The following is a 56,130-nucleotide window of genomic DNA, read 5'->3' as shown; positions in this document are numbered from 1 at the left end:
ACTGGCAGCGCAGGTGCAGGAAGTCAAAGCCGGCACGGAAGCGCGGCGACTCCAGCAGGCGGAACGGCATGCGGCCCACGCGCTTTTCAAAGCGCGGCTGCATGCCCCAGATATCGCGCATGTCGGTGACGAAGCGGCGCTGGATCGCCAGCTGGCCGGTCTGCTTTTCCAGCACCATGTCCATGGCGGTGTTCAGCGCGGCAATGGCGTGCTCGCCCTCTTCGCGCAGCCTGGTCCAGCGCTGCAGCACGTGGTGCCACAGCAGCGCGGCGAACAGGAAGCCCGGCGAGACCGGCTTGCCGGCCTGCACGCGGCGGTCGGTGTTGTCCAGCGCCAGCTGCACGAAGCGCTGGCCCATGGGCTGCTCCAGCGCCACGTCCAGCAGCGGCAGCAGGCCCTGGTGCAGGCCTGCCTTGCGCAGCTCCTGCAGCGAGGCCCAGGCGTGGCCGGACATCAGCAGCTTGAGCATCTCGTCGAACAGGCGCGCGCTGGGCACGTTGTGGATCAGCGACGCCAGGCCGGCGATCGGGTGGCGCGTGGCCTCGTCGATGTCGAAGCCGGTCTTGGCGGCGAAGCGCACCACGCGCAGCATCCGGATCGGGTCTTCGCGGTAGCGCGTGACCGGGTCGCCGATCATGCGCAGCGTGCGCGCGCGGATGTCTTCCATGCCGTGATGGTAGTCATGCACGGTCTGCGCGGCCGGGTCGTAGTACATCGCGTTGATGGTGAAGTCGCGGCGTTCCGCGTCTTCGGCCTGCGAGCCCCACACGTTGTCGCGCAGCACCCGGCCCGAGGCATCGATCGCATGGGTCTTGCTGTCGAGCTCGGCGCGCTTGAGGCGGCGGCCTTCGGGCAGGGTCTCGCTGGCGATGGCGTCGACCAGCGCGCGGAAGGTCGAGACCTCGATGATTTCCTGCTCGCGCCCGCCGTAGAAGGTCACGTGCACGATCTGGAAGCGCCTGCCGATGATGCGCGAGCGCCGGAACAGCGCCTGCACCTGGTCGGGCGTGGCGTTGGTCGCGACGTCGAAATCCTTGGGCTTGATGCCGAGCAGCAGGTCGCGCACCGCGCCGCCCACGATGTAGGCCTGGTAGCCGGCCTGCTGCAGCGTGGAGGTGACCTTGACGGCATTGCGCGACAGCAGCGCGGGGTCGATCTGGTGTTCGTCGGCGCCGACGATGCGCGGCGTATGGGCGCGGCCGGTGCGGCGCAGCTTGGGGCTGGGTTTGCCCAGCAGCCGGGTAATGAGCTTCTTGATCACGTCAGAACAGATCCATGATGCGCCAGCCTGCCGCGGCGGCGTGGTGGCGCAGGCGATCGTCCGGGTTGGTGGCGATCGGCTCGGAGACTTTTTCCAGCAAGGGCAGGTCGTTGGCCGAGTCGCTGTAGAAGGTGGTCGTTTCGAAGTGGTCCCACTGCGCGCCCTGGCTCCTGAGCCAGGATTCGACGCGGGTGATCTTGCCTTCGCGGAAGCTGGGCACGCCGTGGACCTCGCCGGTGAACTGGCTTTCCGGCTTGCCGTCGATGGTGGCGGGCTCGGTGGCGATCAGGTGCTTGATGCCGAAGGCCGCGGCGATCGGCGCGGTGACAAAGCTGTTGGTGGCGGTCACCACGGCGCACAGGTCGCCGGCTTCCAGGTGCTTGTAGACCAGCGCGCGCGCCTGCGGCGTGATCACCGGGTCGATCACCTCGTGCATGAAGCGCACCCGCATGGCATCGAGCCGGTCGCGCGGGTTGGCCGCCAGCGGCGCCAGCGCAAAGCGCAGGAAGGCCTGGATATCGAGGGTGCCGGCCTTGTAGTGGCCGTAGAACTCGTCGTTCTTCTGCCGGTAGGTTTCCTCGTCGACGACGCCCAGGCGGACCAGGAAGCGGCCCCATTCATGGTCGCTGTCGGTCGGGATCAGGGTGTGGTCGAGGTCAAAGAGTGCCAGATTCATGGGCGGCGATTTTACCTTAAGGCGAGAGGTCGGGCGGGCAGGCAGGCAGGCGCCGGGGCCGCATTGGGTGCGGTAAGGGCGCCGATCCGGCGCTAATCCCGGAATTCAGCAAACATTTCACGCAGCAGCGGCAGCGTCACAGGGCGCTTGCGTTCCAGCGAGTAGGTGTCGAGCGCGTCCAGCAGCGCCATCAGGCTGGGCATGTCGCGGTAATGCCGCGTCACCAGCCAGTGCGTGATCTCCGGCGACAGCTGCAGGCCGCGCTCGCGTGCCGCATGCAGCACAGCGGCCTTCTTGTCGTCGTCCGACAGCGGCGCGACCTGGTACACCAGGCCCCAGCCCAGGCGCGTGCGCAGGTCTTCGCGCACCAGCATCGCGCGCGGGGCCAGGCCGCCGGCCACCACCAGCGCGGTGCGCACGTGGGCGCGCACCTCGTTGTAGAGCGAAAACACCGCGATCTGGCGCGCTTCATCCAGCAGCTCGACGTCATCGACGGTGTAGAGGTGGCACCACGGGTCGAACAGGAAGTCCGACAGCGGGTGGTGCGGGCTCAGGTAGCGGCTGCGGATGCCGTGCTGCGGCCCGGCCTCGCATAGCGCGTGCAGCAGGTGGGTACGGCCGCAGCCGACCTCGCCCCACAGGTAGACCAGCCGGTCGCTGGCGTGCTCCTGGGCGAGCGCGGCGGGCAGTTCGCGCAGGCGCTGCACCGCCTCGCGGTTGGATGCCACCACGAAATTCTCGAAGGTCGAAGGCGGCGGGCTGCCCAGCTCGAGCGACAGTTGCTTGGGACGCGGGGACATGACGTATGGCTAACTTGCGGGTGTGGGCAGCAGTGGGGCAGCCGTTATTTTCGGTACAGGTCGCTGGCCAGGTAAACCCGCCGCAGCTGCCGCGCGCCGACCAGCAGCACGGCACAGGTCGGCAGCGCCAGCAGCACGCCGAAGAAGCCGAACAGCTGGCCGAAGGCGAGCAGCGCGAAGATCACCACCAGCGGGTGCAGGCCGATGCGCTCGCCCACCAGGCGCGGCGTCAGGTAGAAGCTCTCGATAAACTGGCCGAAGCCGTAGACCACCGCCACCGCGGCCAGCCCGTACCAGTTGCCGAACTGCAGCAGCGCGGCCAGGATCGCCATGACCAGCCCGACACCAAAGCCAATATACGGGATAAACACCGCCAGTCCCGTGAAGACCCCGACCGGCACGCCGATATCGAAGCCGGCGATGGTCAGGCCGATCGAGTAGATCGCCGCCAGGATCACCATCACCAGGATCTGGCCGCGCAGGTATTGCGACAGCAGCGCGTCGGTCTCGTTGGTCAGTTCGCGCACCTTGGGCACCCAGCGGCGCGGCACCACGCCCTCGATGCGGCGCATCACCATGTGCCAGTCCATCATCAGGTAGAACATGACGATGGGCACGATAAAGACGATGCCGGCCACCGTGATCAGCGCCGAGCCCGACATCTTGACGTAGTTCAGCAACACCACCAGCAGGTCTTCCGGGCTGGCGGAGAAGCGGTCCGACAGCATGTTGCGCAGGCCCGGGAAGTCAAAGCGGATGCGCACGCCGAACTCCGCCAGCCGGGGCGAGACCACGGAGTTGAGCTTCTTCAGCAGGATCGGCAACTGTTCGCGGATCTGCGGGATCTCGCGTTGCAGCACCGCGATCGCCAGCAGTACCAGCATCACGCAGATCACCGTCAGCAGCAGGATCATCAGCGTCACGCCGACCGCGCGCGGCACCCGGCGGCGCTGCAGCCAGTCCACGCCCGGGTTGAGGATATAGGCGAAGATGAACGCGAACAGGAACGGCGTCAGCACCGGCGCCAGCGCGATGATGGCGGCGAACAGCGCGACGGCCACGACGACCCAGAGCAGGATACGCTTGGCCTCTTGGTTCAACAGCGGGGCATTCATCAATAGTTGGGGGGGGCGGGCGACTGCGCTGTTTGCGGCGGAATCTCGCCGGAAACTGGAAGCGGCGGGCCTCTATCCGTTAAAATTGCAATTCTACTGGACTCGCGCCCGCCTTCCGATGCCAAGCAACGGCAGCCGCAGTGGCCCGAGCGCCGGATTCCTCACTTTATTTCCTCCAGGACAAGCAGGTTCCCATGAGCGCATCCCCGACCGCCGGCCAGGCAGGCCTTTCCTACCGCGACGCCGGTGTTGATATCGATGCCGGCGACGCACTGGTCGACCGCATCAAGCCGTTTGCCAAGCGCACCATGCGCGAAGGCGTGATGGCGGGCATCGGCGGGTTCGGTGCGCTGTTCGAACTGTCGAAGAAGTTCCAGGAGCCGGTGCTGGTGTCGGGCACCGACGGCGTCGGCACCAAGCTCAAGCTTGCGTTCCAGCTCAACCGCCATGACACCGTCGGCCAGGACCTGGTCGCCATGAGCGTCAACGACATCCTGGTGCAGGGTGCCGAGCCGCTGTTCTTCCTCGACTACTTCGCCTGCGGCAAGCTGGACGTGGACACCGCCGCCACCGTGATCCAGGGCATCGCCCGCGGTTGCGAACTGGCCGGCTGCGCCCTGATCGGCGGCGAAACCGCCGAAATGCCCAGCATGTACCCGGACGGCGAATACGACCTGGCCGGCTTTGCCGTCGGTGCGGTCGAAAAGAAGAAGATCATCGACGGCAGCACCATCACCCCGGGCGACGTGGTGCTGGGCCTGGCTTCGTCGGGCGCGCACTCCAACGGTTACTCGCTGGTGCGCAAGATCATCGAAGTGGCCAAGCCGGACCTGAACGCCGACTTCCACGGCCAGCGCCTGCAGGACGCGATCATGGCGCCGACGCGCATCTACGTGAAGCCGCTGCTGTCGCTGATCGAAACCCTGCCGGTCAAGGGCATGGCCCATATCACCGGCGGCGGCCTGACCGAGAATGTGCCGCGCGTGCTGGCGCAGGACGTCACCGCCGTGCTCAAGCGCGATGCCTGGACGCTGCCGCCGCTGTTCCAGTGGCTGCAGGCGCAGGGCCGCGTGGCCGACGACGAAATGCACCGCGTGTTCAACTGCGGCATCGGCATGGTCGTGATCGTGGCCAAGGAAGATGCTGAGCGCGCTATTCGCCACCTGCAAGCGGCCGGCGAGGCCGTGTGGCAGATCGGTGAGATCCGCGAACGCGCCGAGGGCGAGGCGCAGACCATCGTGGTCTGACGACACCGAAGCCTTCCGGCAAGAACGGCGCATGCCTTAGGGCATGCGCTTTTTTTTCGTCCAGCGTACGGCTCATCAGGGTTTACCCAAAGCCTCACACCCGCTTTGTGCCCTGCGCTGCCCGAGTCCCGTTTTCGTGCATCGCACCAAAATCCAGCATGCATCTGCACCAAGTCTGACAAACAATATTTTGCTTGATTGTATGGCGGTTTATCGCCTAATGTACTGAGCAAAGACGCGGCACACGTATGCCGCGTCCGGAGACAACGCCTCCGCGCGATGCCGGCAACCACCGGCGGCGCAGGGCGCAGGCCAGGACCATTGGAGGATCCACCATGCAAGCAGTCAGCATCGACGCAGCGGCAAAAGGCGCGTCGGCCCAGAAGCAGTCCGTCGCGCGCGTCGCCGGGGCCAGCCTCGCCGGCACCACGCTCGAGTTCTACGACCACTTCATCTACGGATCGGCCGCCGCGCTGGTCTTCCCCAAGCTGTTCTTCCCGCAGAGCGACCCGCTGACCGCGACGCTGCTGTCCTTTGCCAGCTACGGCGTGGCCTTCGTGGCGCGGCCGCTGGGCGCGGCGATCTTCGGCCATTTCGGCGACAAGATGGGCCGCAAGTCCATCCTGATCATTACGCTGCTGATGATGGGCCTGGCCACCTTCGGTATCGGCCTGCTGCCGACCTATGCCGCCGCGGGCGCGCTGGCACCGGTGCTGCTGGTGCTGCTGCGCGTGGTGCAGGGCCTGGCGCTGGGCGGCGAATGGGGCGGGGCGGCGATCATGGTCAACGAGCTCGACCCTGAAGGGAAACGGCGCGGCATCCTCGGCAGCCTGGTGCAGCTCGCCGCGCCGATCGGCCTGCTGCTCGCCAACGGCGTATTCGCGCTGGTGACCTGGCAGGTCTCGGAAGAAGCCTTCCTGAGCTGGGGCTGGCGCGTACCGTTCCTGCTGTCGGCGCTGCTGGTGGGCGTCGGGCTCTACATCCGCTCCAACGTGCGTGAATCCGGCATGTTTGAGAAGCTGGAGGAATCCCACGCCGAAGCGCGCGCGCCGATCATGGAAGTGCTGCGCAACTACAAGAAGCAACTGCTGATCGCCTTCGGCGCGCGGCTGGGCGGCGATATCGCCTTCTACGTGTTCACGCTGTTCCTGCTGTACTTCGTGCCGACCAAGCTGGGCCTGCCCAAGAGCATCGCGCTCAATGCCGTGCTGCTGGGTGCGGTGGCGCAGATCCTGTTCATCCCGGTGGCCGGTTACCTGGCCGACCGCATCGGGCGCCGCCCGGTGCTGATGATCGGCGGCATCGGCGGTGCGGTGTGGGCCTTTGTCTTCTTCACGCTGGTCAAGACCGGCAGCCCGGCTTTGATCATGCTGGCCTCGTTCGTCGGCATGGTGCTGGTGTCGTTCATGTTCTCGCCGCTGGCGTCGTTCCTGCCGGAGCTGTTTGCCACCCGGGTGCGCGTGACCGGTGCCTCGCTCGGCTTCCAGTTCGCTGGTGTGTTCGGCGGCGCGCTGGCCCCGCTGATCGCGGTGGGCCTGCTCGACCGCTTCGGCAGCACCGCGCCCGTTGCGCTGTACCTGGCGGCGGTGTGCGCGCTGATCGCAATCGCCGCGGCGGCCGCGCGGGAAACCAATCGCATGCACCTGTCCGACGCGGACCGCTGAATGCGGACCAAGGCGAGCGGCAGCAACAATCTTCTCGTGAGCAGTATCGTGAAACAGTTCGACCTGATCATCCGCAACGGCACCGTGGTGACCGCCAGCGACACCATGCAGTGCGATATCGGCATCGCCGGCGGCCGCATCGTGCAACTCGGCCACGACCTGGGCGAGGCCGCGCAGACCATCGACGCCAGCGGCAAGCTGGTCTTGCCGGGCGGCGTCGATGCGCACTGCCACCTGGACCAGCCGATGCCGGACGGCCTCAGGATGGCTGACGACTTCCGCACCGGCTCGGTGTCGGCGGCCTGCGGCGGAACCACTACCGTGATCCCGTTCGCCGCGCAGGAGAAGGGCCATTCGCTGCGCGCGGCGGTGAACGACTACCACCAGCGCGCCGACGGCAAGGCTGTGGTCGACTACGCCTTCCACCTGATCGTGGCCGATCCTACCGAGGCGGTGCTGCAGGACGAACTGCCGGGGCTGATCCGCGAGGGCTATTCGTCGTTCAAGGTCTACATGACCTACGACGACCTCAAGCTGAACGACCGCGAGATCCTTGAGGTGCTGTCGGTGGCGCGCCAGGAGGGCGCGCTGGTGATGGTGCACGCCGAGAATTCGGACTGCATCGCCTGGCTGACCGAGAAGCTGGGAGCGGCGGGCAACACCGCGCCGAAGTTTCACGCGCTGGCCCGGCCGATGGCGATCGAGCGCGAGGCCACGCACCGCGCCATCACCTTCTCCGAACTGGTCGACGTGCCGATCCTGATCGTCCATGTATCGGGCAAGGAAGCGGTCGAGCAGATCCGCTGGGCGCGCAACCGCGGCATGAAGATCTTTGCCGAGACCTGCCCGCAATACCTGTTCCTGACCGCCGACGACCTCGATCAGCCCGGCTACCACGGCGCCAAGTGCGTGTGCAGCCCGCCGCCGCGCGACCGCAGCAACCAGGAAGTGATCTGGGACGGCCTGGCCGACGGCCTCTTCACCATCTTCTCGTCCGACCATGCACCGTTCCGCTACGAAGACGCGCAGGGCAAGAAGCCTGGCGGCAAGGAAGTCCCGTTCCAGTACATCCCCAACGGCATTCCCGGCCTGGAAACGCGGCTGCCGCTGCTGTTCTCGGCTGGCGTGGTGGGCGGCCGCATCTCGGTCAACCAGTTCGTCGCGCTGACCTCGACCAACCCCGCCAAGCTCTACGGCCTGCATCCGCGCAAGGGCACCATCGCCATCGGCGCCGATGCCGACCTGGCGATCTGGGATCCGCAGCGTGAGGTGACGATCCGCAACGCCGACCTGCATCATGCTGTCGACTACACCCCGTATGAAGGCCTGCGCGTGACCGGCTGGCCGGTGACCACGCTGGTGCGCGGCAAGGTCGTGGCGCATGAGGGCGAGGTGCTGGCCGAGGCCGGCCACGGCCAGTTCCTGCCGTGCGGCCTGCCGGAGATGGCCAGGCCGCGCTATCGCACCTCGGGTGGCAGCCTGTGACGGCAGCCTTGCCGATGCTTTGACTGAAACGACTGACATGGAACTGACCAACCGCCTGGACGCCACCGCTATCGCGGCCCGCGTCGCCGCCGGCCGCCTCGATCCCGCCGAGGTGGTCGCCGCCTTCCAGGCCCGCATCGCGGCGCGCAATGACCAGCTCAACGCCGTGTTCGAGCAGCGCCAGGAACTGGTCGATGCCGACCTGGCGCAGCTGCGCGCGCGCCTGGCGCAGGGCGAGCGCCCGTTGCTGGCGGGCGTGCCGGTGATCGTCAAGGACGTGATCTGGAGCCAGGGCCGCCGCGTCACGCAGGGCTCGCAGCTGTACCGCGACTTCATTGCGCCCGCCGACGCGATTGCGGTCGAGCGCCTGCGCCAGGCCGGCGCGATCGTGCTCGGCATGGGCAATACCTCGGAGTTCGCCTGCAAGGGCCTGACCACCAACAAGGTCTACGGGCTGACGCGCCATCCGCTCGATGCCACGCTGACCGCGGGCGGCTCGTCTGGCGGCTGCGCGGTGGCGGTGGCGGCCGGCATGGCGCCGCTGGCGCTGGGCACCGACGGCGGCGGTTCCAGCCGGCGCCCGCCCGCGCATGCCGGCGTGGTCGGCTTCAAGCCTTCCTACGGCGCGATTCCCGATTCGGTCGGCTTTCCCCATGCCTTCAATGGCATCCAGGTGATTGCGCCGATCACGCGCACGGTGGCTGACGCCGAGCTGATGTTCGAGGCGCTGGCCGGCGCCGATCCGCGCGATCCCGATACGCTGGGCTTCTCGCTTGGCGCCGCGCGCCCGCTGCATACGCTGAAGATCGCGGTCAGCCCGCGCCTGGGCCTGGACACCCCGGTCGACGACGATGTCGCGCAGGCCTTCGAACAGGCCGTGGCCCGGCTGCAGGCCGCGGGCCTGACCATCGAGCGTGCCGACCCGGCCTGGCCGAAGGGCGCCGACGAGGCCGCGCTGATGCCGCTGCAGCATGTCGGCCTGGCCAATCTCTACGGCGAGGCCTGGCGCCGCGACCCGGAGCTGTTCGATCCCGACGTGGCGCGCCAGATCGAGCGCGGGCTGGCCTGGAGCGGCGCCGACGTGGCCCGCGCGCGCGAAGCCAGCCACCAGATCGCGCTGGCCATGGCCGGGTTCTTTACCGGCTATGACCTGCTGCTGTGCCCGACCACCCCGTGCGTGGCGTGGCGCAACGACCGGCTCGGGCCGGAGCGGATCGGCGGCGTGGCGGTGGAGCCGCGCGCCCATGCGGTGTTCACGCCCTTCTTCAACCATGCGCTGGCGCCGGCCATTTCGGTGCCCTGCGGCCATGGCCGCGACGGGCTGCCGGCGGGCCTGCAGATCGCCGGCCCGCGCGGTGCCGACCGCAACGTGCTGGCCGCGGCCAGGCTGGCCGAAAGCGTGCTGGCGCCGTTGCTCAACCCTGCCGGATAACGTCATGCGAATCCTTGTCCTGAATCCGAACACCAGCGCAGGCATCACCGCGCGGCTGATGGCCGCTGCCACCGAGGCCGCGGCCGCCGGCACCGAGCTGGTGCCGCTGACCGCCAGCCGCGGCGTGCCCTATATCGCCACGCGCGCCGAGGCGCAGATCGGCGGTGCCATCGCGCTCGAGATGCTGGCCGAGCACCATGGCCAGTTCGACGCGGCCATCATCGCGGCCTTCGGCGACCCCGGCCTGATGGGCGCGCGCGAACTGTTCGACCTGCCGGTGGTGGGCATGGCCGAGGCGGCGATGCTGTCGGCCTGCATGCTGGGCCGGCGCTTTGCCATCGTGACCTTTGCGCGGGCGCTGGGGCCCTGGTATGAGGAGTGCGTGGACATGCATGGCCTGCGCGGCCGGCTGGCCGGCATCCGCATGCTCGATGGCAGCTTTGCCTCGGTGTCGGACGTGCAGGAAGAGAAGGAAGCCGTGCTGGTGGAACTGGCCAACCGCGCCGTGGCGGAGGATGAAGCCGATGTGGTGATCCTGGCCGGCGCGCCGCTGGCCGGCCTGGCCGCGCGCGTGCGCGACCGCATTCCGGTGCCGGTGGTCGACCAGATGGCCGCCGCCGTCAAGCAGGCCGAGGCGCTGGTCGCGCTGCAGCCGCGCAAGGCCACAGCGGGCACGTTCCGCCGCCCGGATGCCAAGCCCACGCTGGGTTTGCCCGCGGCGCTGGCGGCGCGCATCGAGCACCGCTAAGCCGCCTCGCCGCCGATGACGCCGCGGCTCAGACCGCGGCGAACACCGCTTCCAGGTCGACCTTTTCCTCGGCCGGCAGCTCCAGCCGCAGCGTGCTTTCGACATGGCCGAGGTGCTCCGCCATCAGCCGCGCGGCGCGCTCGCCGTCGCCGGCTTCCAGTGCATCGACGATGTCGTCGTGTTCATGGTGCGGGCACGACGGCACGCCCGGCGCGTCATAGAGCGCGATGATCAGGCAGGTCAGCGAGCACAGCTCGCGCATGTACTTGCCCAGGTACTGGTTGCCGGTCATTTCCGCCAGCTTGCAGTGGAACTCGCCCGACAGCCGGATGATGGCGCGGCGGTCGTTGCTGTCGCGCGCCTGTGCTTCCTGGCGCGTGGTTTCGCGCAGCGCGCGCACACCCGGCGCGCCGATGGCGCCGGCCAGGTCGCGCACCAGCGCGGGTTCCAGCAGGTGGCGTGAATGCAGCACCTGGCGCGCTTCGGCCACGCTCGGGCTGGAGACGAAGGTGCCGCGGTTGGGATGCACCGTCAGCACGCCTTCATGCGCCAGCTTGGCAAAGGCCAGCCGCACCTTGGTGCGGCTCACGCCGAACACGCCGCCCAGCTTTTCCTCGACCAGCTTGGTGCCCGGCGGCAGCCGGTGCTCCCAGATCGCGGTCAGGATGCGGTCGGCGATGGCCTCGACCGACGCGCCGCGCGCACTGTCCGCGTCGGTCTCATTGATACCGTCGGTGGCGGGCAGGTCGGCTTTGGTTCGTGGCATGGTGGTTGGCGTTGGCGGCCGGAAAAAAGACAGTCGATGTCGTTATTGTATGGCGGCTCGCCATCAAGTGTATAACAGCGGCGTCGGGCCGGTTGCCGTTCTTACTTCGCGCCGAGCTTGTCCAGCGCCTCGCCGGTCACGCGGCAGATGCGCCAGTCAGGAAGCACGTCGGCGCCCATGGCCTGGTAGAAGTCGATCGACGGCTGGTTCCAGTCCAGCACCGACCATTCGAAGCGGCCACAGCCGCGCTCGACCGCCAGCGCCGCGAGGTGCTTGAGCAGCGCCTTGCCCAGGCCGTGGCCGCGCCAGGCCGGATCGACATAGAGGTCTTCCAGGTACAGGCCGGGCCTGGCCAGGAAGGTCGAGAAATTGTGGAAGAAGAGGGCAAAGCCGACGGCTTGCCGGCCGCCATCGGTGCCGACTTCGACCAGCACCGCTTCGGCATGCGGCGTGGCGCGGAACAGTGCATCCTGGATCTTCTGCGGCGTGGCTTCGACGATATGCGTCAGCTTTTCGTATTCGGCCAGCGCCAGGATCAGGTTGAACAGCGTCTCGCTGTCGGCGGCGGTGGCGGGGCGGAGCGTGAAGGCGGGCTTGGACATGCTGGGTCGGCTCTCCGGAAAACAGGGATTCGGAATTATCGCCTGTGCGTCACTTGCCGCGCCAGCTTGCATGCAATCGGGTCAGTGCCCGAAGTCCGCCAGCTTGCGCACCTGGTCGACATACCCGGGCGCCAGGCAATCCACCACCAGCCGCTCGGGCGTGCTGCGCAGCCAGGTCAGCTGGCGCTTGCACAGCTGGCGCGTGGCGGCGATGCCGCGCTCGCGCATGGTGGCAAAGTCTGCGTCGCCGTCGAGGTACTCCCATACCTGCCGGTAGCCGACGCAGCGGATCGACGGCAAGCCCGGATGCAGGTCGCCGCGCCGGCGCAGCCGCTCGACTTCCTCGATAAAGCCGTTGGCCAGCATCGCGTCATAACGCTGCGCGATGCGCGCGTGCAGCGCCAGGCGGTCCGATGGCTCCAGCGCAATCACGCGGAAGCGCTGGTCCGCCGCGCCGGCAAAGGTGCGCCCCTCGGCCTGGCGCGCCAGCAGCGCCGACATCGGCTGGCCGGACAGGCGATGGATCTCCAGCGCGCGCTGGATGCGCTGCGCGTCATTGGGCGCGAGCCGCGCCGCGGTGACCGGGTCGACCTCGGCCAGCATCGCATGCAGCGCCGGCCAGCCGCGCTCGGCGGCAAGCTGGTCGAGCTCCGCGCGCAGCGCGGCATCGGCCTGGGGCAGGTCATTGAGCCCCTGCGTCAGGGCCTTGTAGTAGAGCATGGTGCCGCCGACGATCAGCGGCACATGGCCGCGCGCGCGGATCTGTGCGATCAGCCGTTCGGCATCGGTGACGAACTGCGCCGCGGAGTAGCTGTCGGCCGGGTCGATGATGTCGATCAGGTGGTGCGGCGCGGCTGCAAGTTCTTCGCGCGTGGGCTTGGCGGTGCCAATATCCATCTCGCGGTACACCAGCGCCGAATCCAGGCTGATGATCTCCACCGGCGCGTCGGCCGCCAGTGCCAGCGCAGCCGCGGTCTTGCCCGAGGCGGTGGGGCCGAGCAGGCAGACCACGGGCGGATGCGTGGCGAAATCGTGGGGTACGGCGGACATCGGAAACCTTGGATGAGTCGTGCGGGCGAGCGGCTTACTGCCCGCGCAGGAACAGCCGGTCCAGCTCGGTCACGGTCAGTTGCACCCAGGTCGGGCGGCCGTGGTTGCACTGGTCGGCGCGCTCGGTCTGCTCCATCTGGCGCAAGAGCGCGTTCATTTCCTCGAGCGTGAGCTTGCGGTTGGCGCGCACCGCGCTGTGGCAGGCGAGGGTGGCCAGCAGTTCGTTGCGGCGCTCGGCCAGCACGCGCGAGCCGCCATAGGCATGCAGGTCGCGCAGCACGTCGCGCGCCAGCGCTTCGGCATCGGCCTGCTGCAGCAGCGCCGGCACCGCTCGCACCGCGAGAGTGGTGGGCGACACCGGGGCGATATCGAAGCCCAGCAGCGTCAGCGTCTCCTGGTGTTCTTCGGCCACGCCGATCTCGACCGGGCTGCCGGGCAGCGTGACCGGGATCAGCAGCGGCTGCACCGCCAGGTCGCGCGCGTCCAGGCCGGCCTTGATCTGCTCGTACAGGATGCGTTCGTGCGCGGCATGCATGTCCACCAGCACCAGCCCGCGCGCGTTCTGTGCCAGCACATAGATGCCATGCAGCTGGGCGATGGCGTAGCCGAGCGGGTGGTCGTCGGGGGCGTCGGCAGGATCGGCAAAGCCGGCGCGCGCCGCCGGCAGCAGCCGGTCCAGCAGGCCGGGCGGGTCGTCGGCGCGTGCCGCCTGGGCGTCGGCCAGCCAGGCCGGCGGCTGCGCCGGGGTGCCGGGCATGGCGCCATAGGGCCGCGCCGCCGGTGCGGCGGCATCGCGCACCATGCCCAGGTAGGCCTGGCGTGGCTGGGCGATGCCGAGTTCGGTCTGGCGTGCCGCGGAATAATTGATCCACTGGCCGCCGCCACCACTGCCGCCGCCATAGCCTGGCCGTGCGCCGGCCGCCGGGGTCGCGCCGCCAGGCGGCAGGGTGATCTCGCCGTCGGCGTCGGTATGCAGGCTGTCGCCGTTCCCGCCGGCCTGCCGCGCCAGGCAGCGCTGCACCGCGTGGTAGACGAACTGGTGCACGGCGCGCGATTCACGGAAGCGCACTTCGATCTTCGACGGGTGCACGTTGACGTCGACCATCTCCGGCGGCAGGTCCAGGCACAGCACATAGGACGGGAAGCGGTCGCCGTGCAGCACGTCCTGGTAGGCGCTGCGCACCGCGTGGTTGAGCAGCTTGTCGCGCACGAAGCGGCCGTTGACAAAGAAGTACTGCTGGTCCGGCCGCCCGCGCGAGGCGGTGGGCAGCCCGGCAAAGCCATACAGGTGCAGCGTGTCGGCCTCTTCGTCCAGTGGCAGGCGGGCGCGGGCAAAGTCATTGCCCAGCACCTGCGCGGTGCGGGTGGCGACGTCGCCGGCATTCCAGTGCTCCAGCGGCTTGCCGTTGTGGTGGACCGAGATGGTCACGTCGGGCCGCGCCAGCGCCACGCGCCGCACCATCTCCAGGCAGTGCCCCAGCTCGGTTTGCTCCGATTTGAGGAACTTTCGGCGCGCTGGCGTGTTGAAGTAGAGGTGCTGCACGTCGACGGTGGTGCCGACCCCGCCCGAGGCAGGCTGCACCGTGCCGGTATCGGCGCTGACCTGGGTGGCATGGGCATCGGCCGCGGTGCGGCTGGTCAGGGCCAGCTGGGACACCGAGGCGATCGAGGCCAGGGCCTCGCCGCGGAAGCCCAGCGTCAGCACCGATTCCAGTTCGTCGAGCGACGCAATCTTGCTGGTGGCGTGGCGCATCAGCGCGACCGGCAACTCTGCCGCAGGGATGCCGCAGCCGTTGTCCGTGATGACGATGCGCCGCACGCCGCCTTCTTCCAACCGGATGCCGAGCTGCGTGGCGCCGGCGTCGAGCGCGTTTTCCAGCAACTCCTTGACCACCGAGGCCGGTCGTTCCACCACTTCGCCGGCGGCGATCTGGCTGATGAGCTGGTCCGGCAGCGGCCGGATCGGGCGCGGCTGCTGGGTGGTGCGCAGGGCGGTGCTGGAGGCGGAGGCAGGCATCCGGCGATTATACGTGGACGCCCGCACGGAGTCGGACGCGCAAAGGCGCCGCAGGTGACGGATTGGCGCGGCGGCTCTTGTATGATTCAGGCCAAGGCGGCCCAGGCCGCATCGGACAGAACGCAGTCAACCAAACCATCAACGGGGAACGACTTGGATCTCGCTTTGCAGCTCATCGACATGCTGGTGCATGTCGACAAATACCTCGGCACGGTCATCGACCAGTACGGCCACTGGGTCTATGCCATCCTGTTCCTGATCGTCTTTGCCGAAACCGGTCTGGTGGTCCTTCCATTCCTGCCGGGCGACTCGCTGCTGTTTATCGCGGGCGCCTTCTGCGCAACCGGCGCCATGAACGAGTGGGCACTGATCGGCCTGCTGCTGGTGGCGGCGATTTCCGGCAATACCGTCAACTACCTGGTGGGCAGCTGGATCGGGCCCAAGGTGTTCGACCACCAGTGGCGCTTCCTGGACCAGGATGCGCTGCGCCGCACCCATGACTTCTATGAGCGGCACGGCGGCAAGACGCTGGTGATGGCGCGCTTCGTGCCGATCGTGCGCACCTTCGCCCCGTTCGTGGCGGGCGTGTCGCAGATGACCTTTGCGCGCTTCCAGATGTTCAACGTGGTCGGCGCCGTGGCCTGGGTGGTCGGCCTGGTCTTTGCCGGCTACTTCTTCGGCAACCTGCCGTTCATCCGCCAGTACCTGAACCTGATCGTGCTGGCCGGCATCGGCGCGGCCGTGGTGCCGCTGGTGCTGGGCGGGCTGTGGAAGCTGGTGCGCGGCAACCGCCGCCGGCCCACGCGCGTGGAGCGCTGAGCCAGTGAGGGGCCGCGCAGCCTTCGCGCCCCTTTTTCACTATGAAGCGGGTTCTTAGTTGAGGCTGCGGCTCATCATCCGCAGCGCCGGCATGCGCTCGCGGATCTGGCCGATATCGGCCGCATCGGGCCGGGCCAGCACATAGGCTTCCAGGTCGGCCAGCGCGGGTCGGAAGCACTCCAGGTTGGCGTACGCCAGCCCCCGGTCGCGCACTTCCTCGATCGAACCCGGCAGCAGGATCACCAGCCGGTTCTGCACCGCCAGTAGCCGCTGCCAGCGCGACTCCTGCAGGTAGATTGCCTTCAGGTTGCGCAGCATGCGCGCGACGATCTCGCGGTGGCTGGCCGCGCGCAGGAACAGGCCCAGCGGCACCTGGCTGGCATCGCTGATGCCTTCGCGCTCCAGGTACGGATCCAGCATTTCCTGCAGCCGTTCCTTCGACAGGGTCTCGCCGGTGAGCGGGTCCAGGATCACCTCGCCGGCAGGAATCGTCATGCGCAGCAGGAAATGGTTGGGGAACGACACGCCCTTGAGCGGCAGGCCGATCTGCTGGCCCAGCTCCATGAACAGCACCGCAAGCGAGATCGGGATGCCGCGCCGCTGGCGCAGCACCACGTTCAGGTAGGAGTTGTCGGGGTCGTAGTAGTCGTTCGCGTTCGGGCCGAAACCCAGGTCGCGATAAAAGAAATGGTTCAGCAGGCGCAGCCGCTGGATCGCGGGGGTGCCTTCGGCGATCCGGCGCTTCAGGCGCAGCGCCAGCACGTCCAGCGCCGCAAGCTCGGCCTGCAGGTCCAGGTCGGGGTAGGCGTCCTGCGCGATGGACAGCGCGGTTTCGGTCAGCGGGATGCCGTTTTCGTCAGCCACGAGGCTGGCGAAATAATCCAGGACTTTGGTGGATGTCATGTCGGTTTCCCGGTGCAGCCGCCGGCACCGCGCGCAGCGTGGGTCACCATTGCCGGCTCGTTAGGTGGCCCATGCGTTGGCAGATTCGCTGGCCCATCAGCCGGCGCGGCGCCTGAAGGCAGAGTAGCGCAGTCCCATGAGCCACAGTGTACCGAAGTAGACCACCGCTGCAAGTACCAGGCACGAAGCCAGCAGCGCGATGCGCAGCAGCGGCGTCGCGCCCAGTCCGATCCAGTCGAAGTTGCGCGCGAACCAGAGCAGCATGCCGGACAGCAGCAGCACCGAGGCGCACAGCTGCGCCAGGAACAGCCACCAGCCCGGCGCCGGCCGGTACAGGCCGCGCCGGCGCAGGCCGAAGAACAGCAGCAGCGCGTTGATGGTGGCGCCGGCGCTGATCGACAGCGCCAGCCCGGCATGGCCGATCCACGGCACGAACGCATAGTTGCAGGCCTGCGTGATCACCAGCACCAGCAGTGCGATCTTCACCGGCGTGCGGATATCCTGGCGCGCATAGAAGCCGGGCGCCAGGATCTTGATCGAAATCAGCCCCATCAGGCCGACGCCGTACGAGACCAGCGCCTGGCGCGTCATCTCGACCGCGTGGGCGTCGAACTTGCCATAGTTGAACAGCACGGCGGTCAGCGGCGCGCCGAACACGAACAGCCCCACCGCGCAGGGCACCGCCAGCAGGAAGGTCAGGCGCAGGCCCCAGTCGAGCAGGCTCGAGTACTCGGCATGGTCGCCCGAGGCGTTGGCCTTGGACAGGCTCGGCAGCAGGATCGTCCCCAGCGCCACGCCCAGCAGCGCGGTCGGGAATTCCATCAGCCGGTCGGCATAGGTCAGGTAAGAGACGCTGCCCGCGGCCAGCCGCGAGGCGATATTGGTATTGATGATCTGGCTGATCTGCGCCACCGACACGGCCAGCAGCGCCGGCCCCATCTGCCGCAGGATGCGGCGCACGCCGGGATCGGACCACGCCGCGCGCAGGTTGAAGCTCAGCCGCGGCATCACGCCCAGGCGCCGCAGCGCCGGCACCTGGATCGCCAGCTGCAGCACGCCGCCGACCAGCACGCCCCACGCCTGCGCGTAGATCGGCTGGTCCATGTGCGGGCCGACGAACAGGGCCGCGATGATCAGGCACAGGTTGAGCAGCACCGGCGTGAAGGCCGGCACCGCGAACTTGCGCCAGGTATTGAGGATGCCGGACGCCAGCGCCACCAGCGAGATCAGGCCGATATACGGGAACATCACCCGCGTCATGAACACGGCCGCGGTATACGTTTCGCTTTGCCCGCGGAAGCCGGTGGCGACCGCGGTCATCACCAGCGGTGCCCCGATCACGCCAAGCAGGGACACGCCCATCAGCACCCAGGTCATGACCGTGGCGACGGCGTCGATCAGTGCCTTGGTCGGCTCGTTGCCGCGCTTGGTGTGGTATTCGCCGAGGATCGGCACGAAGGCCTGCGAGAACGCGCCTTCGCCGAAAATGCGGCGCAGCAGGTTGGGAATGCGGAAGGCCACGTTGAACGCGTCGGTCATCTCCGACGCGCCGAAGGCGCGGGCGATCAGGATCTCGCGCACGAGGCCGGTGACGCGCGAGAGCATCGTCAGGCTGCTGATGGTGGCGAGCGCTTTGAGCAGGTTCAAGGTGCGGGTCGGTGCGGGACGGTGGATCGGTGCGGGCGCACCGCATGTCGGGGACGCCACTGAGACGCGGTCCGGGCGATAAAGTTGCCGGCGCGCCACGTGCCCCGGCACAATGTGGCGCTTATTATACGGATCGGCCCGGCGCCCGCCCGGCCTGAGCTGGCAAAGTGTCCGCCGTGTTGCTTTGTGCGCCGGCATCTGTGTATAATTGCCGATTCACAAGGACAGTTGCGTTCCGGATTCGTGTGTCAGTGCATCCCGGGTCGCTCGATATGACTTAATTGTTGTGTCCCCCGCGGCACGCATCTGAATTCAGGATATTTTTACATGGCAAATTCCGCACAAGCTCGCAAGCGCGCCCGCCAGGCCGTTGCCCAGAACGCTCACAACTCCAGCCTGCGTTCGCGTCTGCGCACCGCCGTCAAGGCCGTCCGCAAGGCCATCGACGCTGGCGACAAGGCCGCTGCCGCCGAGATCTTCAAGAACTCGCAAGCCGTGATCGACAGCATTGCCGACAAGAAGATCGTGCACAAGAACAAGGCTGCACGTCACAAGTCGCGCCTGTCGGCCGCCATCAAGTCGATGGCTGCCTGATCGCTGCCCGGGCCGCCCCGGCGGTCCAGCAGAGGCGGGTGCCCAGGCATCCGCCAACAAAAAAGCTCGTCATCCGACGAGCTTTTTTGCTTTCCGGCGCCAGGCCGGCAGGCTTATTCCAGCGAACAGGCTTCAACCAGCTGCAGGTTGTTGTCGCGCGCAAAATTGAGCACGAAATCCAGCGCCTTGGGTTCAATGTCGCGCAGCCGCACGTCCACCACCACGCATTTGACATTGCCGGCGAAGATCGGCCGCACGTAAGGGGAGTAGGTCAGGCGCGGGTCGCCGCTGTCGCCCTCGGGGCGGAACTGCGCCATCACGCCGCACAGCCGTTCGGCCCAGTCGCTCGGGCGGAAGGTCTTGCCTTCCTTGGTAATGCCTTGGATAAAGAATTCGCGAACGTTGGGGTTCATGAGGCTGGACACTGCGGGTGAGGCGGACGACTCGACGGTAAACCCGCTGGACGGGCGCCCGTTTGACGCGGCCGGGGCGCGTTTGGTTCGCGCTGGTTCCAGCCGGAAGGCGGGGCGTCGGTGTCTTGCGGGGGCACTTTTGATGCCGGCGGCGGGCAGCGGCATGGGTATGCCGGGCCCCGCGTGAATCAGCGGGTATTATATCTTATATAAGAGTTGCGCATAAGGGCGAATCCTGTCGGGAACCTGTCAGCGGGCCCGGGCAAGTGCAGGGCGCAAGTCCGTGCCGGGTTGTCCCGGACTCGCCAAAGCAGAAATAATCCCTTATGATTCTTGCAGTTAAATTGCGTATGCGACGCGAAAGGCGGCTCCGCGGCGCGCTTGAGTCATGAACACTTCGTGACGGCGCGTCCCCACCGAGCCGCCTTCTTTGTTTTATGAGCTCAACCCCGATCAAGCATTACCTCCAGTTCAGCGACTTCACTCCCGACGAGTATGAGTACCTGCTGGATCGCGCGCGGATCCTGAAGGCCAAGTTCAAGAACTACGAGACCTGGCACCCGCTGCACGACCGCACGCTGGCCATGATCTTCGAGAAGAATTCCACGCGTACGCGCCTGTCGTTCGAAGCCGGCATCCACCAGCTCGGCGGCCACGCGGTGTTCCTGAACACGCGCGACTCGCAACTGGGCCGCGGCGAGCCGATCGAGGATGCGGCGCAGGTGATCTCGCGCATGGTCGACATCATCATGATCCGCACTTTCGGCCAGGACATCATCGAGCGCTTTGCCGCGCATTCGCGCGTGCCGGTGATCAACGGCCTGACCAACGAATACCACCCGTGCCAGGTGCTGGCCGACGTCTTCACCTACATCGAGCAGCGCGGCAGCATCCGCGGCAAGACCGTGGCGTGGATCGGCGATGCCAACAACATGGCCTACACCTGGATCCAGGCCGCCGAGCGGCTGGGCTTCACCTTCCATTTCTCGGCGCCGCCGGGCTACCAGCTCGATCCGGCCATGGTGCCGGCGTCGGCCGCCGGCCTGGTCAAGGTCTTCGACGATCCGCTCACGGCCTGCCAGGGCGCCAGCCTGGTCACCACCGATGTCTGGACCAGCATGGGCTTCGAGGCCGAGAACGACGCCCGCAAGCGCGCCTTCAAGGACTGGATGGTCACCACCCCGATGATGGACCGCGCCGAGCCCGACGCGCTCTTCATGCACTGCCTGCCGGCGCACCGCGGCGAGGAAGTCGAGGCCGCCGTGATCGACGGTCCCAAGAGCGTGGTCTGGGAAGAGGCCGAGAACCGCCTGCACGTGCAGAAGGCGCTGATGGAATACCTGCTCTGCGGCCGCTACTGAACCAGCGCGGCGCGGGGGTGAACAGGGAGGGGCCGCGATGGCCCCTCTTTTTACGTCTTTCGTACAGAAACCAAAGGAGATGGAAGTGAGCCAGTTCGACAACGTGTCGGTCGTCAAGAAAGCCAACCTGTACTTTGACGGCAAGTGCGTCAGCCACACCGTGCTGTTCCCGGACGGCACCCGCAAGACGCTGGGCGTGATCTTCCCGGCCGCGCTGACCTTCAACACCGGCGCGCCCGAGATCATGGAAATCAACGCCGGCACCTGCCGCGTGCGCCTGGCCGGTTCGGAAGACTGGCAGACCTATGGCGCAGGCCAGCAGTTCAGCGTGCCGGGCAACAGCAGCTTCGATATCGAGGTGCAGGAAACGCTGGACTACGTCTGCCACTTCGCGTGACAGGCGCGGCGGGCCGGTCCTGGCCCGCCTGCTTTACAGCACTACCGGCTCCGGTTCGATGCGCACGCCAAAGCGCGCCTGCACCGCATCGGCGATACGGTTGGCCAGTGCCAGCAGCATCGCGCCGGTGCCGCCGCCGTGGTGCACCAGCACCAGCGCCTGCTTGCCGTAGACGCCCACCGGCCCATCGGTTACGCCCTTGAAGCCGCAGCGGTCGATCAGCCAGCCGGCGGCCAGCTTGTACGAGCCGTCCGGCTGCGCATAGCTGACCAGGTCCGGGTTGGCCTGCAGCAGCGCGTCGCGCTGCGCGGCGCTGACCAGCGGATTCTTGAAGAAGCTGCCCGCATTGCCCAGCTGCGCCGGGTCGGGCAGCTTGCGCGAACGGATCGCGACCACGGTGTCGCGAATCGTGCCCGCATCGGGCGCGGCCCGGCCATCGAGTTCGCGCGCCAGCTCCCCGTACGACAGCACCGGTTGCCACGCCTTGGGCAGGCTCAGCGTCACCGCCGTGATGATGTAGCGGCTGGCGCCGGCGCGCTTGAACAGGCTGTCGCGGTAGCCGAAGCCGCAGGCCCGCAGGTCCAGCCACACGAATGCGCCGGTGTGGCGGTCATAGGCGCGCACGCCTTCGAAGCGCTCGCGCAGTTCCACCCCGTAGGCGCCGATGTTCTGGATCGGCGCGGCGCCCGCGGTACCGGGGATCAGCGCCAGGTTTTCCAGGCCGGGCATGCCGTCGGCGATGGTGCGGTTGACCAGCGCGTTCCAGTTCTCGCCGGCGCCGGCGGTGACCAGCCAGGCATCGCCAGTCTCCTCCGGGTGGTAGCCGGGGATTTCCATCAGCAGCACCAGCGCGTCCAGGTCGCCGGTCAGCACCACATTGCTGCCGCCGCCCAGGACCACCAGCGGCAGGCCGTCGGCACGCGGGTCGGCCAGGGCCGCGGTCAGGTCGCCTTCGCTGCGCACATGCACCGCAAAGCGCGCGCGCGCGTCGAATCCGAATGTATTGTGGCGACGCAGGGGATAGAATTCGTGGAAATCTGCCATGCAAGGGAAAGGTGACGCGGCCGCCGCTGGAGGGCAAGCGACCCGGAACTGCGAGGTAGGCTGGATTATACGGAAGGCGCCGTGCGCGGCCGGCTTCCGGGCATACGGATCACAAGGAGAATGCAATGCCGTCGTTTGATGTAGTGTGCGAAGCGAACATGGTCGAGGTGAAGAACGCCGTCGAGCAGGCCAACAAGGAAATCTCGACGCGCTTCGATTTCAAGGGCTCGGACGCCCGGGTCGAGCACAAGGAAAATGAACTGACTGCCTTTGCCGACGATGATTTCAAGCTGAGCCAGGTCAAGGATGTGCTGATCAACAAGATGGCCAAGCGCAACGTGGACGTGCGCTTCCTGGACTACGGCAAGATCGACAAGATCAGCGGCGACAAGGTCAAGCAGGTGATCACGATCAAGAAGGGCGTGACCGGCGACCTGTCCAAGAAGATCGTGCGCATCATCAAGGACAGCAAGATCAAGGTGCAGGCCAGCATCCAGGGCGATGCGGTGCGCGTGTCGGGCGCCAAGCGCGACGACCTGCAAAGCGTGATGGCGATGCTGCGCAAGGACGTGTCCGAGGCGCCGCTGGACTTCAACAACTTCCGCGACTGATTCTTGCCCTCCGCGCCGGCGCTCCTGCCGGCGCCGCCTGGCGCTGCCGCACTCAGCGAGGCTGCGGCAGTCCGCCGATTTTCGCGCCGGCCTTGATGCCTTTCTGCGCGAACCATCCCTTGTTCATTTCCAGCGCATAGCGGATCGCCGCCTTCGGGCAATGGTTGCTCTCCGTGCGCGGCGCCATGTCCTCGATATTGACGATGGTGCCGTCATCGGCCAGGAAGGCGATCGACAGCGGCAGCTCGGTGTTGCGCATCCAGAAGCAGTGGCCCGCCTTCTGCTCGAACACGAACAGCATGCCGGCGTTGGGGGCCATGGTCGTGCGGTACATCAGCCCCTGTTCGCGCGCTGCCGGCGTGGCGGCAACCTCGGCCTGGATCGCAAACATGCCCGCGGTGAGCGGCACCACCGGCAGCGCGGCCTGCGCGTGCGCGATCCCGGCGCTCAGCGCGAGCAGGCCGGCAATCGAGGAGCATCGTGACAACAGCGTGTTGGACAGGAAGGGCATGGTGTTCAGTCTGAAATGGCGCGGGCAGCAGCCGCAAGCATAGCGCACGCGCGCCGTGCCGATGTGCGGCGGGCGGTACGTCGCGCATCACGAGCAATCGCGGCAACAAAAAAGGCAGGCGCCTGGCGGCAGCCTGCCTTCTCTTTCCTGCCTCGCGAGCGCACGGGGCAGGGAGGGGCGCCAGCGATTACTGGGCAGCCGGGGCCGAAGCGGCGGGGGCAGCCTTCTTCTTGCTGTGCTTCTTGTGGGTGGTCTTCTTCTTGGTCGTGGTCTTCGGGGCTTCCTTGGTGGCCGCGGGCGCTGCAGCGTCGGCGGCAGCAGGTGCCGAAGCCTGGGCGAAGGCGCCGGTGGCGAACAGGCCAACAACCAGAGCAGCGATCAGTTTTTTCATGACGTATTACCTCGAAGGATGAGAACAGTCGGAAAGATTGACGCGTGATAGGACGTGTCCCCGACAAGAACGAGGCCGCGGTCGCCAGCGTTGACCCGCGACTTGTTAGTTTTTGTAACGAGAACGCCGCTTGGTGTCGTTCGCCTGTCTGGTCTTCGAGACATGGGATCGCGGTGCCGGCTCCTGGCGCATGTGCGGTGCTGCCGGTGCCAGTCCCAGTTGCGCGGGCAACACCTCGCAGCAGGCCCCGGGCGCGAGGCCGAGCGCCCGCAGGTCGAGCGGGCCGATCCCGACGCGCACCAGCCGCAATGTGGGAAAGCCGACCGCGGCGGTCATGCGGCGCACCTGCCGGTTCTTGCCCTCGCGGATCTTCAGCTCCAGCCACGCGGTCGGGATCGCCGCGCGAAAGCGCACTGGCGGCTGGCGCGGCCACAGCCAGTCTGGTGCCTCGATCGCGCGTACCCTGGCCGGCTGCGTGACGAAGTCGCCCAGGTCTACCCCGGCGCGCAGCCGGGCCAGCGCGGCGGCATCCGGAATGCCTTCGACCTGTGCCAGGTAGGTCTTCTCCAGCTTGTGGCGCGGGTCGGCGATGCGGGCCTGCAGCGCGCCGTCGTCGGTCAGCAGCAGCAGGCCCTCGCTGTCGGCATCGAGCCGCCCGGCCGGGTAGACGCCGGGCACGCTCACGCACGCGGCCAGCGTCGGGCGCGTCGGGTGTTCCGAGAACTGGCTCATGGTGCCAAACGGCTTGTTCAGGGCAATCAGGGTCATGGGGCGCAAGTATGCCCCAGCGGCGCGCCGGGCCGGGAGATCGAAGGATCTGGGGTCCGGCCCGATTGGCGGATGATGAAAAATTGCTGCATAATACGAAATTAGTCTTGTGTCTTATATAAGACTGAAGGCAGCCCAGGGTGGCGCAAGGGTGATGCAATGCAGCACGGGCGCGCGGTAAGGCCCGCTACAATGCCACAGCGCCATCTCCCCGAATCTCGCCGACCGGCCACGAACCGGCGGCAGTCACAACCGTTCCGTACTGGAGACGTCATGTACCAACATATCAAGGTTCCGGCCGGCGAAAAGATCACGGTCAACCAGGACTTTTCGCTGAATGTCCCGGACAATCCGATCATTCCTTACATCGAAGGCGACGGTACGGGCCTCGATATCACCCCGGTGATGATCAAGGTGGTCGATGCGGCCGTGGCCAAGGCCTATGGCGGCAAGCGCAAGATCGCCTGGATGGAGATCTACGCCGGCGAGAAGTCGACCAAGGTCTACGGCCCGGACGTGTGGCTGCCGGACGAAACCCTGGAGGTGCTCAAGGACTATGTGGTCTCGATCAAGGGCCCGCTGACCACGCCGGTGGGCGGCGGCATCCGCTCGCTGAACGTGGCGCTGCGCCAGCAGCTGGACCTGTACGTCTGCCTGCGCCCGGTGCGCTACTTCAAGGGCGTGCCCTCGCCGGTGCGTGAACCGGAAAAGACCGACATGGTGATCTTCCGCGAGAACTCGGAGGACATCTACGCCGGCATCGAATGGGCGGCCGAGAGCGAGCAGGCGAAGAAGCTCATTAAGTTCCTGCAGGACGAGATGGGCGTCAAGAAGATCCGCTTCCCGGCGACCTCGGGCATCGGCATCAAGCCGGTCTCGCGCGAGGGCACCGAGCGCCTGGTGCGCAAGGCGATCCAGTACGCCATCGACAACGACAAGCCGTCGGTGACGCTGGTGCACAAGGGCAACATCATGAAGTTCACCGAAGGTGGCTTCCGTGACTGGGGCTACGAACTGGCGCAAAAGGAATTCGGCGCCGAGCTGGTCGACGGCGGCCCGTGGTGCAAGTTCAAGAACCCGAAGACCGGCAAGGACATCGTGGTCAAGGACGCCATTGCCGACGCCTTCCTGCAGCAGATCCTGCTGCGTCCGGCCGAATACTCGGTGATCGCCACGCTGAACCTGAACGGCGACTATGTCTCCGACGCGCTGGCCGCGCAGGTCGGCGGCATCGGCATCGCCCCGGGTGCCAACATGTCTGACTCGGTCGCCATGTTCGAGGCCACCCATGGCACCGCGCCGAAGTACGCCGGCAAGGACTACGTCAACCCGGGCTCCGAAATCCTGTCGGCCGAAATGATGCTGCGTCACATGGGCTGGACCGAAGCCGCGGACCTGATCATCTCGTCGATGGAGAAGTCGATCCTGTCCAAGAAGGTGACGTATGACTTCGCCCGCCTGCTGGAAGGCGCGACGCAGGTGTCGTGCTCGGGCTTTGGCCAGGTGATGATCGACAATATGTAAGCACGGACTCCCGCTGCGGCGGGCGACCTGCCAAGGAAAACCCCGGTGCCGTCTGGTCGGCGCCGGGGTTTTTTCTTGCCCCGGGCGCCAGTGTTGCCTAGAACGTCAGGGGTTGGACTGACGGGCCTGGCGGCCCGAGGAGACAGGCATGGACGATCCCTTCCGCCGCACCGCGTTCGGTGCGGCCCTCTTCTACAAGGACCCGCTGGCGGCCCTGGACTGGCTGGAGCGCGCCTTCGGCTTTGAGCGGGTCATGGTGATCCGCGACCAGCAGGACCAGCTGGTGCATTCTGAAATGCGTTTCGGCGACAGCTACCTGATGGTGGGCAGCGAGTGGGCAGACTTTACCGCCAGCCCGGCCTCGATCGGGGGCAAGAATACCCAGACCCTGCACGTGCACCTGCAGGAAGGGCTGGACCAGCATTGCGAGCGCGCCCGCGCCGCCGGGGCCGTGATCCTGCGCGAGCCGCAGGACGAGTTCTACGGCGACCGGACCTATACGGCCCGGGACGCGGAGGGCCATGTCTGGACCTTCGGCCAGACTGTGCGCAAGGTCACCAGGGAAGAAGCCGAGCAGGCCAGCGGGCTCAAGATCGACGGCTGGGCCTGATGGCCCGGACCCCGGGGCCCAAGCAGAAAGCCCGGCGCAAGGCCGGGCTTTCGGTCGGATGTGGAGCGTGCAGCTGATCCGAGCCGGCACCCGCCGCGCCGCCGTGGCGGCAACGCGGGGCGCCGGCATCGATCCCGTCCCGGGGGAGCTCCCCCCACATCCTGGTTGACCGCTCCGCGGCTCTGCGGCCGGGATGCGGTCGCGGCGCGCTTTAGCTGGCGTCCTGGATATTGGTGGCTTGCTTGCCCTTGGGGCCCTGGACCACCTCGAACGAGACGCGTTGACCTTCCTTCAGCGTCTTGAAGCCGGACATCTGGATAGCCGAAAAGTGCGCAAACAGTTCTTCTTCGCCCTCGTCCGGCTTGATGAACCCGAAGCCCTTGGCGTCATTGAACCATTTGACGATACCGCTTGCCATATACTCCCCCACGAAATAGCAGATTTCAAAGCGGGGAAGCCTTACCAGCCAGACGGCACGGACTGCGGCGCCATGACCTGCCGCGTCCTGAGGTGCGGCCGGCGATGACGCGCGGCGAGGTGCAATCGCGTGGCGGCCAGTCTCGATGCTGACTCGCCGCCGCGGCGGCCGTGGCCTCCCTGCTCACGGATCACCTGCCTCGGCTGTTGCTTTGGCTCGTTGGCCGTCGACAGGTGTGCGAACGATTCTTCTGGCAAAGCAGGATACTGTCAAGTTGGCGGATTCCCCACTGCCAGCAGGGTGTGGCGGGAATGGGACGGCACCTGGTGGTACCTTGGCGGCATGCGCCAGGGCCGCCGTGCTTGCTGTCCCGCCCGCGCCGGCCACGTGCCTTGCAATGCCTCCCGCGTGAAATCCCGCGTCCTTCCACCACCGGAAACAGGTGGCCCGGCTCTTGAATCCGGCGCCTTTTCCCCAAATTGCAGAGTTGCGAGTAAGGGTTAGAATAAAGCCATGGCTACACGGCTTGCGAATGTCCCACAACGCGAAGCAGGCACCATCCTGGAGCGGAAAGAGCAGGCGCTTAAACCGCCCGCCATGTTCAAGGTGGTGCTGCTTAATGACGACTACACTCCGATGGAGTTTGTAGTGATGATCCTGCAGCAGTATTTCAGCAGGGACCGGGAAACGGCGACGCAGATCATGCTCACCGTGCACCGGGAAGGAAAGGGCGTCTGCGGTATCTACACCAGGGATATTGCAGCGACCAAGGTCGAGCTGGTGTCAACGCACGCGCGGCAGGCGGGGCATCCCCTGCAGTGCGTGATGGAGGAAGCATGATTGCGCAAGAATTGGAAGTGAGCCTGCATATGGCGTTTGTCGAAGCCAGGCAGGCACGCCACGAGTTCATTACCGTGGAGCACCTGCTGCTGGCATTGCTCGACAATCCCACGGCAGCGGAAGTCTTGCGCGCCTGCGCGGCCAATATAGAAGACCTGCGCACCAGCCTTAAGAACTTCATCGCGGATAACACGCCGGTAGTGCCGGGTACCGACGAGGTCGATACCCAGCCCACGCTCGGTTTCCAGCGCGTGATCCAGCGCGCGATCATGCACGTCCAGTCCACTTCCAACGGCAAGAAGGAAGTGACGGGTGCCAACGTGCTGGTCGCGATTTTCGGCGAGAAGGATTCGCACGCCGTCTATTACCTGCAGCAGCAGGGCGTGACGCGGCTGGACGTGGTCAATTTCATCAGCCACGGCATCCGCAAGGACCAGTCCGAGCCCGCCAAGCATGGCGATGCCGCCGGCGAAGGCGAGGGCGGCGACGGCAAGGAAAGCCCGCTCGAGCAATACACCCAGAACCTGAACACGCTGGCCAAGGCCGGCAAGATCGACCCGCTGATCGGCCGCGAGAGCGAAGTCGAGCGGGTGGTCCAGGTGCTGTGCCGCCGGCGCAAGAACAACCCGCTGCTGGTGGGCGAGGCCGGCGTCGGCAAGACCGCGATCGCCGAGGGCCTGGCCTGGCGCATCACCAAGAACGAGGTGCCGGACATCCTGGAAAAGGCGACCGTCTACTCGCTCGACATGGGCGCGCTGCTGGCCGGCACCAAGTACCGCGGCGACTTCGAGCAGCGCCTGAAGGGCGTGCTGAAGTCGCTCAAGGACAATCCGAACGCGATCCTGTTCATCGACGAGATCCACACGCTGATCGGCGCGGGCGCTGCCTCGGGCGGGACGCTGGACGCCAGCAACCTGCTCAAGCCGGCGCTGTCGTCGGGCCAGCTCAAGTGCATCGGCGCGACCACCTTCACGGAATATCGCGGCATCTTCGAGAAGGACGCGGCGCTGTCGCGGCGCTTCCAGAAGATCGACGTGGTCGAGCCTTCGGTCGACCAGACCGTGCAGATCCTGCGCGGCCTGAAGTCGCGCTTCGAGGAGCACCACGGCGTCAAGTACGCGGCCTCGGCACTGACCGCGGCGGCGGAGCTGTCGGCCCGCTTCATTACTGACCGCCACCTGCCCGACAAGGCGATCGACGTGATCGACGAAGCCGGCGCGGCGCAGCGCATCCTGCCGAAGTCCAAGCAGAAGAAGACCATCGGCAAGGGCGAGATCGAGGACATCGTCTCGCGCATCGCGCGCATCCCGCCGCAGAGCGTGAACCAGGACGACCGCAGCAAGCTGCAGACGCTGGACCGCGACCTGAAGTCGGTGGTGTTCGGCCAGGATCCGGCGATCGAGGCACTGGCCTCGGCGATCAAGATGTCGCGCGCCGGCCTGGGCAAGACCGACAAGCCGATTGGCTCGTTCCTGTTCTCCGGCCCCACGGGCGTGGGCAAGACCGAGGTCGCCAAGCAACTCGCCTTCATCATGGGCATCGAGCTGCTGCGCTTCGACATGTCCGAGTACATGGAACGGCACGCGGTGAGCCGCCTGATCGGCGCGCCGCCGGGATACGTCGGCTTTGACCAGGGCGGCCTGCTGACCGAGGCCGTCACCAAGAAGCCGCACTGCGTGCTGCTGCTGGATGAAATCGAGAAGGCGCATCCGGATATCTTCAATATCCTGCTGCAGGTGATGGACCATGGTTCGCTGACCGACAACAACGGCCGGCGCGCCGACTTCCGCAACGTGATCATCATCATGACCACCAACGCGGGGGCGGAGACCATGAACCGCGCCACCATCGGCTTCACCAGTTCGCGCGAGCAGGGCGACGAGATGGCTGACATCAAGCGCATGTTCACGCCGGAGTTCCGCAACCGGCTGGATGCCATGATCAGCTTCCGCTCGCTGGACGAGGAAATCATCCTGCGCGTGGTCGACAAGTTCCTGATGCAGCTGGAAGAGCAGCTGCACGAGAAGAAGGTGGAAGCCAGCTTTACCGAGAAGCTGCGCAAGTTCCTGGCGCACAAGGGGTTCGATCCGCTGATGGGCGCGCGCCCGATGCAGCGCCTGATCCAGGACATGATCCGCAAGGCCCTGGCCGACGAACTGCTGTTCGGCAGGCTGGTTTCGGGCGGCAAGGTGGTGGTGGACCTGGACGAGCAGGACCAGATCAAGCTCGATTTCTCCGAGATCGAGCCGGAACCGCCCGAGGCGCCCGAGGAACAGCGCGCAGAAGCCTGAGCGGTTATCGGCCGCGTTGCCAGCAACGTGGCCGGTCATCGGGCAAAATACGGGGGCGGCAGTCATGCCGCCCCCTTTCTTTTTGTCCCGGCGGTCGCCGGCCATGCCCGTCGGGGCACGGGTTTGCGGCCGCAGCTGGCCGCGCAACCGGCCAGGAATCCAGCCTGAAAACCCTGATGTCCTCTGCCGAACGCACGCGGCGCCGCCGCCTGCTGCTCAAGATCCTGCCGCTGGGCGCCATGCCCGTCCCGATGCTCCACGCCGCTGCCGCCACCGGCGCCGAACCGCTGGCGGGCAACCGCCCGATCGCGCTGGTGCTGCCGTTCCCGCCAGGCGGGAGCGTCGACATCGTGGCCCGGCAGCTGCAGCCCGGGCTGAAGGCGGCGCTGGGGCAGACCGTGGTGGTCGACAACAAGCCGGGCGCGGGCGGCCTGATCGCATCGAGCACCGTGGCGCGCGCGAAGCCGGACGGCACCACCCTGTTGATGGCCTTCGACACCCACGCCATCAACCCTTTCGCCTACAAGCAGCTGCCCTACGACACCTTCCGCGATTTCTCGCCAATCTCGCAGCTGGTGCGCTTTCCGCTGGTGATTGCCGCCAATCCCGCGCTGCCCGTGGCCAATGTGCGCGAGCTGGTGGCGCTGGCCAAGGCCAGGCCCGAAGGCGTGCGCTATGCCTCGTCCGGCATCGGCAGCCTGAACCAGCTGGCGGCCGAGGCGCTGGCGACCGAAGCTGGCGTGCGTATGCTGCATGTGCCCTACAAGGGCGGCGGGCCGGCCGTGCAGGCGGTGCTGTCGAACGAGGTCGATATTTTCTTCAGCAGCTATGCCGCGGTGCAGGCGCACGTGGCCGCACGCACCATCAAGGTGCTGGGCGTGACCGGCACCAGCCGGCTGCGCCAGCTGCCCCAGGTGCCGACGGTGGCCGAGCAGGGGCTCAAGGGCTTCGAGGCCTACTCCTGGATCGGCGTGTTCGGCCCGGCCGGCCTGCCGGCATCCACGGTCACGCGCATTCACGACGCGCTGGTCGAATCGCTGCGCCAGCCGCGCGTGGTCGATGCGCTGGCCGCGCAGGGCTTCGAGATCGTGGGCGGCAGCCCGGCCGACCTCGGCAACCTGGTGCGCCGCGAGCATGACAAATGGCAGGCCGTGGCGCACAAGGCCAATATCCAGTTCGAATGACGATGTCCGGCGCCGGTGCGCCGTGAAACCGAGAGGATGCCGATGGCAACGCAAGCGGAAATGTTCGACCACGCCGTGGTGGTGTGCCCAGACCTCGATGCCGGGGCCCAGGCCTGGCGCCGGCTCGGCTTTACGCTGACGCCGCGCGGCTACCACACGCTCGGCTCGCAGAACCACTGCATCATGCTGCGGCGGGACTACCTTGAGCTGCTGCACGTGACCGCGCCCAGCCCCAACCGCCAGTACTACTGGGATGCGCAGGCGCATGGCGGCGGCTGCGCGGCGATGTCGTGCAAGAGCGCCGACGCCTTTGCCACCGCGGCACGGCTGCGTGCGGCGGGCTGGCACACCTCGGACCCGATCGAGTTCTCGCGTCCGGTGCGGCTGGATGACGGCAGCGAGCACCCGGCCACCTTCCGCGTGACCGCGCTCGACGATGCGCCGGGCGCGCGCTACTTCGTCTGCGAGCACCGTACGCCCGAACTGCTGTGGCGGCCCGAATGGACCCGCCATGCCAACGGCGCGCACAGCATCGCCACCATGTTCCTGGTGGTGGCGCCCGCGCTGGTGGACGCCGCCGCGCGCGCCTACGCGGAGCTGACCGGCGGCGAGCTGACGCAGCTGAGCGAACATGTCTGCAGCCTGGCGCTGGACGATGCCACGCTGGTGGTCAGCACGCCGCAGGCGCTGGCCTCGGCCACCGGCACCGCGCATATCCGGCGCGAGGGGCCGGGCTACGCGGCGATCCGCCTGCGCACCAATGACCTGGCGGCCGCGCGTGCCGGCTGGCGCGAACAGGGTGTGCCGACCCACGACCTGGGCCCGCGCGAGACCCTGGTGCTGGCGGATGCCGCCAGCGGCGTGGCGCTGCTGTTCGAGCAGCAGGGCTGAAATGCAAACTGGCGCCCCGCGGGGCGCCAGTGTCTTGTGCGGCCAGAGGCTGCGTCAGGCGCTGGCCTTGGCGTGATGCACGCCGGTCGAGCCAAAGCCGCCCGCGCCGCGTTCGCTGTCTTCGCTGAATTCTGCCACCGTCGAAAACACCGGCCGCAGCACCGGCACGAACATCATCTGCGCGATGCGCTCGCCCGGCTGGATCACGATCGGCTCCGTGCCGGGCGCGTTGCGGTTCCACACGCTGACCATGATCTGGCCCTGGTAGTCGGCATCGATCACGCCGATCGAATTGCCCAGCACCAGGCCCTTCTTGTGGCCCAGGCCCGAGCGCGGCACGATGGTCGCGGCCATGTACGGGTTGCCCATGTGCACGGCGATGCCGGCCGGCACCAGTTGCGCGGGCGTGCCCGGCGCGATCGATACCGGGGCGTCGACGCAGGCATGGAGGTCGATGGCTGCGGCCATTTCGCTCTGGTAGGCGGGCAGGCCCCATTCATTCAGGCGCGCATCGAGCACCTTGATTTCGACGGTCGGGTTCAGTGGCTGGGTCATGGGAATCCTGGGGGGAATCGGTTCAACGGAATAGGTGGCAGCCGCGCATGATACCGGACGCGCGCCCGCCATCAGGGCCGTGCGCGCCCGGGCAGGCGCTGGCCGATCGCCGCCACCAGCTGGCGCGCCAGCGACAGCTTGTCGGCGCGCGGCAGCCGCGTCATGCCGGCGGCGTCGAACAGCACGATCTCGTTGTCGTCCAGGCCGAAGGTATGGTGGCCGATATTGCCGACCAGCAGCGGCACGCCCTTGCGCTGGCGTTTCTGCTCGCCGTACTGCTCCAGGTTCTCGCTCTCGGCGGCAAAGCCGACGCAGTAGGGGGCGTCGGCCCGCGCCGCGACCGTGGCCAGGATGTCGGGGTTCTGCACGAACTGCAGCGTGGGGGTGTCGGTATCGTTGGCCTTCTTCAGCTTCTGCTGCGCGACTTCAGCCGGGCGCCAGTCCGCCACCGCGGCCACGGCGACAAAGACATCCACGCCGTGCAACTGCGCGATCACCGCGTCATGCATCTGCTGTGCGCTGCGCACGTCGGTGCGCGCCACGCCGCGCGGGGTGGGCAGGCCGGTGGGGCCGGCCACCAGCAGCACCTCGGCGCCGGCCTCGCGCGCCGCGCGCGCGATCGAGAAGCCCATCTTGCCGGATGACAGGTTGGTGATGCCGCGCACCGGGTCGATCGCCTCGAAGGTCGGGCCGGCGGTGATCAGCACGCGCTTGCCTTGCAGCGGCTTGGGCTGGAAGAAGGCGATGATGTCGTCGAGCAGCTCTTCGGGCTCCAGCATGCGGCCGTCGCCGACCTCGCCGCAGGCCTGGTCGCCGCTGCCAGGGCCCAGGATCATCACGCCGTCGGCGCGCAGCTGCGCGGCGTTGCGCTGGGTGGCGGGGGCGGCCCACATCTGGCGGTTCATCGCCGGTGCCACCAGCAGCGGGCAGTCGCGCGCGATGCACAGGGTGCTGAGCAGGTCGTCGCACAGCCCGTTGGCCAGGCGCGCCATGAAGTCGGTCGAGGCCGGGGCGATGACGATGGCATCGGCCTCGCGCGACAGGTCGATGTGCGCCATGTTGTTGTCGATGCGGGCATCCCACTGCGACAGGAAGACCGGCCGGCCGGACAGCGCCTGCATCGTCACCGGCGTGATGAAATGCGTCGCCGCCTCGGTCATGGCCACCTGCACGGTGGCGCCGGCCTTGGTCAGCAGGCGGACCAGTTCGGCCGACTTGTAGCAGGCGATGCCGCCGGTCAGGCCGAGAACGATGTGCTTGCCGCGCAAATCCATGGTGGGGAACCTGGCTGGGGAGAAAGGGAAATGATACCGGGGAAGCCGGCTGAGGGTTGGCTCCCCATTCCCGCACGGCGGGAGTGGGGCCGGGGGTGAGGGCGGGCGGTTCTGGTGGCGTGGTGCCTTGCTGAACCGCCCCTCACCCTAGCCTCTCCCCGCGAGGGGAGAGGGGAACACAATCAGGGCGCTCAGTGGCGCCGCACCCTGCGCAGCTCGTCCACGATCAGCAGCACCGCGCCGACCGTGATCGCGCAGTCGGCCACGTTGAAGGCCGGCCAGTGGTAGTTGCGCACATAGAAGTCCAGGAAATCGACCACGTGCCCGTAGGCCACGCGGTCGATCACATTGCCGACCGCGCCGCCCAGGATCAGCGACACCGCGAAGCAGAACAGCCGCTGGCCGGTGTGGCGATACAGCAGCCACACGATGAACGCGCCCACCACGATGCCCAGCCCGGTAAAGAACCAGCGCTGCCAGCCGCCGGCATCGGCCAGGAAGCTGAACGCCGCGCCCTTGTTGTAGACCAGCACCAGGTTGAAGAAGCCGGTCACCGGGCGCGATTCACCATAGGTGAAGGTGCGCACGATGACGATCTTGAAGAACTGGTCGAGCACCACCACCAGCAGTGCGAAGGCCATCCACAGCAGCGGGGTGGTGCTGGCGGCCTTGTTGTTGCGGCGTGCCGGGCGCGCGGAACGGGACGTGGTCGATGCCATCAGGCATGGCTCCTGTGTTCACCGGCGCCGAACAGGTTGCTGTCGCAGCGCCCGCAGAGGGTCGGATGGTCCGGGTTGTGGCCGACATCGGCGCGGTAGTGCCAGCAGCGCTCGCACTTGGCATGGGCCGACGGGGTCACCGTGACCAGCAGGTCGCCGGCCTCGGGCGCGTGCGTTACCTTGGCCGACGAGGTCAGCAGCACGAAGCGCAGGTCGTCGCCCAGGCTCTGCAGCGCTTCCAGCACCGGGCCGCCGGCCTGGATGGTCAGCTCGGCCTGCAGCGACGAGCCGATCTCGCCTTCCACGCGCACCGCTTCGAGCTGCTTGGTGACTTCGGCGCGCACTTCGCGCAGCGTGTGCCACTTCTGCAGCAGGTCGTCGGCGCCGTCGTCGACTTCCGGCACCGCGTAGTAGGTGCTGGTGAAGATGGTGTCGGTGTGCTCGGTGCCGTGGGCGAAGATCTGCCACGCTTCCTCGGCGGTGAACGACAGGAACGGCGCCATCCAGTGCAGCATCGCCTGGGTGATGTGGTACAGCGCGTTCTGCGCCGCGCGGCGGGCCTTGGAGTCCGGCGCGGTGGTGTACAGGCGGTCCTTCAGCACATCGAGGTAGAAGCCGCCCAGGTCCTCGGAGCAGAAGGTCTGCAGCTTGGACACCACCGGGTGGAATTCATACGACTCGTAGTGCGACAGCACTTCCTTTTGCAGCTGCGCGGTCAGCGCCACGGCGTAGCGGTCGATCTCCAGCCATTCCGACGCCGGCAGGGCATGCCTGGCGTGGTCGTAGTCGGACAGGTTGGACAGCAGGAAGCGCAGCGTATTGCGGATGCGGCGGTAGCCTTCCACCACGCGCTTGAGGATCTCGTCCGAGATCGACAGCTCGCCGGAGTAGTCGGTCGAGGCCACCCACAAACGGATGATCTCGGCGCCCATCTTGTTCGAGATGTCCTGCGGCGACACGGTGTTGCCGATCGACTTGGACATCTTGCGGCCTTCGCCGTCGACGGTGAAGCCGTGCGTCAGCAGCGCCTTGTAGGGCGGCTTGCCGTACAGCATCGACGCGGTCAGCAGCGACGAGTGGAACCAGCCGCGGTGCTGGTCCGAGCCTTCCAGGTACAGGTCGGCGAGGCGGCCATCGGCTTCATCGGCGGACGGATCGTACAGGTCGTCGCGGTGCGAGCCGCGGATCACGGACCAGTGCGTGGTGCCGGAGTCGAACCACACGTCCAGCGTGTCGCGGTTCTTCTCGTACTGGCTGGCCTCGTCGCCCAGCAGCTCGGCCGGGTCCAGCGTCTGCCAGGCCTCGATGCCGTGCTGCTCGACGCGCCTGGCCACTTCTTCCAGCAGCTGCGGCGTGCGCGGGTGCAGCGCGCCGGTTTCCTTGTGCAGGAAGAAGGCCATCGGCACGCCCCACTGGCGCTGGCGCGACAGCGTCCAGTCCGGCCGGTTGGCGATCATGTTGTGCAGGCGCTGCTTGCCCCAGGCCGGGAAGAACTCGGTGGCGTCGATGCCGGCCAGCGCGGTCTCGCGCAGGGTGGGGCCGGTCTTGCCGTTCTCGTCGGCCGGGTCCACGTCCATGCCCGCGAACCACTGCGAGGTGGCGCGGTAGATGATCGGCGTCTTGTGGCGCCAGCAATGCATGTAGCTGTGGGTGTACTTGTGCGAATTGAACAGGTTGCCCGAGGCCTGCAGCACCTCGACGATCTTCGGGTTGGCGTCCCAGATCGACAGCCCGCCAAAGAGCGGCAGCGTGCCGGCATAGACGCCGTTGCCCATCACCGGGCTGATGATGTCCGAATCGGCCATGCCGTGCGCCTTGCACGACTGGAAGTCTTCCACGCCGTAGGCCGGCGCCGAGTGCACGATGCCCGAGCCGGTATCGGTGGTGACGTAGTCGCCCAGGTAGACCGGCGACAGGCGGTCATAGCCCGCGTCCATCTTGGCCAGCGGGTGGTGGAAGCGGATTTCCGACAGTGCCGCGCCGGTGGTGGTGGCCACGACCTTGCCTTCCAGGCCGTAGACCTTGAGCTGCTCCTCGACGCGCTCGGTGGCCAGGATCAGGTAGCCGCGCGGGGTCTCGACCAGCGCGTATTCCACTTCCGGGTGCACGTTCAGCGCCTGGTTGCTCGGGATGGTCCACGGCGTGGTGGTCCAGATCACGATCCAGCCGGGCTTGCCGTCGAGCTGCTCGAAGGGCACCTTGAAGGCGTGCGCCAGCTTGTCGGCTTGCGCGAACGGGAAGCCCACGTCGATCGACAGGTCGACCTTGTCCTTGTATTCGACCTCGGCCTCGGCCAGCGCCGAGCCGCAGTCGAAGCACCAGTTCACCGGCTTCAGGCCGCGGAACACATAGCCCTTCTCCATGATCTTGCCGAGCGCGCGCAGTTCATCCGCCTCGTTGCTGTAGTTCATGGTCAGGTAGGGGTGGTCCCAGTCGCCGAGCACGCCCAGGCGTTCGAAATCCACCATCTGGCGCTTGATCTGCTCGGTGGCGTAGGCGCGCGCCTTGGCCTGGACCTCCTGCACCGGCAGGCCCTTGCCGAATTTCTTCTCGATCTGGATCTCGATCGGCATGCCGTGGCAGTCCCAGCCCGGCACGTAGACGGCGTCGAGCCCGGTCAGGCCGCGCGCCTTGATGATCATGTCCTTGAGCACCTTGTTGACGGCGTGGCCGATATGGATGTCGCCGTTGGCATACGGCGGGCCGTCATGCAGCACGAACTTCTTCGCGCCCTTGCGTGCCGCGCGGATCTTCTTGTAGAGCTGCTTGTCCTGCCACTGCTTGACCCACTGCGGCTCGCGCTTGGGCAGGTCGCCACGCATCGGGAAGGGCGTGTCGAGCAGGTTGACCGGATACTTGCTTTTCTCGGGCTTGGCGCGTTTGTCGTCAGACATTTCGATTCTCAGGGCAATTCGGGTTGGCGCGCGGGCGGCGGCAGGCCGGCGGGCGCGCGGAAAGACTGGGGCGGCGGCGTGCGTGCCGGGCCCGCGCCACTGGCGTGCGGGCGGGCGCCGGCCGCTACCTAATTCGGTCGGTGGCGGAGGTGGCGAAGTCGCGCCCGCCGCTGCCTTCGGCCGCGCCCGGGGCGGTCAGACCGAAGAAGGCGCGCGCATCGGCGCTGTCCTTGGCGATGGCGGCGGTGAGCTCGTCCAGGTTGTCAAAGCGCGCTTCGTCGCGCAGCTTCTTCATGAATTCAACCCGCACCAGCTTGCCGTACAGGTTCTCTTTGAAATCGAACAGGTGGACTTCCAGCAGCACCCGGCCGGCGTCCTCGATGGTGGGGCGCACGCCGATGCTGGCCACGCCCGGCAGGGGCTGGTCGGCGATGCCGTGCACCTGCACCACGAAGATGCCGCTGACTGCCGGCCGCTTGTGCGAGATGCGCAGGTTCAACGTCGGGAAGCCCAGGTCGCGGCCCAGCTTGCGGCCGTGGATCACGTGGCCGCTGATGGCATAGCCGTGGCCGAGCAGGCGCCGGGCATGCTCCAGGTCACCGTCGGCCAGCGCCTGGCGCACCGCGGAGCTGGAGATGCGGATGCCGCCTTCGGACACCGATCCCATCTGCTCGACATCGAAGCCGTAGCGGCGCCCGGCTTCCTGCAGGTAGGTAAAGTCGCCGGCGCGCTTGGCGCCGAAGCGGAAGTCGTCGCCGACCAGCACCCAGCGCGCGTGCAGGCCATGCCAGAGCACGTTCTCGACGAACGCCTGCGGCGACTGGGCGGCAAAGTGGGCGTTGAAGTGTTCCACCACCACCCGGTCCACGCCGTTGCGGCGCAGGCTTTCCAGCTTGTCGCGCAGCAGCGCGATGCGGGTAGGGGCCTTGTCCGGGGTGAAGAACTCGCGCGGATGCGGCTCGAAGGTCATCACGCACAGCGGCAGGCCGCGTGCGTCGGCGGCTGCGCGCGCACGCGCGAGCAGCGACTGGTGGCCGCGATGCACACCGTCGAAATTGCCGATGGTGAGCGCGCAGGGCGCCCGGCTTTCGGCGTTGGGCAGGCCGCGGAAGACTTTCACGGGGACGGCGGGAAACGTTTCAGGTAAAGCGAGCATTATAAGGCGAATGGGTCCGCTTGCCGCTCCCGCCGCCCGCGGCCGGTGCCGCGCTGCTGTTTTTGTGCCGCAACCGGCCCTCGCGGCATGGCGCGATGCCGCAAAAGGCGGCATGATATGCCCCACTTCGGCTTCACTTCGGCGCTGGCACCTGCTGCCACCGACATCCGCCCATTCCAAGCCAGCCACACTTGAAAGCGCTGCCCAACCGGTTCTTTTCCCGGCTCCTGCCCCGAGTCCTGCCTCAGGCGACCGCCCAGCTCGACGTCGAGACGCGCGCCAAGCTGATGGCCATCGTGCACAAGAACTCGCCCACGGCGATCGTGGCCTCGGTGCTGCTGCCCGCGCTGACCACACTGGGATTCTGGAACGACGTGAGCCACTCGGCCTTGCTCGGCTGGTGCGCGGTGATGCTGCTGCTGACGGCCGGCGGCCTGTGGTTCTATGTCGGCTACCAGCGCGACCATGCCTCGATGAGCCGTTCCGCGCACACGCGCAAGTGGTGGAACAATATGCGCGCGGTTGCCTTCCTGACCGGCGTGACCTGGGGCAGCTCGGCGCTGCTGCATTTGTATGCAGGCTCGTCGGTGTTCTCCAGCGTGCTGTACCTGCTGACCCTTGGGGTGCTGGCAGGCGGCGCGGTGTCGCAGGCGCCGGTGCCGTCGAACCTGGTCTATGCCGGCGTGCCGATCCTCGTGCCCAATATCCTGATGGCGGAATTCGCCTTCCCCGGCCATGGCGTCTATGTGCAGGTGCTGCTGGTGATCTATGGTCTGATGCTGTCGCGCCATGCCTTGCACCTGCAGGTCACGCTGGTGCGCGCCATCCAGCTCGAGGGCGACAGCCGCCGCCTGGCCAAGCAGTTCCAGGAGGAAAAGGAGCGCGCGCTGCATGCCAGCGAGGAGAAGTCGCGCTTCCTGGCTGCCGCGAGCCACGACCTGCGCCAGCCGGTGCATGCGCTGGTGATGCTGGTGGAGGCGTTGCGCGCGCGCAACCAGTCGTCGGCGCTGCATCCGCTGGTGGAGCAGGTGGCGGCGGGTACCCAGACCATCGACCTCTTGTTCCGTTCGCTGCTGGACCTGTCCAAGCTGGAAGGGCGCAAGGTGTTGCCGACGCTGGAGCCATGCGAGCTGGGTGCGCTGATCCGCGACGTGATGAGCCAGTTTGCCGCCGATGCGCGCGAAAGCGGCCTGACCCTGACCCCGCGCGTGCCCGACGAGCTGTACGCCATGGCCGAGCCGGTGCTGTTGCGCCGGGCCCTGTTCAACCTGGTGCAGAACGCGCTGCGCTACACCCCGCGAGGCGGCGTGCTGGTGACCGCGCGCCAGCGCCGCAAGCATGTGCGGCTGGAAGTCTGGGATACCGGCGCCGGCGTGACACCCGAGCACCTGCCCGACATCTTTTCGCCGTACTACCAGGTCCATAACCCGCAGCGCGACCCGTCGCAGGGCCTGGGCCTGGGGCTGGCCATCTTCAAGGAATGCGTGCGCCTGATGCGCGGCACCTATGGCGTGCGCTCGGTGCCGGGCAAGGGTTCGGTGTTCTGGTTCGCGCTGGCGACGGTGCCGGCCGAGACCGTGGCCAGCGTGCGCGAGATGCGCGCGATGGCGCAGGCGGAAGAGGCCAAGCCCGACCGCCTGCAGGGCACGGTGCTGGTGGTCGACGACGACAGCCAGATCCGCAAGGCCTGGATCGCGCTGATGGAGGCCTGGGGCATCCGCGTGGCCTGCGCCGCGCACGGCGCCGAGGCCGACAAGCTGTTTGCCAAGGGCCTGCGCCCCGACATCATCTTCTGCGACCTGCGCCTGCCCGGCAGCGAGAACGGACTGGATTTGCTCGAGCGCTGGCAGAACACGCAGCCGCAGGCGCGCAGCGCGCTGCTGACCGGCGACCTGAAATCCGCCGCGCTGGCGGCGGCGGAAGAGGCGGGATATTTCGTGCTGCCCAAGCCGGTGGACCCGGCTTCGCTGCGGCTGCTGCTGCGACGCTGGCTGCGGCCGGCCTAGGGCGGGGTGCCGGCCTGCGTTACTGGCGCAGGCGGAACCGCTCCATGCGCGACATCACCTGCATGCGCGTGCGCACGCCCAGGCGCTGCAGGATGGCCGACACGTGCTCCTTGACGGTGTTCTCGGTCAGCCCCAGGCGGCGCGCGATCACCTTGTTCGGCAGGCCTTCCAGCACCAGCGCCAGCACCGAGCCCTGGCGCGGCGTCAGGCCGAGCTCGGCCGGCGTGACCGGAATGCCGTGGGCGGGCCCGAACGACTGCGCGCGGCCGTTCAGGGCCTCATCGGTGGGGAAGGAGGTGTCGCCTGCCAGCACCTTGCGCACCGCGGCGGTGAAGGCATTGGCATCAAGGTGCTTGCCGACGAAGCCGCAGGCCGACAGCGCGCGGGCGCGGCCGACGATCTCGGGGGTGGCCTCGGCGGACATGAAGATGAAGCGTGCGCCGGGGATGACGGTCTTGAACGACTGCATGGCATCGAAACCGGTGCCATCGTTCAGCCAGATATCGAGCAGCACGATATCGGGGCGCAGCCCCTGCTGCAGGCTTGTCAGGGCTTCGCGGGCACTGCCGGCGGCATGGACTGCCACATCCGGCATGACTTCGGCGAGGAAAGCCGTAGTGCCTGACAAAGCCATAGGATGATCATCGACCACCAACAACGTCGGTGCAGCGTTCGACATGCGAATTCCCGTTCAAATTCCCGTTTCGTCCTTGTTGTCACCAGCTCTTGGCGAGCACTGTGTCATGCACAGGGTTGGCGCGTGGACGTAGCGCCCACTCTAGCAGAGGGGGCGAAGCGTCACAATCCATCAATCGGGGGTATACGGGCATGCCGTCACATGTTAGACACATCGCGCCCTGTCCGAATCTCGTGAATTAAGCACGTAATGCGTTGGCTTTACCAGAGTTTAGCGCCTTGCCTTGGTAGAATTGCGCGATGAAAAAAATTGTCATCTTGATTTCCGGGCGGGGCTCCAATATGGAAGCCATCGTCCGTGCCTGCGCGGGTGGCGGCTGGCCCGCCCGGGTGGCGGCAGTACTGTCGAACCGGCCGGACGCCGCCGGGCTGCAATTCGCGCAGCAGCATGGCATCGAAACCGGCGTGGTCGACCATCGCCAGCACCCTGACCGTGCCGCTTTTGATGCGGCTTTGGCCGAGGCCATCGACGCCCACGCGCCCGACCTGGTGGTATTGGCCGGTTTCATGCGTATACTCACGCCCGGCTTCGTCGACCGCTATGCGGGCCGGCTGCTGAATATCCATCCGTCGCTGCTGCCATGCTTCCCGGGCCTGAACACCCACAAGCAGGCGCTGGACGCCGGCGTCAAACTGCATGGCGCCACCGTGCACTTTGTCACCCCAGAACTCGACCATGGCCCGATCGTGATCCAGGCTGCACTTGATGTGCAACCCGCGGACACGCCCGAGAGCCTGGCCGCGCGCCTGCTCGAATGCGAGCACGTGATCTATCCCCGCGCCGTGCAATGGTTCGTCGAGGACCGCCTGCAACTGCAGGACGGCGTAGTCAACGTTATCAACCCGGCCGAATCGCAATTGCTGATGGCCATCTCCGCCACTACCCCGGCGGGAGGAGTCAAGGCATGAGTCGCACCCAGGCAGGAACCCGATCCCCGCGCAGCGAAGGACATGCCCCCGCGCGCAGCAAGGGCAAGGGCAGCCCCATCCGCAAGTCGCCCAATGCCAACGGTGCCCCGGTCCGCTCGCATGGCGGCCTGCATGCCACCCATATCCAGCATATCGACCGCCTGCTGGGCAAGGTGATGCTGTTTGCGCGCCCGGCCGATGCCGTGGTGAGCTATTACTTCCGCGAGAACAGCAAGCTTGGCCACCGCGAGCGCGGCATCATCGCCGAGGCCATCTATGCGGTGCTGCGCCGGCGCGTCGAGTTTGCCCAGTTTGCCGAAAGCGGCACGGGCGCGACCTCGCGCCGGCTGGCGCTGCTGGGCCTGGCCGCGACCCTGGGCCGCGACACGCTGACGCCGTTCCTGCATCCCGAAGAAGCCGAGTGGCTGGACCGCCTGACCACGATCGAGCGCTCCAGCCTGGCGCCGCGCGTGCGCGCCAACCTGCCCGAGTGGCTGTACGACGAACTGGTGCGCGGCCACGGCGAGGCCTTCGCCGCGGCCCTGGGCGACGCGCTGCTGCGCCCGGCGCCGCTGGACCTGCGCGTCAACCTGGCCAAGACCAGCCGCGAGGCCGCGCTGGCCGAGCTGCACGCCGCCGGCCTGGGCGCCGAGCCCACGCCGATGGCGCCGGCCGGCATCCGCATGGCCGGCAAGCCGGCACTGAACCAGTTGCCGATCTTCGTCAACGGCCTGGTCGAGGTGCAGGACGAGGGCAGCCAGCTGCTGTGCAACCTGGTCGCACCCAAGCGCGGCGAGATGGTTGTCGACTTCTGTGCCGGCGCGGGCGGCAAGACCCTGGCGCTGGGCGCGGCGATGCGCTCGACCGGCCGGCTCTATGCCTTTGACGTATCGGAAAAGCGCCTGGCCAACCTGAAGCCGCGGCTGGCGCGCAGCGGGCTGTCCAACGTCCATCCGGTGCTGATCGACTCCGAGCGCGACGCCAAGATCAAGCGCCTGGCCGGCAAGGCCGACCGCGTGCTGGTCGACGCGCCCTGCAGCGGCCTGGGCACGTTGCGCCGCAACCCCGACCTGAAATGGCGGCAATCGCCGGAGTCGGTGCTGGAACTGACTGCCAAGCAGAGCGCGATCCTGGACTCGGCCGCGCGGCTGGTGAAGGGCGGCGGCCGCGTGGTCTACGCGACCTGCAGCGTGCTGGAAGCCGAAAACGAGCAGATCGTGCGCGAGTTCCTGGCTGCGCACCCCAACTTCCGCCTGGTGCCGGCCGCCGAAGTGCTGGCCGAGCAGAAGATCGAAGTGACCGGGCTGCCGGACAACGGCATGTTTGCCCTGTATCCGCACCTGCACCAGACCGACGGGTTCTTTGCCGCGGTGCTGGAACGCACCAGCTGAACGCCGGTGCCTGCCGGGCCGCCCGCCGATCGCGCGGGCGGCCGCGCCAACCCTGAGTTTCCTCGATGAACGGTGAGACCCTGTCCGACCTGGGGGGCCTGAAAGACCTGAAGGCCTCCCCTTCCATGTTCGGCAAGATGCTGGACGACCTGATCCGCGACGCAGGCGGGCCGGGCTTCTTCTGGCAGTTGCTGGTGCTGGCCGGCTGCCTGCTGGTGGCATGGCCGCTGGCGCGCTTCGTGGTGCGACGCCTGGAAGCGCGCTACCAAGGCTCAAGCTTTTCCGTGCGCTTTGCCGCCGCCAGCCTCGAGCGCGCCATGTTCCCGCTGGCCGGCTGGGTGCTGGTGCTGATGGCCCGCTTTGCGCTGGAGCCGCTGATCCCGATCAGCGTGCTGCGCCTGGCGCTGGTGCCGCTGTTCGGCATCACCTTCCTGAATTTCACCTTCTATGTGCTGCGCCGGGTGATGTCGGGCAGCGGCCAGCTGCATGGCATGCTGCTGCTGGTGGAGAAGGTGCTGACCACGCTGGTGTGGGCCGGCATGGCGTTGTACGTGCTGGGCGTGCTGGCGGACGTGGTGGCGTGGATGCAGGGCGTGCGCTTCGCGATCGGCGGCAAGCAGAAGATCAGCCTGGCCGAGACCCTGATGGCAGTGGTCTGGATCCTGCTGACGGTGCTGGTGGCGCTGTGGTTCGGTTCCTGGCTGGAAGAGCGGCTGATGCGCTCGGCCAACCTCGACGGCAACCTGAAGGTGGTGCTGACGCGCATCTCCAAGGCCTTGCTGCTGCTGGTGTCGCTGCTGCTGAGCCTGTCGCTGGTGGGGATCGACCTGACCGTGCTGTCGGTGTTCGGCGGCGCGCTGGGCGTGGGCCTGGGGCTGGGTTTGCAGAAGATCGCCAGCAACTACATCTCCGGCTTCATCATCCTGCTGGACCGCTCGGTCAAGCTGGGCGACCAGATCACGGTGGACAAGTACACCGGCATCGTGTCGCAGATCCGCACCCGCTATACGGTGGTGCGCAACGGCGATGGCGAAACCCTGGTGCCGAACGAGCAACTGGTGGCGCAGCCGGTGCAGAACCATTCGTTTTCCAATACCAATGTGCGCGTGGCTACCCGGGTGCAGGCAGACTACAACGCCGATCCGGAAACGGTGATCACGCTGCTGACCGCATGCGTGCGCGACCTGCCGCGCGTGCTGCCCGACCCGGAGCCCGCCGCTTTCCTGGTGCTGTTTGCCGACAGCGGCATCGAGTACGAGGTTGCGGTCTTCGTGGCCGATCCGCAGAACGGCAAGCTGGGCGTGCAGTCGGCGATGAACCGCGCGATCTGGCGCACGCTGCGCGAGCATGGGATTTCCATCCCCTATCCGCAGCGTGAACTTCGCGTGCTGGGCGAGGCACCCTTGCCCGGCAACGATCTGCCCCCATCTAAGGCGGTAGCGGATGCAGCGAATGCGGCGAGTGCCGCATAGACCGCAAGATGGGCGCAGCATGCGCCACTCACGGAACGAAAACTGTGGCGCCCCGTCCAAATCCGGGAAATAGCGTATGCTTGCGCGTCGCGCGATCCGGTAGAATGCCGGGTTGTCGCGGGTTGCAGCCTCAGGTTGCAGCGCACGCTCCCACATCAGACAGCCGCCAGATTGCAGCGGCTCGTACCTTGTCCCGCCAGCGCAGGGCCATCCCGGCGCCGGCGCGAGACTCGTGTGCCTGGGAGCCCGGAATGACTTCGGGTCCCGTGGCAGGCGCCAGAAAGCTATCGCAATCACTTGGATTCGCAGCCTTTTTTCTGCGCGTTGCGTGCACCGGCCCCGCCGGGCTGCACGGGAAAGTCCCTGTTTAACCGACGGAGAACAGTTTGTTCGACACTATTCTTGACTGGGCCGCCAACGGCCTTGCCAACTGGACCTGGTGGGAGATCGTCATCTACACGCTCGTGATGACGCATATCACGATCGCCAGTGTCACCATCTTCCTGCACCGCTGCATGGCGCACCGGTCGCTGGATCTGCACCCGATCGCCCAGCATTTCTTCCGCTTCTGGCTCTGGCTGACCACGGGCATGGTCACGCGCGAGTGGACCGCCATCCACCGCAAGCACCACGCCAAGTGCGAAACCGAAGAAGATCCGCACAGCCCGCAGACCCGCGGCATCCGCAAGGTGCTGCTGGAGGGAGCGGAGCTGTATCGTGCCGAATCCAAGAACAAGGAAACCATCGCCAAGTTTGGCCATGGCTGCCCCAATGACTGGGTCGAGCGCAATGTGTACTCGCGCTTCGGCTGGCAGGGTGTCGGCCTGATGCTGATCATCGACCTGGCGCTGTTCGGCGTGATCGGCATGACCGTTTGGGCCGTGCAGATGCTGTGGATCCCGATCCATGCCGCCGGCATCATCAATGGCCTGGGCCACTGGTGGGGCTATCGCAACTACGATTGCGAGGACGCCTCGACCAACGTGTCGCCGTGGGGCCTGATCATTGGCGGCGAAGAGCTGCACAACAACCACCACACCTACCCGACCTCGGCCAAGTTCTCGATCAAGTGGTATGAGTTCGATGTGGGCTGGGGCTATATCCGCGCGATGCAGGCAGTCGGCCTGGCCAAGGTCAAGAAGACCCCGCCCAAGGCGCGCCTGGTGGAAGCCCGCCCGGTTGACCACAACACGCTGGAAGCGATCATCGCCAACCGCTATGACGTGATGGCGCGCTACGCCAAGGCCGTCAAGGGCGCGTTCCGCCAGGAACTGGAAAAGCTCAAGGAAGGCCGCGTGGCCGAGTACCGCAGCTTCAAGCCCGCCAGCAAGTGGTTCCACCGCGAGGAAACCAAGCTGGCCGCGCCGCAGCGCGAACAGCTGGCCAGCATCGTCGAACAGAACAAGGCGCTGCAGACCTTCGTCGAAATGCGCCGTGAACTGGCCGCCATCTGGGGCCGTTCCAACCTGACGCGCGAGCAGCTGCTGCAGCAGCTGCAGGCCTGGTGCCATCGTGCCGAGGCCAGTGGCATCCAGGCGCTGCAAGATTTCTCGCTGCGCCTGCGCCGCTACGCCTGATACAATCCGGCCGCGCCGTATGGTTTGACAAAGCCCCGCCCATGGCGGGGCTTTTGTTTTAGATAAACTCCCCAATATTCTGGCCGGGCCGCATCCTTGCTGGCGAAGGTCTAGAGGAGTACCGGAGATGACCCCACAATCGATCAAGACCGTCGAGTTCGAAAAGCCGAACCTGGCGGATGCCGAAAACGCCACTGGCAGCAGCTGCGTGGCCCATGCCTGGGCCAAGGTGCCGCCGGTGCTGACGCCCGACGAGCGCCAGTCCCTGAAGATGCGTATTCGCCGCCTGCTCAAGGAGCGCAATGCGGTGCTGGTGGCGCACTATTACGTCGACGCCGACCTGCAGGACCTGGCCGAGGAAACCGGCGGCTGCGTCTCCGACTCCCTGGAAATGGCCCGCTTCGGCCGCGACCACGAGGCCCGGACCCTGGTGGTGGCGGGCGTGCGCTTCATGGGCGAGACCGCCAAGATCCTGAGCCCCGAGAAGACCGTGCTGATGCCGGACCTGGACGCGACCTGCTCGCTCGACCTGGGTTGCCCGGCCGATGAGTTCGCCGCCTTCTGCGATGCGCACCCGGACCGCACCGTGGTGGTCTACGCCAACACCAGCGCCGCCGTGAAGGCGCGCGCGGACTGGATGGTGACCTCCAGCATCGGCCTGAAGATCGTCGAGCACCTGCATGCGCAGGGCAAGAAGATCCTGTGGGCGCCGGACAAGCACCTGGGCAGCTATATCCAGAAGCAGACCGGTGCCGACATGCTGCTGTGGCAGGGCTCGTGCCTGGTGCACGACGAGTTCAAGGGCATCGAGCTGGACCTGCTGCGCCGCGAATTCCCCAACGCCAAGATCCTGGTGCACCCGGAATCGCCGGAAAACGTGGTGGCACAGGCCGACGTGGTCGGCTCGACCTCGCAGCTGATCGAGGCCGCACAGAAGCTGGACGCGACCGAGTTCATCGTCGCCACCGACAACGGCATCCTGCACAAGATGCGCATGGCGGCGCCCGGCAAGCACTTCATTGAAGCGCCCACGGCCGGCAACAGCGCGACCTGCAAGAGCTGCGCGCACTGCCCGTGGATGGCCATGAACGCGCTCACCAACCTGGCCGAGGTGCTGGAAACCGGCCGCAACGAGATCCATGTCGACCCGGTGATCGGGCGCCAGGCGGTGACCTGCATCAACCGCATGCTGGACTTCGCCGCCGCGCAGAAGCGCAATGTGCGTCCGTCGGCAGACCTGGCCAAGGAACAGGCGCTGTTCCAGGGGATTGGCCCGGCATGAGCGTGAATTCGATTTTCGACAGCTACGGCCCGGCGCTGCAGGCAGCGCTGCAAGCCAATGTGCAGGCCGCCATTGACGAGGATGTCGGCAGCGGCGACCTGACCGGCCTGCTGGTGCCTGCGGCCAAGGCGGCACGCGCGCGCGTGATCGTGCGCGAGTCCGCAGTGCTGTGCGGCCAGCCGTGGTTCGATGCCTGCATGCGTGCGGTCGACCCGGCGCTGGAAGTGCACTGGCTGCAGCAGGAAGGTGCCCGCATGGCGCCCGATTCGGTGGTCTGCGAGATCACCGGCCCGGCGCGCTCGCTGCTGACGGCGGAGCGCCCGTCCCTGAATTTCCTGCAACTGCTGTCGGGCGTGGCCACCGCCACGCGCCGCTATACCGACCTCATCGCCGGCACCCGCGCGCGCGTGCTGGACACGCGCAAGACGTTGCCGGGCCTGCGCCTGGCGCAGAAGTACGCGGTCCGCATCGGCGGCGGCGAGAACCAGCGGCTGGCGCTGTACGACGGCATCCTGATCAAGGAAAACCATATCGCGGCGGCTGGCAGCATCAGCGCGGCCATGCAGGCGGCGCTGGCGCTCGATACCAGGGCGTCGGTGCAGATCGAGGTGGAAACGCTGGCCGAACTGGAAGAAGCGCTTGCGGCCGGTGCGAAGTCGGTGCTGATCGATAACTTCACCGTGCCGATGATGCAGGATGCGGTCAGGATCAACCGGGGCAGGGCGCTGCTGGAGGTGTCGGGCGGCGTCAATGCCGATACTATCCGCACCTTTGCCGAAACCGGCGTGGACCGGATCTCGGTTGGTGTGCTGACCAAGGACGTGCGGGCGACGGACTATTCGCTGCGGATCATCGGCTGACGCTTCGCGCGATACCAGCAAAACGGGGTGGGGCCTTGCGGCCCCACCCCGTTTTGTTTTGCCTGGCCAGCCGTCAGCGCTTCCTTGTGGCTGGCGGCTGAATCACCGTCGGCAGCGCCTTGGGCAGGGTATCCGGATAGTCCCGGCTGAAGTGCAGGCCCCGGCTTTCATGGCGCGAGTAGGCGCTGTCCACGATCAGCGAGGCCACTTCGACCAGGTTGCGCAGCTCCAGCAGGTCGCTGGTGACGCGGAAGTTGGCGTAGTACTCGGCGATTTCCTCGCGCAGCAGGCCGATGCGGTGCTGAGCGCGCTCCAGCCGCTTGCTGGTGCGCACGATGCCGACGTAGTTCCACATCATGCGGCGCAGCTCGTCCCAGTTGTGCGACACCACCACTTCCTCGTCGGCATCGGAGACGCGGCTTTCATCCCAGGCCGGCAGCGTGATGTCAGGCAGGCCGGCCTTGTCCTTGGAAGCGATGTCCTCGGCCGCGGCGCGGCCGATCACCATGCATTCGAGCAGCGAGTTGGAGGCCAGCCGGTTGGCGCCATGCAGGCCGGTGCAGGCGGTTTCGCCCACCGCGTACAGATTGCCGATATCGGTGCGCCCGGAGGTGTCGGTGACCACGCCGCCGCAGGTGTAGTGGGCGGCCGGCACCACGGGAATCGGCTCGCGCGTGATGTCGATGCCGAGCTCCAGGCAGCGCGCGTGGATGGTCGGGAAGTGTTCTTTCAGGAAGGATTCGGGCTGGTGGCTGATGTCCAGGTAGACGCAGTCCAGGCCGCGCTTCTTCATCTCGAAGTCGATCGCGCGCGCCACCACGTCGCGCGGGGCCAGTTCGGCGCGCGCATCGTGTTCGGGCATGAAGCGGGTGCCATCGGGCAGCTTGAGCAGGCCGCCTTCGCCGCGCACCGCTTCGGAGATCAGGAAGGACTTGGCGTAGGGGTGGTACAGGCAGGTCGGGTGGAACTGGATGAACTCCATGTTCGAAACCCGGCAGCCCGCGCGCCAGGCCATGGCGATGCCGTCGCCGGTGGCCGTATCCGGGTTGGTGGTGTACAGGTAGACCTTGCCGGCACCGCCCGCGGCCAGCACGGTGTGCGTGGCGGTGAGGGTGCGCACCGCGCCGGTGCTGTCGTCCAGTACGTACAGGCCGTAGCAGCGGTTGCCCGGCAGCCCCAGCTTGCGCGAGGTGATCAGGTCGATCGCGAAGTGGTCTTCCAGGATGGTGATGTTCGGGTGCTGCATGGCCTGCTGCAGCAGCGTGCTGACCACGGCATGGCCGGTGGCGTCGGCGGCGTGGATGATGCGCCGGCGGCTGTGGCCGCCTTCGCGCGTCAGGTGGAAGCCCAGTTCGGCCTGCTCGTCGCGCGTGAACGGCACGCCGCGGTCGATCAGCCACTGGATGGCCTCGCGCCCATGCTCCACGATGAAGCGCGTGGCCTCTTCGTCGCACAACCCCGCACCGGCGACGAGCGTGTCCTGCGTATGCTCGTCATGGCTGTCGCCGGAATCCAGCACGGCGGCAATACCGCCCTGCGCCCAGTCGCTGGCGCCCTGGGTCATGGCGCGCTTGCTGAGGATGGCCACCCGGTGGGTGTCGGCCAGTTGCAGCGCGACCGTAAGGCCGGCCAGGCCGCTGCCGACGATGGCGACGTCGAAATTCATGGTGCGGAGTGCGCTGGGGGGCGCCAGGCAAAAAGGAGGAAACGGGAAAGTCTACACCTGAAGCGCCATCCCGCGCATCAGCGCGTCGCGTGGGGGTGGGCGCTTATCGCCGCGCGGGCCTGCGCGGCGCGCAGGCAACAAAAAGCCCCGCGGCATGGCGGGGCTTTCTGGCGGGAACCGGGATCAATTACTTGATCTTGGTTTCCTTGTAAGCGACGTGCTTGCGGGCGACGGGATCGAACTTCATGATCTCCATCTTTTCCGGCATGGTGCGCTTGTTCTTGGTGGTCGTGTAGAAATGACCCGTACCTGCGGTCGATTCCAGCTTGATCTTGTCGCGGCCGCCCTTGCTTGCCATGATGTGCTCCTAATTAGACTTCGCCGCGTGCGCGCAGGTCGGCGAGCACGGAGTCGATGCCTTTCTTGTCGATCAGGCGCAGGCCGGCGTTCGAGACGCGCAGGCTCACCCAGCGGTTTTCGGATTCAACGAAGAAACGACGATTCTGCAGGTTGGGCAGAAAACGGCGCTTGGTCTTGTTGTTTGCGTGGGAAACGTTGTTGCCGACCATCGGCGCTTTCCCGGTCACTTGACAGACGCGTGCCATGAAGCACTCCTAAATCTTCTATTCGTGGACAATGTTCGCAACAGATCAACAAAAGGCGCGCGGGCCCGGACTGCAGCGGTTGAGACTTCAGCAAAACGGGCATTATAGACCGGATTCCCTCGCCGAATCAATGCCTTCTGTGCTTTGGCGTTATCCGGTGTTGCTGCGCTGTATATGCCGTGGCGTTGGCGTCACAGCCCGGGCAGGCGGTCGCAGCAGTCGGCCAGCGAGCGGATTTCCTGGCCGGCCACGATGAAATGGTCGAGCAGCCGCACGTCGATCAGATCGAGGGTGCGCGCCAGTTCGTGGGTCAGGCGGATGTCGCTCTGGCTCGGCGCGGTGGTGCCGCGCGGGTGGTTGTGCGCGACGATGATGCCGGCCGCATTATGCACCAGGGCCTGGCGCGCCACCTCGCGCGGGTAGACGGCGGTGCGCGTCAGCGTGCCGCGGAACAGTTCTTCACTGGCCACCATGCGGTTGCGCGGATCCAGGAACAGGCACAGGAAGACCTCGTGCGGCAGCGGCGCCAGCGTCAGGCGCAGGTAGTTGCGCACCGCCGCCGGGCCGTCGAAGCCGGTGGGCAGGCGCAGCGATTCAGCCAGCGCGCGCCGGGCCAGCTCCGGAATGGCCTGCAGCTGGGCATACTTGGTTTCGCCCATGCCCCGGACGCTTGTCAGTGCGCGCCCCTCGGCCGCGAACAGGGCTGTCAGCGAGCCGAAGCGGTGCAACAGCTCGCGTGCGAGGTCCACGGCACTTTTTCCGGCAGCGCCCACGCGCAGCAGGATGGCCAGCAGCTCGGCGTCGGACAGGGCGGCGGCGCCGCTTTCCATCAGTTTCTCGCGGGGCCGCTCGCAGGCGGGCCAGTTGGCAATGGTCATGAGCACTCCAGGGTAGTCACGCCGTGATGAGGGTGAGGCCGGGCCCGGGGCGGCGGGCAATGGGCCAGTCGAATACAATACGGGTTGTTGACCGGTTGATCACCCATGAATTTGCAAACTTTCGCGTCGGAAACCGACGGCGGCACGGCTGGCCGCAAGACTGTCCAGGCCGACTCTTTCCTGACCCTGCACTACAGCATCGCGCTCGAGAACGGCACCGAGGTCGTCAGCACGTTCGAGGAGAAGCCCGCCACGCTGCTGCTCGGCCAGGGCCAGTTCGCGCCGACGCTGGAGCAGGCGCTGCTCGGCATGCCCGAAGGCGAGCGCATGACCTACCGGCTGGCGCCGGAGCAGGCCTTTGGCCCGCGCAACCCCGAGCTGCTGCAGTGGGTGTCGCTGGCCACGCTGCGCGAGAACAGTTCCTTCGAAGAGGACTACAGCCCGGGCGACCTGGTTGAGTTCAACGCGCCCGGCGGCGGCAAGTACGCGGGTGTGCTCAAGGAGTTCGGCGAGACCGCCGCGCTCTTTGACTTCAACCATCCGCTGGCCGGGCAGACCATCCTGTTCGACGTGCAGCTGATCGGCATTCTCTGAGCGCGCCGCACGTGTGCCGAACCATCCTGATACCGCAGCATGCCTGACCTGACCCCCGCACCCGACGCAGAAATCCTGATGGCGCAGCCGCGCGGCTTCTGCGCCGGCGTGGATCGTGCCATCGAGATCGTCGAGCGTGCGCTCGAGCGCTTCGGCGCGCCCATCTACGTGCGCCACGAGATCGTTCACAACGCCTATGTGGTGGCCGACCTGCGCCGCAAGGGCGCGGTGTTCGTGCGCGAGCTCGACGAGGTGCCCGCGGGCGCCACCGTCATCTTCAGCGCCCATGGCGTGTCGCGCGAAGTGCGTGCCGACGCCGCCGCGCGCGGGCTGCACGTGTTCGATGCCACCTGCCCGCTGGTGACCAAGGTGCATGTCGAGGTGAGCAAGATGCGCGCCGAGGGCTGCGAGATCGTGATGATCGGGCATCGCGGCCATCCGGAAGTGGAGGGCACCATGGGCCAGGCCAGCAGCGGCATGCTGCTGGTGGAGTCGGTGGCCGACGTCGCCACGCTGCAGGTTGCCGACCCGTCGCGGCTGGCCTACGTGACCCAGACCACGCTGTCGGTGGATGAGACCCGCGAGATCGTGGCCGCGCTCAAGGCGCGCTTCGCGCAAATCCGCGAGCCCAAGAAGCAGGACATCTGCTATGCCACGCAGAACCGCCAGGACGCGGTGAAGTTCATGGCGCCGCAGGTGGAGGTGGTGATCGTGGTGGGCAGCCCCAACAGCTCCAATTCCAACCGCCTGCGCGAGCTGGCCGAGCGCCTGGGCGTGCCGGCCTATATGGTGGACGCCCCCGAGCAGGTGCGCCCCGAATGGATCGCCGGCAAGCGCCGCATCGGCCTGACCGCCGGGGCTTCGGCGCCCGAGGCGCTGGCCCAGTCCATCGTCGAGCGCCTGCGTGAGCTTGGCGCGCGCCAGGTGCGCCCGCTTGACGGCATCGAAGAGAACATGGCCTTCCCGCTGCCGCGCGGGCTGCTGCCGGCCAGCGCCGCCGCCTGATCCGGTGCGGGCCGTGCCCGCCTGCCAGCCCCGCCTTGAACAAGGGCGCCGCTTGATGCGGCGCCCTTTGTCTTTGGTACGCCCGATTTGCAGCCGGCCGGCGCGAATAATGCACGGCGATGGTGCAGGTAATACATGGCTGTCCTGCGGATCAGACAAATCAGGGTAATCCCCCGGTTTGGGGTTTTCCCTATTATGGTGCGGCGCTACATTCTGCACATTAGAGAACGGTGCAGCTGAATTTAAATGAAACACCTAATTAATAAAGGCGCATTATAGGTGGTGCCGGCGATGCTTATCCGCCCCATCGGGCGGCGCAGGCACGATTCTTGTAAGTAGGTGAGGCGGCCGCGTCATGTGAGCGGGAATTGCCGCAATCTGTGCATTGGGGAAATTCCCTAGCTCATTTGACCGGTAAATGGTTAAGGATGTTGCGTCGCGTATTGCATCGACTAAGAAAGGGGATACAATGCGCGCGTTTCAAATTGAAACTAAACAAAGGCGGTCCAGGGAAACGTCCGGGAGGCGTTGAAAATCCCTGTCTTCGTGAATCCTAGGAGATCACTCATGCAAATCACGTTTGCCAAGATTCTGCCGATTGCGGCCGCAGTGGCGCTGGTAGCAGCTTGCGGCAAGAAGGAAGAGAAGCCGGCTGATGCGGCGCCTTCGGCGCCGGCGGCAGCCGCTCCTGCAGCGGGCGGCGGTGAAGTCGTCGTCAAGATCGGCCACGCGGCCCCGCTGACCGGCGGCATCGCGCACCTTGGCAAGGACAACGAAAACGGCGCCCGCCTGGCCGTGGAAGAAGTCAACAAGACCGGCCTGGAGATCGGTGGCAAGAAGATCAAGCTGGAACTGATCGGCGAAGACGATGCCGCTGACCCCAAGACCGGCACCTCCGTGGCGCAGAAACTGGTCGACGCCAAGGTCGTGGCAGTGGTCGGCCACCTGAACTCGGGCGTGTCGATCCCGGCCTCGAAGATCTACAGCGACGCCGGCATCGTGCAGATCTCGCCGTCGTCGACCAACCCGGACTACACCAAGCAGGGCTTCAAGACCACCTACCGCGTGGTCGCCACCGATGCCCAGCAAGGCCCGGCACTGGCCAACTACGCCGCCAAGACCCTGCATGCCAAGAGCGTGGCCATCGTCGACGATGCCACCGCCTACGGCAAGGGCCTGGCCGACGAGTTCGAGAAGACCGCGAAGGCGGCCGGCGTGAACGTGGTGGCGCGTGAAGCCACCAACGACAAGGCCACCGACTTCAAGGCCATTCTGACCAAGATCAAGGGCAAGAAGCCTGACGTCATCATGTACGGCGGCATGGACGCCACCGGCGGCCCGTTCGCCAAGCAGGCCAAGGAACTTGGCATCGGCGCCAAGATCGTCGGCGGCGACGGCGTCTGTACCGACAAGGTGGCTGAACTGGCCGGCGATGCCGTGTCGAACATCATCTGCTCGGAAGCAGGCCTGGCCCTGTCGAAGATGGAGACCGGCGCCGAGTTCAACAAGCGCTACCAGGCTCGCTTCAACGCCCCGGTGCAGATCTACGCACCGTTCACGTATGACGCCGTGATGGTCGTGGTCGACTCCATGAAGCGCGCCAACTCGACCGAGCCGGCTGCCATCCTGGCCGAAATGCCCAAGACCAATTACAAGGGCGTGATCGGCAATATCGCCTTCGACGAGAAGGGCGACATGAAGGAAGGCACCATCACGCTGTACGAGTACAAGGACAAGAAGAAGTCCGTCCTCGACGTCGTGAAGATGTAATCTGGGCTTACCGGCCCATCCGAACGGCACCGTGAGTATTTTGCGGTGCCGTTCTTTTTAGCCTCGCCTAATGTAGAAGCATCCTTACCATGGATGGAGCAGGGCAGGTCGCTTACCAGCAAACCAACCACCGCAACGTTACCCATTACACACCATGGTCCCCCCCCGGCATCCACACCATGCCGCAAGGTCCGGGACTGAAGCAGGAGTTTTCATGGATATCTTTATCCAGCAGATCGTGAACGGTCTGGTGCTCGGCAGCATCTATGCGCTGATCGCACTGGGCTACACCATGGTCTACGGTATTCTCGGCATCATCAACTTCGCCCACGGCGATGTGCTGATGATCGGCGCGCTGACCGCCCTGTCAGCCATCCTCGGATTGCAGAAGTTCGCCCCCGGCCTGCCTGAATGGCTGACGCTGGTGATCGCCACGCTGGTCGCGATGCCGGTCTGCGCGATCCTGTCCTATTCGATCGAGCGGATCGCCTACCGGCCCTTGCGCAATGCGCCACGGCTGGCCCCGCTGATCACCGCCATCGGCGTCTCCATCATCCTGCAGACGATGGGCATGCTGATCTGGTCGCGCAACCCGCTGACCTTCCCGCAGCTGCTGCCGTCTGAGCCGATCGACATCGGCACGACCGGCGCCACCATCACCGGCAAGGAAATGGTCATCATCGGCATGGCCGTGATGGTGATGTCCGGCCTGCTGGCCCTGGTCAACCGCACCAAGCTCGG

At 66.8% G+C, this 56,130-nt stretch carries 53 protein-coding genes (2 of these 53 running past the window's edge); 27 read left to right on the top strand and 26 right to left on the bottom strand.

What is annotated here, in order from left to right:
- The 4 genes from pcnB to AC3WLF_RS09505 all read right to left on the bottom strand — a co-directional run.
- On the bottom strand, positions 1-1,261 hold the 5' portion of the coding sequence (gene pcnB / locus AC3WLF_RS09520) for a polynucleotide adenylyltransferase PcnB (RefSeq protein WP_010815026.1). Its footprint begins 281 nt before the window's first position; the window shows 1,261 of its 1,542 coding nt (coding positions 1-1,261); the start codon lies at positions 1,259-1,261; the stop codon falls past the left edge of the window.
- A gap of 1 nt (position 1,262) precedes the next feature.
- The gene (locus AC3WLF_RS09515; RefSeq protein ID WP_058697802.1) at positions 1,263-1,937 is read right to left on the bottom strand and encodes a histidinol-phosphatase; all 675 of its coding nucleotides are present in this window, start codon (positions 1,935-1,937) and stop codon (positions 1,263-1,265) included.
- 92 nt (positions 1,938-2,029) lie between these two features.
- Entirely contained in the window at positions 2,030-2,737 is a 708-nt protein-coding gene (hda, locus tag AC3WLF_RS09510) for a DnaA regulatory inactivator Hda (protein ID WP_492358120.1), read from the bottom strand.
- A gap of 44 nt (positions 2,738-2,781) precedes the next feature.
- Positions 2,782-3,852: an AI-2E family transporter gene (locus tag AC3WLF_RS09505; RefSeq protein WP_492319636.1), complete on the bottom strand. Its 1,071-nt coding sequence runs from the start codon at positions 3,850-3,852 to the stop codon at positions 2,782-2,784.
- Between the two features lie 194 nt (positions 3,853-4,046).
- Between AC3WLF_RS09505 and purM the strand changes: the two genes are divergently transcribed.
- The 5 genes from purM to AC3WLF_RS09480 all read left to right on the top strand — a co-directional run bounded on the left by purM (position 4,047) and on the right by AC3WLF_RS09480 (position 10,428).
- Positions 4,047-5,099: a phosphoribosylformylglycinamidine cyclo-ligase gene (purM, locus tag AC3WLF_RS09500; protein ID WP_492319637.1), complete on the top strand. Its 1,053-nt coding sequence runs from the start codon at positions 4,047-4,049 to the stop codon at positions 5,097-5,099.
- Between the two features lie 335 nt (positions 5,100-5,434).
- Positions 5,435-6,763 (top strand): MFS transporter, encoded by a 1,329-nt coding sequence (locus tag AC3WLF_RS09495; protein ID WP_010815021.1) that lies wholly within the window; start codon positions 5,435-5,437, stop codon positions 6,761-6,763.
- A 48-nt stretch (positions 6,764-6,811) separates the two neighbouring features.
- A complete protein-coding gene (gene hydA / locus AC3WLF_RS09490) occupies positions 6,812-8,248 on the top strand; it encodes a dihydropyrimidinase (RefSeq protein WP_492358119.1) in 1,437 nt (478 codons plus the stop codon).
- A gap of 37 nt (positions 8,249-8,285) precedes the next feature.
- Positions 8,286-9,680 carry an amidase gene (locus AC3WLF_RS09485; RefSeq protein ID WP_492351200.1) on the top strand — a complete coding sequence of 465 codons (1,395 nt, stop codon included), beginning with the start codon at positions 8,286-8,288 and terminating at the stop codon, positions 9,678-9,680.
- Between the two features lie 4 nt (positions 9,681-9,684).
- On the top strand, positions 9,685-10,428 hold the full coding sequence (locus AC3WLF_RS09480; RefSeq protein ID WP_492319640.1) for an aspartate/glutamate racemase family protein: 744 nt from the start codon (positions 9,685-9,687) through the stop codon (positions 10,426-10,428).
- A gap of 28 nt (positions 10,429-10,456) precedes the next feature.
- Here AC3WLF_RS09480 and AC3WLF_RS09475 read toward each other — a convergent pair whose 3' ends face one another.
- From AC3WLF_RS09475 to mutL, 4 genes are all read right to left on the bottom strand, one after another.
- Positions 10,457-11,194: a GntR family transcriptional regulator gene (locus AC3WLF_RS09475; RefSeq protein ID WP_492319641.1), complete on the bottom strand. Its 738-nt coding sequence runs from the start codon at positions 11,192-11,194 to the stop codon at positions 10,457-10,459.
- A gap of 101 nt (positions 11,195-11,295) precedes the next feature.
- On the bottom strand, positions 11,296-11,796 hold the full coding sequence (locus tag AC3WLF_RS09470) for a GNAT family N-acetyltransferase (protein WP_492357322.1): 501 nt from the start codon (positions 11,794-11,796) through the stop codon (positions 11,296-11,298).
- Positions 11,797-11,877: 81 nt separating this feature from the next.
- Complete coding sequence (gene miaA, locus AC3WLF_RS09465; protein ID WP_492358118.1) at positions 11,878-12,846, bottom strand: tRNA (adenosine(37)-N6)-dimethylallyltransferase MiaA; 969 nt, start codon at positions 12,844-12,846, stop codon at positions 11,878-11,880.
- A 34-nt stretch (positions 12,847-12,880) separates the two neighbouring features.
- A complete protein-coding gene (gene mutL / locus AC3WLF_RS09460; RefSeq protein WP_492358117.1) occupies positions 12,881-14,863 on the bottom strand; it encodes a DNA mismatch repair endonuclease MutL in 1,983 nt (660 codons plus the stop codon).
- A gap of 165 nt (positions 14,864-15,028) precedes the next feature.
- On the opposite strand from mutL, the gene AC3WLF_RS09455 reads away from it, so the two are divergent.
- On the top strand, positions 15,029-15,682 hold the full coding sequence (locus AC3WLF_RS09455; protein WP_035821236.1) for a VTT domain-containing protein: 654 nt from the start codon (positions 15,029-15,031) through the stop codon (positions 15,680-15,682).
- A 54-nt stretch (positions 15,683-15,736) separates the two neighbouring features.
- Here the strand turns inward: AC3WLF_RS09455 and AC3WLF_RS09450 are convergent, their stop codons facing one another.
- The gene (locus AC3WLF_RS09450; RefSeq protein ID WP_340524264.1) at positions 15,737-16,585 is read right to left on the bottom strand and encodes a SirB1 family protein; all 849 of its coding nucleotides are present in this window, start codon (positions 16,583-16,585) and stop codon (positions 15,737-15,739) included.
- A 96-nt stretch (positions 16,586-16,681) separates the two neighbouring features.
- A complete protein-coding gene (murJ, locus tag AC3WLF_RS09445; RefSeq protein WP_492340364.1) occupies positions 16,682-18,232 on the bottom strand; it encodes a murein biosynthesis integral membrane protein MurJ in 1,551 nt (516 codons plus the stop codon).
- 327 nt (positions 18,233-18,559) lie between these two features.
- Between murJ and rpsT the strand changes: the two genes are divergently transcribed.
- Entirely contained in the window at positions 18,560-18,826 is a 267-nt protein-coding gene (gene rpsT, locus AC3WLF_RS09440) for a 30S ribosomal protein S20 (RefSeq protein WP_010815010.1), read from the top strand.
- Between the two features lie 113 nt (positions 18,827-18,939).
- Here the strand turns inward: rpsT and AC3WLF_RS09435 are convergent, their stop codons facing one another.
- On the bottom strand, positions 18,940-19,239 hold the full coding sequence (locus AC3WLF_RS09435; RefSeq protein WP_010815009.1) for a DUF3579 domain-containing protein: 300 nt from the start codon (positions 19,237-19,239) through the stop codon (positions 18,940-18,942).
- Positions 19,240-19,676: 437 nt separating this feature from the next.
- Here AC3WLF_RS09435 and argF point away from each other — a divergent pair, with 437 nt between their 5' ends.
- The gene (gene argF, locus AC3WLF_RS09430) at positions 19,677-20,600 is read left to right on the top strand and encodes an ornithine carbamoyltransferase (protein ID WP_035821233.1); all 924 of its coding nucleotides are present in this window, start codon (positions 19,677-19,679) and stop codon (positions 20,598-20,600) included.
- Between the two features lie 85 nt (positions 20,601-20,685).
- Positions 20,686-20,997: a pyrimidine/purine nucleoside phosphorylase gene (gene ppnP / locus AC3WLF_RS09425; protein WP_010815007.1), complete on the top strand. Its 312-nt coding sequence runs from the start codon at positions 20,686-20,688 to the stop codon at positions 20,995-20,997.
- 33 nt (positions 20,998-21,030) lie between these two features.
- Here ppnP and murB read toward each other — a convergent pair whose 3' ends face one another.
- Complete coding sequence (gene murB / locus AC3WLF_RS09420) at positions 21,031-22,041, bottom strand: UDP-N-acetylmuramate dehydrogenase (protein WP_492351198.1); 1,011 nt, start codon at positions 22,039-22,041, stop codon at positions 21,031-21,033.
- 125 nt (positions 22,042-22,166) lie between these two features.
- Here murB and AC3WLF_RS09415 point away from each other — a divergent pair, with 125 nt between their 5' ends.
- Positions 22,167-22,652, top strand: a complete 486-nt coding sequence (locus AC3WLF_RS09415; RefSeq protein WP_018311553.1) for a YajQ family cyclic di-GMP-binding protein — start codon at positions 22,167-22,169, stop codon at positions 22,650-22,652.
- Positions 22,653-22,704: 52 nt separating this feature from the next.
- Here AC3WLF_RS09415 and AC3WLF_RS09410 read toward each other — a convergent pair whose 3' ends face one another.
- From AC3WLF_RS09410 to AC3WLF_RS09400, 3 genes are all read right to left on the bottom strand, one after another.
- Complete coding sequence (locus tag AC3WLF_RS09410; RefSeq protein ID WP_492319648.1) at positions 22,705-23,163, bottom strand: DUF192 domain-containing protein; 459 nt, start codon at positions 23,161-23,163, stop codon at positions 22,705-22,707.
- A gap of 187 nt (positions 23,164-23,350) precedes the next feature.
- On the bottom strand, positions 23,351-23,554 hold the full coding sequence (locus AC3WLF_RS09405) for a hypothetical protein (RefSeq protein WP_340524285.1): 204 nt from the start codon (positions 23,552-23,554) through the stop codon (positions 23,351-23,353).
- Between the two features lie 105 nt (positions 23,555-23,659).
- On the bottom strand, positions 23,660-24,322 hold the full coding sequence (locus AC3WLF_RS09400; RefSeq protein ID WP_492319649.1) for a pseudouridine synthase: 663 nt from the start codon (positions 24,320-24,322) through the stop codon (positions 23,660-23,662).
- A 273-nt stretch (positions 24,323-24,595) separates the two neighbouring features.
- Here AC3WLF_RS09400 and icd point away from each other — a divergent pair, with 273 nt between their 5' ends.
- Entirely contained in the window at positions 24,596-25,846 is a 1,251-nt protein-coding gene (icd, locus tag AC3WLF_RS09395; RefSeq protein ID WP_492319650.1) for an NADP-dependent isocitrate dehydrogenase, read from the top strand.
- Between the two features lie 148 nt (positions 25,847-25,994).
- Positions 25,995-26,456 (top strand): VOC family protein, encoded by a 462-nt coding sequence (locus AC3WLF_RS09390; protein ID WP_010815000.1) that lies wholly within the window; start codon positions 25,995-25,997, stop codon positions 26,454-26,456.
- A gap of 211 nt (positions 26,457-26,667) precedes the next feature.
- Here AC3WLF_RS09390 and AC3WLF_RS09385 read toward each other — a convergent pair whose 3' ends face one another.
- The gene (locus AC3WLF_RS09385; protein ID WP_010814999.1) at positions 26,668-26,874 is read right to left on the bottom strand and encodes a cold-shock protein; all 207 of its coding nucleotides are present in this window, start codon (positions 26,872-26,874) and stop codon (positions 26,668-26,670) included.
- Positions 26,875-27,387: 513 nt separating this feature from the next.
- Between AC3WLF_RS09385 and clpS the strand changes: the two genes are divergently transcribed.
- From clpS to AC3WLF_RS09365, 4 genes are all read left to right on the top strand, one after another.
- Positions 27,388-27,714 carry an ATP-dependent Clp protease adapter ClpS gene (clpS, locus tag AC3WLF_RS09380; protein ID WP_010814998.1) on the top strand — a complete coding sequence of 109 codons (327 nt, stop codon included), beginning with the start codon at positions 27,388-27,390 and terminating at the stop codon, positions 27,712-27,714.
- Complete coding sequence (gene clpA / locus AC3WLF_RS09375; RefSeq protein ID WP_010814997.1) at positions 27,711-30,005, top strand: ATP-dependent Clp protease ATP-binding subunit ClpA; 2,295 nt, start codon at positions 27,711-27,713, stop codon at positions 30,003-30,005. The genes clpS and clpA overlap by 4 nt, the downstream gene beginning before the upstream one ends.
- 176 nt (positions 30,006-30,181) lie before the next feature.
- Positions 30,182-31,189, top strand: coding sequence for a tripartite tricarboxylate transporter substrate binding protein (locus tag AC3WLF_RS09370; RefSeq protein WP_492319651.1), 1,008 nt, complete (start codon positions 30,182-30,184; stop codon positions 31,187-31,189).
- A gap of 42 nt (positions 31,190-31,231) precedes the next feature.
- Complete coding sequence (locus AC3WLF_RS09365) at positions 31,232-32,080, top strand: VOC family protein (RefSeq protein ID WP_492319652.1); 849 nt, start codon at positions 31,232-31,234, stop codon at positions 32,078-32,080.
- A gap of 54 nt (positions 32,081-32,134) precedes the next feature.
- On the opposite strand, the gene dut is transcribed toward AC3WLF_RS09365, so the two are convergent.
- The 5 genes from dut to AC3WLF_RS09340 all read right to left on the bottom strand — a co-directional run bounded on the left by dut (position 32,135) and on the right by AC3WLF_RS09340 (position 38,642).
- Positions 32,135-32,635, bottom strand: a complete 501-nt coding sequence (gene dut, locus AC3WLF_RS09360; protein ID WP_011615967.1) for a dUTP diphosphatase — start codon at positions 32,633-32,635, stop codon at positions 32,135-32,137.
- Positions 32,636-32,706: 71 nt separating this feature from the next.
- Complete coding sequence (gene coaBC / locus AC3WLF_RS09355; protein WP_492358116.1) at positions 32,707-33,909, bottom strand: bifunctional phosphopantothenoylcysteine decarboxylase/phosphopantothenate--cysteine ligase CoaBC; 1,203 nt, start codon at positions 33,907-33,909, stop codon at positions 32,707-32,709.
- Positions 33,910-34,100: 191 nt separating this feature from the next.
- Positions 34,101-34,628 carry a signal peptidase II gene (gene lspA, locus AC3WLF_RS09350; protein ID WP_492319655.1) on the bottom strand — a complete coding sequence of 176 codons (528 nt, stop codon included), beginning with the start codon at positions 34,626-34,628 and terminating at the stop codon, positions 34,101-34,103.
- Positions 34,628-37,522, bottom strand: a complete 2,895-nt coding sequence (ileS, locus tag AC3WLF_RS09345) for an isoleucine--tRNA ligase (RefSeq protein WP_492319656.1) — start codon at positions 37,520-37,522, stop codon at positions 34,628-34,630. Before ileS ends, lspA begins: the two co-directional genes overlap by 1 nt.
- 124 nt (positions 37,523-37,646) lie before the next feature.
- The gene (locus AC3WLF_RS09340) at positions 37,647-38,642 is read right to left on the bottom strand and encodes a bifunctional riboflavin kinase/FAD synthetase (protein ID WP_035821206.1); all 996 of its coding nucleotides are present in this window, start codon (positions 38,640-38,642) and stop codon (positions 37,647-37,649) included.
- A gap of 227 nt (positions 38,643-38,869) precedes the next feature.
- Between AC3WLF_RS09340 and AC3WLF_RS09335 the strand changes: the two genes are divergently transcribed.
- Entirely contained in the window at positions 38,870-40,684 is a 1,815-nt protein-coding gene (locus AC3WLF_RS09335; RefSeq protein WP_492319657.1) for a hybrid sensor histidine kinase/response regulator, read from the top strand.
- Positions 40,685-40,703: 19 nt separating this feature from the next.
- Here AC3WLF_RS09335 and AC3WLF_RS09330 read toward each other — a convergent pair whose 3' ends face one another.
- Complete coding sequence (locus tag AC3WLF_RS09330) at positions 40,704-41,363, bottom strand: response regulator (protein WP_011615962.1); 660 nt, start codon at positions 41,361-41,363, stop codon at positions 40,704-40,706.
- Positions 41,364-41,620: 257 nt separating this feature from the next.
- Here AC3WLF_RS09330 and purN point away from each other — a divergent pair, with 257 nt between their 5' ends.
- The 6 genes from purN to nadC all read left to right on the top strand — a co-directional run bounded on the left by purN (position 41,621) and on the right by nadC (position 48,871).
- Complete coding sequence (gene purN / locus AC3WLF_RS09325; protein ID WP_492358115.1) at positions 41,621-42,289, top strand: phosphoribosylglycinamide formyltransferase; 669 nt, start codon at positions 41,621-41,623, stop codon at positions 42,287-42,289.
- Complete coding sequence (locus AC3WLF_RS09320; protein ID WP_492358114.1) at positions 42,286-43,680, top strand: RsmB/NOP family class I SAM-dependent RNA methyltransferase; 1,395 nt, start codon at positions 42,286-42,288, stop codon at positions 43,678-43,680. The genes purN and AC3WLF_RS09320 overlap by 4 nt, the downstream gene beginning before the upstream one ends.
- Positions 43,681-43,745: 65 nt before the next feature.
- Positions 43,746-45,152, top strand: coding sequence for a mechanosensitive ion channel family protein (locus AC3WLF_RS09315; RefSeq protein ID WP_492351194.1), 1,407 nt, complete (start codon positions 43,746-43,748; stop codon positions 45,150-45,152).
- 386 nt (positions 45,153-45,538) lie between these two features.
- Entirely contained in the window at positions 45,539-46,729 is a 1,191-nt protein-coding gene (locus tag AC3WLF_RS09310; RefSeq protein ID WP_492319661.1) for a DesA family fatty acid desaturase, read from the top strand.
- 127 nt (positions 46,730-46,856) lie between these two features.
- Entirely contained in the window at positions 46,857-48,011 is a 1,155-nt protein-coding gene (nadA, locus tag AC3WLF_RS09305) for a quinolinate synthase NadA (RefSeq protein WP_492319662.1), read from the top strand.
- Positions 48,008-48,871 carry a carboxylating nicotinate-nucleotide diphosphorylase gene (gene nadC / locus AC3WLF_RS09300; RefSeq protein WP_492358113.1) on the top strand — a complete coding sequence of 288 codons (864 nt, stop codon included), beginning with the start codon at positions 48,008-48,010 and terminating at the stop codon, positions 48,869-48,871. Before nadA ends, nadC begins: the two co-directional genes overlap by 4 nt.
- Positions 48,872-48,944: 73 nt before the next feature.
- Here nadC and nadB read toward each other — a convergent pair whose 3' ends face one another.
- The 4 genes from nadB to radC form a co-directional block, all read right to left on the bottom strand.
- Entirely contained in the window at positions 48,945-50,537 is a 1,593-nt protein-coding gene (gene nadB / locus AC3WLF_RS09295; protein ID WP_010814981.1) for an L-aspartate oxidase, read from the bottom strand.
- Positions 50,538-50,724: 187 nt separating this feature from the next.
- Positions 50,725-50,895 (bottom strand): 50S ribosomal protein L33, encoded by a 171-nt coding sequence (rpmG, locus tag AC3WLF_RS09290; protein WP_010814980.1) that lies wholly within the window; start codon positions 50,893-50,895, stop codon positions 50,725-50,727.
- Positions 50,896-50,908: 13 nt separating this feature from the next.
- Positions 50,909-51,142, bottom strand: coding sequence for a 50S ribosomal protein L28 (gene rpmB / locus AC3WLF_RS09285; protein WP_006575661.1), 234 nt, complete (start codon positions 51,140-51,142; stop codon positions 50,909-50,911).
- Positions 51,143-51,333: 191 nt separating this feature from the next.
- Positions 51,334-52,020 carry a RadC family protein gene (gene radC, locus AC3WLF_RS09280; protein WP_492351193.1) on the bottom strand — a complete coding sequence of 229 codons (687 nt, stop codon included), beginning with the start codon at positions 52,018-52,020 and terminating at the stop codon, positions 51,334-51,336.
- Positions 52,021-52,125: 105 nt separating this feature from the next.
- Here radC and AC3WLF_RS09275 point away from each other — a divergent pair, with 105 nt between their 5' ends.
- The 4 genes from AC3WLF_RS09275 to AC3WLF_RS09260 all read left to right on the top strand — a co-directional run.
- Entirely contained in the window at positions 52,126-52,614 is a 489-nt protein-coding gene (locus tag AC3WLF_RS09275) for an FKBP-type peptidyl-prolyl cis-trans isomerase (protein WP_010814978.1), read from the top strand.
- 39 nt (positions 52,615-52,653) lie between these two features.
- Entirely contained in the window at positions 52,654-53,619 is a 966-nt protein-coding gene (gene ispH / locus AC3WLF_RS09270) for a 4-hydroxy-3-methylbut-2-enyl diphosphate reductase (protein ID WP_492319665.1), read from the top strand.
- Between the two features lie 567 nt (positions 53,620-54,186).
- Positions 54,187-55,389, top strand: coding sequence for a branched-chain amino acid ABC transporter substrate-binding protein (locus AC3WLF_RS09265; protein ID WP_492319666.1), 1,203 nt, complete (start codon positions 54,187-54,189; stop codon positions 55,387-55,389).
- A gap of 214 nt (positions 55,390-55,603) precedes the next feature.
- Positions 55,604-56,130, top strand: the 5' portion of a protein-coding gene (locus AC3WLF_RS09260) for a branched-chain amino acid ABC transporter permease (RefSeq protein WP_492358112.1). It continues 409 nt past the right edge of the window; only the first 527 of its 936 coding nucleotides appear in the window; it begins with the start codon at positions 55,604-55,606; its stop codon lies off the right edge, out of view.

It is taken from the genome of Cupriavidus sp. FW306-01-F10A (genome assembly GCF_058782785.1).
Note: the sequence above shows the minus strand (reverse complement) of the source record. Positions and strands in the feature narration are given on the sequence as shown.

Coding starts and splice junctions, on each gene's coding strand:
- icd (WP_492319650.1), top strand. CDS start 24,596: ATGTACCAACATATCAAGGTTCCGGCCGGCGAAAAGATCACGGTCAAC.
- AC3WLF_RS09470 (WP_492357322.1), bottom strand. CDS start 11,796: ATGTCCAAGCCCGCCTTCACGCTCCGCCCCGCCACCGCCGCCGACAGC.
- purM (WP_492319637.1), top strand. CDS start 4,047: ATGAGCGCATCCCCGACCGCCGGCCAGGCAGGCCTTTCCTACCGCGAC.
- AC3WLF_RS09400 (WP_492319649.1), bottom strand. CDS start 24,322: ATGACCCTGATTGCCCTGAACAAGCCGTTTGGCACCATGAGCCAGTTC.
- AC3WLF_RS09485 (WP_492351200.1), top strand. CDS start 8,286: ATGGAACTGACCAACCGCCTGGACGCCACCGCTATCGCGGCCCGCGTC.
- AC3WLF_RS09515 (WP_058697802.1), bottom strand. CDS start 1,937: ATGAATCTGGCACTCTTTGACCTCGACCACACCCTGATCCCGACCGAC.
- lspA (WP_492319655.1), bottom strand. CDS start 34,628: ATGGCATCGACCACGTCCCGTTCCGCGCGCCCGGCACGCCGCAACAAC.
- hda (WP_492358120.1), bottom strand. CDS start 2,737: ATGTCCCCGCGTCCCAAGCAACTGTCGCTCGAGCTGGGCAGCCCGCCG.
- ileS (WP_492319656.1), bottom strand. CDS start 37,522: ATGTCTGACGACAAACGCGCCAAGCCCGAGAAAAGCAAGTATCCGGTC.
- purN (WP_492358115.1), top strand. CDS start 41,621: ATGAAAAAAATTGTCATCTTGATTTCCGGGCGGGGCTCCAATATGGAA.
- mutL (WP_492358117.1), bottom strand. CDS start 14,863: ATGCCTGCCTCCGCCTCCAGCACCGCCCTGCGCACCACCCAGCAGCCG.
- AC3WLF_RS09480 (WP_492319640.1), top strand. CDS start 9,685: ATGCGAATCCTTGTCCTGAATCCGAACACCAGCGCAGGCATCACCGCG.
- ispH (WP_492319665.1), top strand. CDS start 52,654: ATGCCTGACCTGACCCCCGCACCCGACGCAGAAATCCTGATGGCGCAG.
- AC3WLF_RS09315 (WP_492351194.1), top strand. CDS start 43,746: ATGAACGGTGAGACCCTGTCCGACCTGGGGGGCCTGAAAGACCTGAAG.
- AC3WLF_RS09475 (WP_492319641.1), bottom strand. CDS start 11,194: ATGCCACGAACCAAAGCCGACCTGCCCGCCACCGACGGTATCAATGAG.
- coaBC (WP_492358116.1), bottom strand. CDS start 33,909: ATGGATTTGCGCGGCAAGCACATCGTTCTCGGCCTGACCGGCGGCATC.
- AC3WLF_RS09450 (WP_340524264.1), bottom strand. CDS start 16,585: ATGACATCCACCAAAGTCCTGGATTATTTCGCCAGCCTCGTGGCTGAC.
- murB (WP_492351198.1), bottom strand. CDS start 22,041: ATGGCAGATTTCCACGAATTCTATCCCCTGCGTCGCCACAATACATTC.
- rpmG (WP_010814980.1), bottom strand. CDS start 50,895: ATGGCAAGCAAGGGCGGCCGCGACAAGATCAAGCTGGAATCGACCGCA.
- clpS (WP_010814998.1), top strand. CDS start 27,388: ATGGCTACACGGCTTGCGAATGTCCCACAACGCGAAGCAGGCACCATC.
- AC3WLF_RS09320 (WP_492358114.1), top strand. CDS start 42,286: ATGAGTCGCACCCAGGCAGGAACCCGATCCCCGCGCAGCGAAGGACAT.
- AC3WLF_RS09275 (WP_010814978.1), top strand. CDS start 52,126: ATGAATTTGCAAACTTTCGCGTCGGAAACCGACGGCGGCACGGCTGGC.
- clpA (WP_010814997.1), top strand. CDS start 27,711: ATGATTGCGCAAGAATTGGAAGTGAGCCTGCATATGGCGTTTGTCGAA.
- dut (WP_011615967.1), bottom strand. CDS start 32,635: ATGACCCAGCCACTGAACCCGACCGTCGAAATCAAGGTGCTCGATGCG.
- AC3WLF_RS09370 (WP_492319651.1), top strand. CDS start 30,182: ATGTCCTCTGCCGAACGCACGCGGCGCCGCCGCCTGCTGCTCAAGATC.
- AC3WLF_RS09405 (WP_340524285.1), bottom strand. CDS start 23,554: ATGAAAAAACTGATCGCTGCTCTGGTTGTTGGCCTGTTCGCCACCGGC.
- rpsT (WP_010815010.1), top strand. CDS start 18,560: ATGGCAAATTCCGCACAAGCTCGCAAGCGCGCCCGCCAGGCCGTTGCC.
- AC3WLF_RS09415 (WP_018311553.1), top strand. CDS start 22,167: ATGCCGTCGTTTGATGTAGTGTGCGAAGCGAACATGGTCGAGGTGAAG.
- nadA (WP_492319662.1), top strand. CDS start 46,857: ATGACCCCACAATCGATCAAGACCGTCGAGTTCGAAAAGCCGAACCTG.
- AC3WLF_RS09385 (WP_010814999.1), bottom strand. CDS start 26,874: ATGGCAAGCGGTATCGTCAAATGGTTCAATGACGCCAAGGGCTTCGGG.
- nadC (WP_492358113.1), top strand. CDS start 48,008: ATGAGCGTGAATTCGATTTTCGACAGCTACGGCCCGGCGCTGCAGGCA.
- AC3WLF_RS09505 (WP_492319636.1), bottom strand. CDS start 3,852: ATGAATGCCCCGCTGTTGAACCAAGAGGCCAAGCGTATCCTGCTCTGG.
- AC3WLF_RS09410 (WP_492319648.1), bottom strand. CDS start 23,163: ATGCCCTTCCTGTCCAACACGCTGTTGTCACGATGCTCCTCGATTGCC.
- nadB (WP_010814981.1), bottom strand. CDS start 50,537: ATGAATTTCGACGTCGCCATCGTCGGCAGCGGCCTGGCCGGCCTTACG.
- argF (WP_035821233.1), top strand. CDS start 19,677: ATGAGCTCAACCCCGATCAAGCATTACCTCCAGTTCAGCGACTTCACT.
- AC3WLF_RS09265 (WP_492319666.1), top strand. CDS start 54,187: ATGCAAATCACGTTTGCCAAGATTCTGCCGATTGCGGCCGCAGTGGCG.
- rpmB (WP_006575661.1), bottom strand. CDS start 51,142: ATGGCACGCGTCTGTCAAGTGACCGGGAAAGCGCCGATGGTCGGCAAC.
- AC3WLF_RS09365 (WP_492319652.1), top strand. CDS start 31,232: ATGGCAACGCAAGCGGAAATGTTCGACCACGCCGTGGTGGTGTGCCCA.
- miaA (WP_492358118.1), bottom strand. CDS start 12,846: ATGTCCGCCGTACCCCACGATTTCGCCACGCATCCGCCCGTGGTCTGC.
- AC3WLF_RS09495 (WP_010815021.1), top strand. CDS start 5,435: ATGCAAGCAGTCAGCATCGACGCAGCGGCAAAAGGCGCGTCGGCCCAG.
- radC (WP_492351193.1), bottom strand. CDS start 52,020: ATGACCATTGCCAACTGGCCCGCCTGCGAGCGGCCCCGCGAGAAACTG.
- AC3WLF_RS09390 (WP_010815000.1), top strand. CDS start 25,995: ATGGACGATCCCTTCCGCCGCACCGCGTTCGGTGCGGCCCTCTTCTAC.
- AC3WLF_RS09435 (WP_010815009.1), bottom strand. CDS start 19,239: ATGAACCCCAACGTTCGCGAATTCTTTATCCAAGGCATTACCAAGGAA.
- AC3WLF_RS09330 (WP_011615962.1), bottom strand. CDS start 41,363: ATGTCGAACGCTGCACCGACGTTGTTGGTGGTCGATGATCATCCTATG.